This window comes from Bifidobacterium sp. ESL0732 (assembly GCF_029395535.1).
Lineage (GTDB): Bacteria > Actinomycetota > Actinomycetes > Actinomycetales > Bifidobacteriaceae > Bifidobacterium.
In genome coordinates this window covers 2,018,504-2,076,174 of the sequence record NZ_CP113920.1, presented here as the reverse complement: position 1 = coordinate 2,076,174, position 57,671 = coordinate 2,018,504, and the positions used below count along the sequence as shown (strand labels likewise).

Sequence of the window (57,671 nt, the reverse complement as noted above, 5' to 3'; positions counted from 1 at the left end):
TCGGACGCTCTATTGACATTGTCGGTCCGAACAAAGACATGCTTGAACACCTGAATAGCATTGCATTTGATGGATGATTCAGATTTTTATTCGTTTCTGGTTGCGCCACGGGTTGTTGTATTTTCCACTGCTGGGATATTCTCTCGGAATGGGCTAAATTAGTAGTAAGGGTGTCACTACTAGCGAAAGAGGAATCATGGCTGATTACAAACTGGGCGACGGGCTGCGCACCGTATTTCTGGCCGGCATCGGAGCATTGGCGACGACCGCTGAAAAAGGGCAGCAAATCGTCGACGAACTGGTCAAGAAAGGCGAGCTGACCGTCGAGCAGGGCAAGACCCTGAACACCGAGCTCAAGCACAAGGCGCAGGAAGTTAAGGACGACTTTAAGGCAGATGAGGCCAAGTCCGAGGGTGAAGACGCGAAGCCTTCTGCTGGCGCTGCTTCCGACGACGAAACCAAAGAAAGCGGAGACAAGGCCGAGTGATTTTGGCATGATTGCCGTTTTCGTTTTTGCTTTCTTTATTTGTTATAGCGACAGCGTGGCGGCGATGTGTCGTATATCTATGTTTGATTTCAGGTGACAATGGCCGATACAGTGCGCAATGCCGCTCTGAAGGGTGACTACGCCCAAAAATCCTCGACAAATGAGGACGAAGAGGCTGCCGTGTCCGATTCTGCCTCGACAACACTTGCACCAGATGATATTGCCGAAGTGAGGAACGCTGAAAATAATTCTCAGGGTGCTGAAAGCTCTGGAGGTGCTAACAGTTCCGCTGGCGAGACTGGCCAGACCCGCAGTTCCAACCAGAACGAAGGCTCTGACGGGGCTGATGAGAGCGGCGAGGCTGACGGGAACAGCGAAGCTGAAGGGTCTCATGAGAACGACGGGTCTCGCGAGGCCGACAAGGTCGACAGTGCTATCCGAACTGAAGATGCCAGTGAATTCAGCCTGTTCGGGCGTCGTCGTGAGTCTTTTGCGCAGCGCTACCACCTGACCCGACGCGGAAAAGCCAAGCGGCTCGGCCAAATCGTGCGCATCATGAGCCAGTTCGACGTCACGAAAGGCCTTACCCCTCGCAAAATGCGGCTGATGCTGGAAGCGCTGGGTCCTACCTTCGTCAAAGTCGGTCAGATGCTTTCGATGCGTTCGGAGATTCTGCCACAGCAATATTGCGATGAACTGGCGAAACTGCGCGCCGATGCCGACCCGATGCCTTATCAGACGGTGGTCGAAACGTTGGAACAGGAATACGGGCGTCCGGTCGATGAGATTTTCGCCGACATCGATCCCAAGCCGTTGGGTTCCGCTTCCTTGGCCCAGGTGCATCGCGCCACCCTGGTCACCGGCGAGGATGTCGCCGTGAAGGTGCAGCGGCCGGGCGTGCGGCAGACGATGGCGCAGGACGTCTCCATCATGCGTTCGATTGCCAAGGCCGCCACGCGCTTCATGGGCTCCAGCATGCAGGTGGTCGACCTCGGCGGTGTGGTCGAAGAGCTTTGGGACACGTTCGAGGATGAGACGGATTTCCTGATGGAGGCGCGGCATCTCGCGGAATTCAAGCGTTTCTGCGAACCGTACCGCTATATGGACTGCCCGAAACCGTATATGGACCTGTGTACCCAGCACGTCGTGGTGATGGATTATATCGACGGCATTTCGTTGAACCATACCGGCAAACTCATCGAGGAAGGCTACGATTTGAAGGAAATCGGCACCAAACTGGTCGACAACTATGCGGCGCAGATCCTCGACAACGGCTTCTTCCATGCCGACCCGCACCCGGGCAACGTCATCATTTCCGGCGGCAAGATCGTGCTGATCGATCTGGGGATGGTCGGCCGTCTCGACCGCAAAACGCGCCAGGTGCTGCGGCAGATGATCTTCGCCGTGGGCAAGCAGGATTCGCCGGCGCTCGCCGACGGGTTGCTGAGGTTTGCCGACGTCCAACCTGATTCCGAGGATTATCCGCAGCTGTTGAGCGATCTTGACGTGATCGTGGAGGAATATGGCAAGGTCGATCTCGCCGATCTCAACATCGCCGAGTTCGCGATGGCGCTGACCAATCTTGCGCAACGTCACGGCATCGAGGTCCCTTCGACCATTACGACGATGAGCCGCGCGATGGTCACGCTCGAAGGCACTCTGGACGAGTTCATTCCCGACGTCAACATGATTCAGATCATCACCGACCATGCCACCACCAGCAAACGCTTGGACGAGGTCGCCGCCGACGAGATCAAGTCGCTTGGCATCGAAGGCAATAAGGCGCTGCACGGGTCGCTCGATGCGCTTGCGGAGAGCAAGGTCGCCATGCGTATGCTCACCCGCGGCCAGCTGCGGATGAACATGGAGATCGTCGGCAGTGAGGAGCCGCTGAAGCAGATTTCCGACATGATCAATCGCCTGACCATGGCGCTGATTGTGGTCGGCCTGTTCGTCGGCTCTTCCATCGTGTATTACGCCGGTATGAAGCCTATCGTCTTCGGCATCCCCGTGGTCGGTTTCATGGGCTACGTCGTCGCGTTCATCCTCGGCGCCTGGATCGTCTTCGATATCTACTTCAAAGGCCGCAAAGCCAAAAAAGCCGCCAAAAACAAATAGCGGCGAACGTGTTCGCATCGAGTGAACCGTTGCCAATTTGTCGAATTTAGTAGACGTATCCGCTATATGGATGTGTGTGGTTATAGGCCAGAATACTTGGCTGATAACCTTCATCTTCAGATACAAGGAAAGCCTTTCCGAAACGTTGCTCGGAAAGGCTTTCTAAAAACGGATAAATCCAGCTGGATCTTGCCTCAGTCGATCAGACCATAGAGACGGTCGCCGGCGTCGCCGAGACCGGGGACGATGTAACCGTGCTCGTTCAAGTGATCGTCAACGGCGCAAACCACAACCTTCAGGTTGATGCTGGGGTCGAGAGTGTCTTCGACGCGCTTCAAGCCTTCGGGAGCGGCGATGATGTTGATGGAGGTGATGTCCTTCGCGCCGCGCTCGATGAGATAGTGTGTGGCCGCGATGGTGGTACCACCGGTGGCGAGCATCGGGTCGAGCAGGAAGACCTGACGGCCGGTGAGGTCTTCAGGCAAGCGGTTGGCATAGGTGATGATGTCAAGCGTGTCCTCGTCGCGCTTCATCCCCAGGAATCCGACTTCGGCGGTGGGCAGGAGCTTGGTCATGCCGTCAAGCATGCCGAGGCCGGCGCGCAGGATCGGCACCACCATGGGGCGCGGGGAAGCGAGGTATTTGCCGGTCATCTTGCACATCGGGGTCTCGATCTCCTTGTCGACGACGTCGAGATCTCGCGTCGCTTCGTAGGCTTCGAGCGTGACCAGCTCGCTGACGAGTTCGCGGAAGATATTGGAGGGTGTGTTCTTGTCCCGCAAAACGGTGAGCTTATGCTCGACCAGCGGGTGATCCAAAACATGAAGTTGCATACTTCTAGGATATGCCCAGCCGTGGTTTTTAGGAAATTGAGAAACGTAAATATTGTAAACGACTCGCGATATTGTGCCGAGAATAAAGTAAAACGCTGAACCGCGAAAGCGCCTGTCGGCGCGAACGCCGCTCGCAGCGGCAAAAAATGAAGCCCGGGGCTTAAGCACGGTCCAGCGCGCCTCTAAGTATAACGGGTCATCCTGCCTTTACACGCCGAGCGCGTAAAGTACGGTTTTTAAGCATTGCGCCACGCGGAATTACTCAAGTTTTCCTTGACGCCACAGGCTCGCTCCGTGGCGGAAATCCGCGGAAGTCGTCATCAGATTGCTGCCGGTGTGCAGGAGTCGTGCAGCGACTGTACGTGGGTCATTGGATGCCGGACCAGCCGAGCTTGCCGGACCTTTGCCCGAACGGTAACGGTCGTCGGCATCGTGCAAAGCGGAATTGTAGCGATTGGCGGCTGGGTCGTTGCGGTCGCTGTCGCCATAAGCTGTGCCATGCTTGTCGTAACGATTGAGCTCGTCTTGACTTGCGGAGTTATTGCCGGTTTCAGCTTGATTTGCGACGTGTGGAGTGCTGTTGTGGCCAGCGCCGCTGTTTTCTCTATCATCGGAACTATCGACGGCTTCATTGGCAACCCGTTGGGCCGCTTCTGCTGCTTCTACTTCGCGCTGCAGGTCGCGCATATGCGCTTCACGACGGGCGGCTTCTGCCGCTTCTACCTTGCGAGCCTTGCTGGTTAGCATCTTCGCACGAATCGCGAGACCCCTGGCTATCACATCGATGAAAGCGGAGGCACGTTCGAGCGCGACGGCGAAATCGCCGGTGAAAGCTCCGGAAAGTATCGAATCCGCAGTGTGCACGATATCTTCGGAAGTGGGGGGAGTGTCAACACCAGCGATGGCCGAAGCGGCCGTGTCCTCGGGCTCCGCGATACGGTACAGGCTTGCCAGCGATTGCTGATTCTTGCGCATCCACGTACGCAGCAGATACAACCGCCAAAGGATGCCGGGCAGGGAATCGGGCTCCGACCTGCTCCACAGCTCGGCGATGATATCGACACCTTCGCGGTCGACCAGCGTGAGCACACGCTGCACGATTTCAGGGTCTTGCGTATGGTGCACGCGGTCGAGCATGGCCTGCGCCGAGGCGTGGCTCATCTCGTTGATCTCCTCCGGGTCCATGCCGCCAGCCATCTTCTCGGTCAACGCCGGGTCGAGTTGGGCTGGACGGGCCGGACGCGAAGATCCCGTTCGCGCGGGAGCGAAGCCTGGATGCGCGGAATTAACGGAACCGGAACTGTAATGCACTGGGTTAGTAGACAACTGGAGCCATTCTTTGAATATCGATGATACGCGGGCCTTCCGCGTCTTTCACGATGAACAATGCTACCGCATTACCTGTGGGCATATAAGGCGACTTAGCGATAAGCTGCTTGGCCAATGATTTTGAGGCACACATGGCGCGCAGATGTTCAAAAATGTCGCCGATTACAGGTCGGTGCATGCAGATCGCGGTAGTCCGGCTGTATTGTTTTGGTGCGTTCATCGGCGCGGACGCCGCCTTTTGCCTCGATTCTGGAGGAACCGCAGCATTGCCGGCGGTATTCTCCGATTGAAGATCGGAATCACCGGTGTCGCTGATTTTGACCACGGCCTTGGTGCCGGCTTGCACCGCACATTTCGCAGCGGTTAAACCATCGGTTTCGGCAAACAGATCATCGATGACCTTACGTACGCATTGCCAGGTCGCCTCGGGGTCGGCCGCAAAGGCATCTTCGGTCAGTGCCGGAAGTTGAGTGATTTCAAGTCCCGTATGCCAGGCGTATGGTTCCAACGTCTCCATGCAGCGAAGCCAAGGGGATGAAGCGAGTTTTTGCGGAGCATAGCAGCCCAATTCCTGATTGAGTGCAAAACTTGCTGCAGCGCCGCGGGGGATGATAGGACGGTCAGCATCGGTGCCGTTCCACTTTTTGCGGGCCACCGCTTTGCTATGACGGACGATAATCAGTTTCTGAGCCTTGAGCGCGCCCTCCTGGATGCGGTCGACGAATTGGTCGAGGATATCGCGGTCAAGCGGGTGCGAAAGCAGTTTTCGGGCTTGGGGGATGGTCAGCCATCTCACCTCGTCGATTTCGCTGGTTTTCGCGTGCTTGATGGTGCCAACGACCTGTTCTCGGCTTTTCGCGGTTTCCGGCGCAATCGGATGGGCCATCCAATAAACAACATGCTTGGTGTAGATTGTTGCGGTTTTGGATCCTGTTTTGGTGTGTTTCGATTTTTTGCCTTCGGCGTTGAGCGGATACTCGACTTCACCGATGCTCGGGCCCAAGGCCACCGGTACTCCGGTTTCCTCTTCCATTTCACGTATTGCCGCATGACGGCTGGATTCGTGCTCTTCGAGTTTGCCTTTCGGCCAGCTCCAATCGTCGTATTTCGGACGATGTACCAGGCAGACTTCCAGTTGTGTGATGATGGCGCGGAAGTGGATTTCCGCTTCGCTCAAAGGCAGTTTGTGCTTCTGTCGCTTGCGTTTGCTGGTACTATGAGAGGCTCGTGCCTCGGCGAATTTGCTTGCTTTTTCGGCTCGTTCGTCGAGGCTTTTGGCCTTACCGGTGGCAATCCAACGGTAAGGTATCCCTCCCGCTGATTCAACGACATGTGATGGTTTGAGCTCGGAGGTCATCTACCGCCCACTTCTCGATTGTTACTTGCGGCCACGTTGATGGGTCTTGATCAGCAGCTCCTGGCAATCGACCAGAGGCTTACCGTCTTTATCATGCGAATGACGAATATAGGTGCCGTCCGGCTGCATGTGCCAGGACGAGGTGGTATCGGCCATCTGTAGATCGACGTAATCGATCAGCGACGCGACTTCCTCGGGGTCGGTGATGCGTACCAGTGCCTCCACGCGGCGGTCGAGGTTGCGGTGCATCAGGTCGGCGGAACCGATCCAGACTTCCGGTCCGGCTGCCGGCCCCTCGCCGATTTGTGGGCCCGCGGAATTGGCAAAGGCGTAGATGCGGCTGTGCTCAAGGAATCGGCCGAGGATGGAGTGGACGCGGATGTTCTCGCTCAAGCCCGGAACCCCCGGCTTCAGACCACAGATGCCGCGAACGACGAGGTCGATTTTCACTCCGGCCTGGCTGGCACGATAGAGTGCGTCGATGGTCTTTTCGTCGACGATGGAATTGACCTTGATTTTGATCCAGGATTCGTGGCCGGCGCGTGCAGCGTCTTCCTCACGACGAATACGCTGGACGAGTCCGCTGCGGCAGGTGCGCGGGGCGACCAGCAGGCGATGGAAGCTGGAACGCGGGGCGTAGCCGGAAAGCTGGTTGAACAGACGTGTCAGGTCTTGTCCAACCACCGGATCGCAGGTCAGTAGGCCGAGGTCGGTATACTGGCGAGCGGTCTTCGGGTTGTAATTGCCCGTGCCGACGTGGCAGTAGCGACGCAGACCGTCCGCCTCCTGGCGCACGACCAGGGAAAGCTTGCAATGTGTCTTCAGGCCCACAATGCCGTAAACCACGTGAACGCCGGCGCGTTCGAGCTTGCGCGCCCAAGCGATGTTGGCGTCCTCGTCGAAACGTGCCTTGATCTCGACCAGCGCCAAGACCTGTTTGCCGGCTTGCGCGGCGTCAACCAGTGCGTCAATGATCGGCGAATTGCTGGAAGTACGATAGAGCGTCTGCTTGATGGCCAAGACTCTCGGGTCGGCCGCGGCCTGCGCCAGGAAGGCCTGCACCGAAGTGGAGAACGAATCGTAAGGGTGGTGCAGAAGGATGTCGCGCTCGCGGATGGCGGCGAAGATGTCCTGTGCACGGCTGGATTCGACCGTGGCGATCTGGCGATTCGTGGTGGGAATGAAGGGCTTGTTCTTGAGGTCTGGTCGGTCGATGTCCTGCAGCTCGAACATCAGCTTCATGTCAAGCGGAGCAGGCAGACGGAAAATCTCATCCTCGCTGACACGCAGACGGCGTGCCAGAAGTTGAGAGAGGAACGGACTCGTGGCATCGCTGATTTCGAGGCGGATCGGCGGCCCGAAACGACGGCGCAGCAGTTCCTTCTCCATGGCGTTCAGAAGGTTCTCGGCGTCATCCTCTTCGACGTCGATGTCCTCGTTACGGGTGACGCGGAACGAGCGTGCCTCCTTGATGATCATGCCTGGGAAGAGCGATTCGAGGTGGGCGATGATGAGGTTCTCCATGGTGATGAAGCCATAACGTTCCTCGCGGCTTTCCTCGTCGGTCAGATCATCGACGGGAACCAAACGGTTCAGATTGTCGGGAACCTTGACGCGCGCGAAATGCGTCTTCCCGCTGTTCGGGTTCTCCACCAAAACAGCGAGGTTGAGCGAGCCTCCGGAAATGTAGGGGAACGGGTGCGCAGGGTCGAAAGCGAGTGGCGTCAACACGGGGAAGACCTGCTGGCGGTAATAGCGCGAAAGGCGTTCCTGCTCGGCACTGGTGAGCTTGTCCCAACTCAGCAAGACGATGTGTTCTTTCGCCAGCTCGGGAAGGATGTGTTTGATGGCCTCGTTGGCGTGCTCGGTCTGCAGCTCGTGAGCGGTCTCGCTGATCGAACGCAGTTGTTGCCGTGGGCTGAGACCAGAGGCGGAGGTCACGGCAATGCCGGTGTCGATACGACGTTTGAGGCCAGCAACGCGAACCATGAAATACTCGTCGAGATTCGAGGCGAAAATACCGGCGAAATTGGCGCGTTCCAGCAGCGGGACTTCAGGGTCCTCTGCCATCTCAAGGACGCGTTTGTTGAATTTGAGCCAGCTCAGCTCGCGGTCGAAATAACGGTCTGCGGGCAGCGGTTGCTCCTCCGGTAGCGCCTTACGCTTGTCGGACTTCTCGGTTTCGGCGATATGCTCGGCGATTTGGCTGCGGAGCAGGGCCTTCGAGGGTGCGTCAAAAATCTGTGCCATATCCCTACTCTAAGCATTGCCGTAGAGCTATGGAAGCATGGAAACGCAAAATTCACCATATTGTGGATAACTAATTTTTGTACACCGTCATTTGCCTGAACTGTGCATGAACAAAACATCTTATTTCGTCATTTTTCTTGCATATTTCCATCAGTTACGCTGCAGGAATAGCGGGGTGACAGAAACGCACAATCGATACTTTGAAAAGAACAAATCACGACATTTTATGTGCATTACAGGCGACAAGGAAACGTTAGTTACCAATAGTGCACAAATTGCGTTTTCGATTTGTGCGTGGCAAGCAGATGGTACATAATATGAACTACAAGCACAATTGAACAGAGCAGATCCACAAAAAGACAAGGTCTCGATGACTATTACGTTGAACGGGCCGATGATAAAGCTTTCCGTTACGACGATGGAGTTGTGAAGATATCTGCTTTTCAATTGGACTTGTTAGGAGACCCGCTTCGGCGGGTCTCCTTTTACGTTCAGCACAATTTCATGCGTCGTATAAGTCTTATTTAGTGTCTTGCGAACTTATAGTTTGAACGACTTGTAGATATTCCGACCGGAGATTCACAAGGTGGCGCGCTCGTAGTCTGTGCCATCTAAACTGAAAACCATGACTGACGATTCCAATGCGCAGGCAGTACCAACCGGCAATTCCGACGAACCCAGGCAGCACGATCAGAGAAAAATCGAGATTCCCGTGCCTCCTCGAGTTCAGGTTGCAACGCCGGCTTCCTCTCAGAGCGCTGGCCTAACCCCTGGTACAAAGCAGGAACAGGCAAGCCAATCCGCGGGTAGGTCATCTACGGATGGCCAATCCAAGAGGGACCCTTTATCTGCGCCAGCGAAAGAATCGCTGAATAGCTCTTTGAATCAGGTTCAGCCTATCTATGATTCGTTCACCGAATCAGCGACTTCCAGCCAGCCTGAACCGGTGAACTTTGTTGCTTTTGGCAATGAAAACGAGGCATTCGACGGCGATGACAAGGTCTCGGCCAATAGCGCTTTTGCTGTCGGCGCAAGTACAGGTAAAACCAATGTCGAATTTTCCGCTGCAATCTCGAGTGGAGATGCTTCCAAAGACGCTTCCGGAGGCGAAGACGAGATTGAAAAGGGACTTGCCCAGATTGACCCGCTGACCATCCATCCGCGTGTGTCCAGCTGTATTCTCGCGGTGGCACTTGCTTTGGTCTGCTTCGCGGCGGCGGCTGGGGTGTACTGGTTCGGCGTGCACACCTTGGAAGGTCAGAATTTCGATGAAATTGTATGGCAAAATCTCAAAGGTGTTGCTCCGTCTTGGATTGTCGGGGTTTCCCAGGTATTGAGCTACAGGGCTACGATCCCCGCAATCAGCTTGCTGGCGGCCTTGGTCGCCTTTATCGTTGCCGCGGTTCGCAAACGTTGGTGGTTGTTGGGGCAGATTGTGGTCTTTGGCATCGTCGCTTACGGCGCCTCATGGCTCAAGCGCATTTTGCCGCGTCCGATGATTACGCGCACTGCTTCTTTGCATAGCAATACGGCTCCGTCGGGGCATACCTTGCTCGCCGTTGCTTGTGTGTTGGCATTGCTCGTCGCGGTCCCGCGGGTCTGGAGGGCGTTGGTCGCGGTGCTTGGGGGAGTGTATAGCATCCTTGTCGCGGCTTCTGTGGTCATTTGCCGTTGGCACCGCCCGTCCGATGCGCTGATGTCGCTTCTGATCGGTGGAGGACTGATGATGCTTGCTCTCGCGTTCACGCGTAAATCCGGAATGGATAGCCCCGGCAGCCGTATGTCGTCGGCCAGCATACAGATTGTCGGCAGCATCATGATTACGTTCGGCGTGGTCTCCTGCGTTTATGCAGGCTACATGCTCTGGCAGATCTACCCGGGACTCGGCATGATGGCGATGTGGGCCAAGAACGGCGCGTGCGCGTTGACTATGGCCGCTATCCTCGGCGTGGGCTGCCTGATGTTCGGTCTCACGCTTGCCGTGCGCCAGCTCACTGCGTCACCGTTGACGCGGCTTGGACTGGTTGGTGCGCCTCCGGCTCCGCCGCAGAAGTAATCGCGCTTTTTACTGTTGTTCCTGAGCCTTTGAAGAAATGAGCATCGGTTGGTCGGAAAGTCTCTATTTTTGCCTGTTTGCTTGAGTTTACCAAGTAAAAAGACACAAATAGGTGCGCTGGCGATACCACTGGTTGAAGGTTGGCAGGCGTAGGGCGCTTTCTTGAGTTCGTCGCCCTGAGGCACAATAGGGGTCATGACTTCCAAAGGAAAACCGTCGCCGCGCTCGGCTGTTAAACCGCTGAGCGATGCGCAAGTGGAGCTGCTGGGGCGCCGCCACCATCTGGTGGACCCGACGCAATATCTCCCAACTGGCCCGCGCAAGGTAAACACCGCCGAAATCGAGGCGCAGAACCCGAAGGGTACCAAGCGCCTGCTCGATGCCGTCTCTATGGTGCTTCGCGCACATAGCAAAGTCTATGCGTGGGGGCTTGAGCACGTTCCCGAAACCGGTCCGTTCATCACGGCGGCCACGCACGTCACGATGTATGACGTTTTTATTCCGATGGACGCGCTGTTCCATATGGGTCGTCGCCCGCGCTATATGGCGAAGGCCGAGATGGCGCACTGGCCGATTATCGGGCGTTGGTTCCAGCTGGTGGGCATGCAACCAGTGCCGCGCCGCAGCGGCAAGGCCATCGAAATCGAGAAGGAATCCATCGACATCATCACCTCGGGCCGTCCGCTGACCGTCTGGCCGGAAGGCACGCTCTCACGCGACCCGCTCAAATGGCCGATGAGTCTCAAAGACGGCGTCGGTATCATCGCGCTCGAATCCTCGCGCCGGCTCGGCCATCAGGTGCCGCTCTATTGCGCGGTGACGTGGGGCGCGGCGAGCATCAACCATTGGTGGCCTTGGCCGCGCAAGAACGTGGTGATGTGCTACGACGACGCGCTGGATTATGGCGACCTGCTCAAAGACACCGATTCATGGGGTGTCGAGCCGCCGATGGAACTGGTCACGGAACTCACCACGCGTATCCGCGAACGCATGGAAACCATCATGGCTGAAATCCGCGGCGAGCAGCCGCCGGCCGAAGGCTATTGGGATTTTCGGACGATGAGTCGCAAGCCGCGTCGCTGATTCTTCATTTTTCGTACCTCTTGGCGCACCAAGAAGCCCAAAAAATGGAGATTTAGACGTAATTGTTGCAAAAATGGCCCACTTGGCGCACCAAGATACCCCAAAATTGTCACTTTCGACGTTAAAGTGCGTAAATCGGGCATCTTGGTGCGCCAAGAGGTGCAAAATGGAATGAAATAGACGGGCCGCGGAATTGACGAAGTAGTCTATACTGCGGCAGAATGGTTGAGTTCTTGACGGCAGGGCATACGTTCGGCGAATCCATAACGGTAGGCGATAATCGCCACTATTATGGAGGAAGTTAGCGGTGCAAAGGAGCAGATTATGAAGGTGACAGTACTTGGGGCAGGCGCTTGGGGGACGGCGTTCGGTCAGGTGCTTGCGGACGCAGGCAACGACGTGATGATGTGGGCACGCGAACCGGAAATCGTCGAAGGTATCCGCGACCGCCATTACAACGGAGTACGGCTCCCAAGTGTCAAGCGCCTTCCGGACAATATGACTGCGACCGGCGATCGAGCCGAAGCCGTCGAGCAAGCCCAGATCGTCGTTGTCGCCATCGCCGCCCAGCATGCACGCGAGGCGTTGGAGCTTTTTGCGCCGCTGATCAATGCCGATGTCATTGTGGTTTCGTTGATGAAGGGCATCGAACGCACCACCGGCAAGCGTATGGATGAAGTGGTGCGTGAGGCGTTGGGAGGTCTGCCAGCAGAACGGTTTGCTGCCATTTCCGGGCCGAACCTGAGCAAGGAAGTTGCCGACCGCCAGCCGAGTGCGACGGTGGTCGCCTGCGAAAATATCGACAATGCCAAAACCGTGGCGGAAGCCTGTAAAACGCCGTATTTCAAGGCGTTTGTCACCACCGACGTCATCGGCGTGGAGATGTGTGGGTCCCTGAAGAACGTCGTGGCGCTCGCCGTGGGTATGGCCCGTGGCGCCGGTTACGGGGAAAACACCGCCGCGATGGTCGAGACGCGCGGGCTTGCGGAACTTGTGGCGCTCGGCAAGGCCGCGCACGCAGAAGCCAAGACTTTCCATGGTCTTGCGGGAGTCGGTGACCTCATCGCCACCTGTGGTTCGCCGCTGAGCCGCAACTACACCTTCGGTGCGAACCTCGGCCGCGGGATGAGCGTCGAGGAAGCGACAAAAGTCAGTAATGGCGTGGCAGAAGGTGTGCCCACGACGGAAGCCGCGGTTCGTATGGGCGAACGTCTCGGCGTGCAAACCCCACTCGCCAGTGCGATGAACGATGTCCTAAAGCACGGCCTGACCTGCAATCAGATGCTCCATGAGCTGGTAAAAGGCAATATCACGGAAGAGTAACTGGACTTTCTTCTTACCGACACGCCCATGTTTCCGGCGTGCATCGGCTTTGTGAATGAGCAATTCATTCCCTTTGCCCGCAGTTCTTTGCCGTGTACGCTTGGGACTCAGATTCGGTTTTGGACCAAGTAAAGCGAGGGAATATGCGCAAGCAGCGTGTGGTGGTGTTGTACGGCGGCAGGGCGGACGAACATTCGATTTCCTGCATTTCTACGGCAGGGGTCTTGAAAGCCATGGATACCGAACGTTTCGAGCCGATTCCCATCGGCATCACCAAGGCCGGAGAATGGGTGATAGGCGGTACCGATCCGCGCGATTTCAATCTTTCCGATGGCGCGATGCCCGTGGTCGAAGGGACGGAAGCGAACGAGGCTGTCAAACCGGTCGTCCTTGATATGTCTCGTGGCAACAACGGCTTCTACGTTCGTGAAACAAACGGCAAACTTACTTCGCTCGGTTATGTGGATGCGGTGTTTCCGGTGCTGCACGGACCGTACGGCGAGGACGGAACGGTTCAAGGTCTTCTCGAGATGATGGGCGTGCCTTACGTCGGCTGCGGTGTCTTCGCTTCGGCGGCCTGCATGGACAAGGCGTTCACCAAGATTATCCTTGCGCAGGCCGGCATTCCCGTGGCTCCTGGAGTGACCTTCGATACCCGTGATTTCGACCCGTCAGACGAGTTCAAAAGCGATGCTGCCGAAGCGATGAAAAGTATTAAGTCGGCCAAGCTGCGTTACCCGCTGTTTGTCAAGCCTTCCCGCGCAGGGTCGAGTTTCGGTGTTACCAAGTTGGAGCGTGAGGGAGACACCGAGGAATTGGCTGCAGCGCTGTTCGAGGCGTCGCACCACGACTGGAAAGTGCTTGTGGAGCAAGGCATCGACGGACGCGAGATTGAATGTGCCGTGCTCGACCCGGTGGCTGGCGAGGAGCCGAAATCGGCGCTGCCCGGCGAAATCGTGCTCGATCTTCGCGCCGAAGGCGATGACCAGTTCTACGATTTCGACAGCAAATACACCGATTCCGACGCCTCCCACGTTGAAGTGCCGGCGAGCCTACCTGACGAAACGTTGAAACGTGCGCAAGAAGTCGCGGTACGTGCGTTCAAGGCCGTCGACGGGGCAGGGCTTTCGCGCGTCGATACGTTCGTTACGAAACGTGGCGAGGTGATGGTCAACGAAATCAACACCATGCCTGGATTCACGCCGATTTCGATGTATCCAAAGGCTTGGGAAGCGACGGGCGTGAACTATACCCAGCTGATTACCAAGCTTATTGAAGGCGTTTTGCGATAAATTTGTATATTAAATAATATCAACTTTAATTTAATATAGATAAGATGGCGATAGATATCAATGCATACCGCATTTTCTATAATTGATAAATATCGTAAGTTGATGAATAGTCTGAGAGGGCGTGTGCCGCAATATGAACGACGATAACCGTTCCGAAGAACAAACTCCGCAGTCGGTCGAGCACGAGGAATCAGGTTCGTCGCAGCAGTCGCAGTATCAGCCGCAATCGGCTTATCAGACAGTGCGGTCGCAGACGCAACCCGAGCAGCCGGAACCTTGGCAGCGACCTCAGTCTCAGCCTACCTGGCCGGCATATCAGTCTCTGGGATACCCAACTCAATACCAGGGTCAGCCTTACAACCCTCAAAGCCAGCCGTGCCAGCAGCCTCAGTCGCAGCCATACCAGCCATATCAGTCCTCCCAGTCCTCTCAGCCTCAGACTGATTACGGGCAGCCTCAGTATCAACCGCCTCAATCCCAGCCGCAATATCAGCAGTTCCAGCAATATTCGTCACAGCCGTACCAGCAGCCCGGACAATACCCAACGCAGCAATACCCGCAACCGCAATATCTGGCTTACCAATATTCCGCGTATCAGGCGCAGCAGTTTGGAGCGCAGCCTCAGTCGCAGCGGCCCCAGCCCCAATATCAGCCCGGAATACCGTACCAGTACCCGTCGCAGCTCCCGTATGCCCAGCAGCCTGCACAATATGCACGTCCGGCTTCCAACGGCTACTGGTATCAATCAATCTCTCCGTGGCAGGCGGCGATGTCTCGCTGGTTGGCCAACGCCCGCAAGCGTTTCTCGAATATCGGCTTCACCCTGGCCATGGTGATTCTGGTCTGGAACGTTCTTGCGTTGGGTATTTCGCAGCTCTCAACCATCTTCATCAACCCGAAGAAACTTCCGATGTGGGCCGAACTGCTGATGGGTAATGGCCCGCTCTATGTCATCGCTATCCCGCTTTCGTTGCTCATTTTCCGCTCGATGCCGAAGGTGAAGCGCAAAACGAGCGATATGGGCATAGGCATGTTCCTGTCGCTGATGGCGATGTCGTTCCCGCTTGCTGATATCGGCAATTTCATCGGCAGTATTCTTTCAGGTCTGTTCTCCAACGGGAAGGCGCAGAACAGCATCGATGAGCTGACGCAAAACCTTGACCCAGTGAGCCTTCTGCTCTTCACCGTGATCATCGCCCCGATTTTTGAGGAATGGCTTTTCCGCCGCCTGTTAATCGACCACACCCAGCAATATGGCGAGAAAACGGCGATCCTGCTTTCGGCCTTCACTTTTGGCATGTTCCACGGCAATCTGTTTCAGTTCTTCTATGCCTTCGGTTTCGGCCTCCTGCTGGCCTATGCATACGTGCGCACCGGCAAGTTGCGCTATACCATCGCCATGCATATGACGTTCAATTTCTTCGGTGGATTCCTGCCGCAGATGACGTTCCTGACGATGAGCAAGTCCACTGCGAACGCGGTCAACACCGACATAGTCGGCGGCATGAAAAAGGCGTTCGCGGCGGGGCACGGCGGTGAGGTCACGCCGTTCCTGATTTACCTTATCTTCGACATCGTGATGTTCGTCGTCGGCATCGTTGTCGCCATAGTCGAACGCAAGAAGCTCGTGTTCTATCGTGCACCCGAGGAATTGCCCAGAGGCACGCGGGCCAAGACGGTGCTCGGCAACCCCGGCATCAACGTCTTCATCGTGCTGTGTGTTCTCGAGATGATTATGGCGCTTTTCGTCAGCTGAGGGTTGCACCATCAGCGTCGTACAAGCCGCGTCGGAAAGCAGAAAATAGGTCCCGAAATACTGCTTTTGAACGCGGTCTGATTGTCTGTTGCGTCGGAAAGCAGAATAATGCCCGTTTGATTCTGCTTTCCGACGCGGGGCGGCGAGTGAGAAAACGAGCCGTGATGTTGCAGTGTTGCAGCTAGGCTCAGATGATAAAGTCCTCTTTGGCCAGCGCTCGGACGGCGCAATCTCGCACCCTGTCCTGATTAATGTCGGGATTGGCAAAGAGCAAAGCTTCGCCCTGAACCCCGTCGGCGGAAAAGCCGGTGAAGTTGATTTGCGGTGGGTTTCTGCGGTCGGTGAGGTCGATGGTAGCCGCTTTGAGCACGCTTGCTATTCGCTTGGCGGCCATCTTGATATCGGTTCCGGGTTTCACTGCAAAAGCGACGCTGACACGCGCCTCGCCTTCTTGGGTAAGACGTTCCAGCGCAGAGGTGTTGAGCACCGAATTGGGGATGATGAGCTGATTTCCGTTGCGTTCGCGCACCACCGTCTGACGCCAAGTGATGTCCTCGACGGTGCCGGTGATGTTCTGAATGCGCACATGGTCGCCTGGGTGGATGACATGGCCGATCATCAGTCCGAATCCGGAAATGATGTTGGCTATGGTGTCCTTAAGCCCCAGTGAAATTGCGACGCCGCCGACACCAAGCGCCGTGACGATGGTGGTGGGGTTGATGCCGAAAACCGGCTGGAGCACCATGGCCACGGCAATGGTCCAGATTGCAACCAATGAAAGGTTGACGAAAATCGACGCATTGGGAATGCCAGAATGATTAAGTAGTTTTTTGAGCCATCGTGAAACGGCTTTGGTAGCCACAAAGGCGATGGCAAGCACGATAACCAGAAATAGGATGCGGCTATCGTGCGCCTTGAGCCAGTCCAGCAATGTTTCCATAAGGCTTTAGCTTACCCCCGTAGGCTTCTGCCTGTCGGATCGGCTGAAACAAAAATCAAGCGGTGTGGCTGATGCCACCCATAAGCGCCGCGTTTCCCCTGAACCCGTCGGTGTGTTGATGCTGCATAGTGTGAAGATCTTCAAGCAGAGCATCAACCTCATGCTTGAAATCCTTGTCTTGACTTTCTGCTTGGGCGAGGCTCTTGAGCACCGAACTTTCGCCCTTCTCAAGCGCACTGCGGAACATCTGCACCCAGAAACCAGGCATGCTGTCGCTGGAAACGGCCATGTAAAGTGTACGAGCGACCACAGCCGCATCGAGATTGCTCCACTGTTCGACCGTCGTCTCCTTGGAGAGCTTGGGCCACATACCCGAAATCGCGAGCAGACCGCCCACCGAGAATTCCAAAAGACAATTCTGGGTGATGTTCATGTCGCGGTCGAGGTGCTGCCACTCGATGATGCCGTCGCGAAGCGCGTCGTGCACGGTGAAAAGCAGAAATGGGGAGCTGTGCGAGTTTACCGTAAGGGAGATGCGGTCGAGATAGACACGGTTGGCCGGTACGCCGATGAGCTGCATAACAATGCCGTTCCACGCCTTGGCGGGGTCGACGGTGAACTCAGGCAGAGCCCTGTTGATTCCTTCGACGGCGTGCTGGATAGCGGTTTCGGCGAGATTGTTGAGTTTGCAGTAGTGGTAGTAGAAAGAGTTACGGTTGACGCCCGCCAGATTGACTATGTCAGTGACGGTGATTTTGGGATAATCCCGCTCCTCAAGCAACTTCCAGAACGCATTCTCCATGCGCGTCGTAGCCGGCAATTGATTTGAGTCTTGTCGGGGTCTAGACATTCTGATGCCTCCTGATGATTGAGAAAATTCTATGTTGAAGAATTTCTGTACTGATTCTAAAGGATAACGGTTGACGATTTTCATTAAATTACGATTATCGCGTAGAGAAAACTTTTAGGCTTTCAAGCATAAATATACAAGTGCATATTAAACTGGTTAAATTAATAATATAATCTATTTCCTCACGCAAAAGTGTACAATATTATAAATTAAAGTGTGACGAACATCACATTAAATAAAAATTCGCTTTTAAAGTTGAGGTGAACAATTAAGCGCGATAGATTGAAAACATGAATATTGATGGTTATCAATTGCTGGTAGGCGGTTTCGGTTCGTTACATGACGAACAGAGCAAAGGTGTCGAACGCTATGTATTGAGGATGCCTAATTCTATATACAAAAAAACGTTTGACGTAAACACGTTTTCTACGGCGACGGCTTCCGTCAAATCCGAAGGGGAAGCTGCTGGGAACACAATGCCGGGTGATGTGCCGACGATTGCTGCCGCAGGCGTCGCTTCCGATGTGCCGTCTCCGTCGTGGTTGTTGCGTGAAGGGGACACGGTTTTCGCTGTTCTTGAAGACACCGATGAAGTGGCCTCACTGAGACTTATATATAAGGAATCCGGTTCGAGCGATGGCTCCTGTGCAGGCGACGATCCGAGACTTGAGGAAATATCGCGGGTGAAATTGCCTGCCAAGTCTGGCCCGACTCATGCGGCGATTGCCTTGGACCCCAAGCTTGGTCGTCACTTGATCACCGCTGACTACGCAGACGGCACTGTTTGTGTTCTGCCGATTGGCGCAGACGATGTTCTGGGTCCGGTGGCGCAAGTGCTGCATGGGAATCCGGAGCATCATGGCCCCTTGCCGGCGCAGGAAGGGCCGCATGCCCATTGGATTCTTCCTTTGGCCGATGGACGCGTGCTGACCACCGATCTGGGTGCCGACCGCATCTACGTCCATCACTGGGAGGGTTCGCGTTTGGTCCGTACCGGCTTCGTTTCGCTTGCGCCCGGAACAGGACCACGCGATATGCATGTTTTGCCTGGTCCCTCCGGTGAGTTCGGTTTCAGCGGTGATTGGCGTATCGCCGTGGTCGATGAGTGGGGATGCACCGTGACCATTCTGGAACCGGTCGGTTTGGACTCTCACCATCCCGGCAATGCTGAAGATGCCGGTAGTGGGCATAAAGATAAGGGGCATGCCGAAGAATTCTGGGTTTCCCAGACCGTTAGTCTCGGTGGAGATCAGGGGGAACATCCCGATCAGGCCGCGTCCTTGGCCTTTGTACCTGACGCCCTTTGCCTGGCCAATCCCAATGAAACACAAGGCAGCACGGTCTCGCCGTTCTCGCGTGGTTTCGTCTACGTCGGGCTGCGTGGAACCGAGCGCATCGTGACCTTGTATTGGGACGGCAGAAAGCTGAGCCGCCTGGCGCCAGAAACACAGCGTGATTGGGAAGGGCGCGGCGTGTTAAGTGGCGGCAAGCGTCCGAGGCATATCAAGGCTATCGGCAACATGCTTGTCGTCGCCAATGAGGTCAGCGACAACCTGAGTCTCTTCCGTGTGTCCGATGACGGCGAGCCGGTACATCTTGGAGATTATCCGGCAGGATCTCCGACCGTGGTTTTACCTCTGACCGGAATCTAAACCGGGTTTGGTTTTGAGGTCTGTGGTATTCCGCAGGGAGATTGGCAGGTAAGCGGGTGAATGAATATTTTGTTTGCTTTCTATTTTTTACAACTATTCGCTTTTACTGCTTGTCGGCATAAAACAATATTGTAATGCAAATTAAGCTGTAAGATGTCTATTTTTAATTTGACGTAATTGACGTATAGCCATTGACGTAATCCGGGAACGTGAAACGTTGTCAGTGGTCGATATTTGAAGCTGAGCGGTTAGATAAAGGGGTTGAATACAGGAAGAGTTTCTCTTGCATGCAAGTTGTTCGCGCAAGGCCCATCCTGCCATTGCCGGATATCTGCTCAAGTTTCCGGTCCTGTGTATCGGGCTGCAAATCCGCTTGGTTGTCCATCACGTATTTGAAATATAAGAGTGATATTAACGGAATAAAAACATGTTTATGCATATTATTCACGTTGTTCGGGCCGTAAATGTGTAGAAAAATCTTGAAAAATGACTCTGAAAATACGCTGCAAGCAAAATTTATAGTGGACCAGACAGCCGTTTCGGAGGTCGGAGTTTTTTCACGACGATCATCGAGCCGTTCATCTTGATATTGAAGCCGTTCAGCCTAGCTGGATATCTGAGGTTGTTGCCCTTGGTCGGCCCCAGTTGTATACTTGATAAGTTGTGTGTCGCTGTTGTGCGCTGAAACGCAGGATAACGACATCAAGACTTGCAAGTCAAAACAGTATAGGGAGTCCATTATGGCAGCTCGTTGCGCAGTGTGCGGCAAGGGACCGCAGACCGGTTACAGCGTTTCGCATTCACATATCCGCAATAAGCGCACCTTCAACCCGAACCTCCAGTCGGTTCGCACCACTATCGACGGACAGAACGTTCGCGTTCGCGTGTGCGCCAAGTGCATCAAGGCCGGTAAGGTTCAGCGCGTGGTTGCGTGAATCGCGAGTAACAAATAGTTAAGAAACCTCCGTACGTCGTTCGGCGTCGGAGGTTTTTTCATGCCTGATTTGTAACTGCAGACGAGGATAAGAGGCCCAGAGTTTTTTCATGTACATTTCAATAGTTGATTTATTTTCGAACGTAAGTTATATTTATTTTGAACGTAATTAATGATGGTGTATTACGTTCCCAAATACTGTTCGAAAGAGGCAACGTTGGAATCCGCGATTGTGTTCAATGTACAGAAATTCAGTCTTAACGACGGCCCCGGCATACGTACCGTCGTCTTCCTCAAAGGATGCCCGCTGCGATGTGGGTGGTGCTCCAACCCGGAAAGCCAGAAGAAGACGCCGGAAATCGAATGGGACGAGCGTTCCTGTGACGGTTGTGATGCCGATAATGCTCTTGCAAGCAAATTCGGTTTTATCAAGACGGGATCGCGCCGGGGGCCGGACGTGACGCGCTTGCGGATAGGGGGAACCCACGTCGATGCCGCATTGAAGGCCTGTCCTGGACTCTCTGTTGTCGGCGTAAACCGCACAACCGACGATGTGCTCGCAGAATGCCTTCAGGATGAGCCGTTTTACGAGGAAGGTGGCGGAGGAGTCACGCTTTCTGGGGGCGAGCCGCTGGTATGGGGACATTTCTGTGTGGAATTGCTCGACAAGCTGAAGGCTCACGGCATCGATACCAGCATGGAGACCACCGGCCATGTACCCGAAACAACGTTCAAAGCTGCCATCGGGCATCTCGATCATATTTTCATGGATCTCAAACAGTACGATACGAAGTTGCACAAGCGCGGTACCGGCGTCGGCAACGAGCTGATTCTCAAGAATATGGCCTATGCCGTTTCCACAGGCAAGGACCTTCTGATTCGCACGCCCGTCATTCCCGGCTTTAATGATTCGCTTTCCGATGCCAGGGGCATGGCTCGCAAACTCAAGGAGATCGGGGTCGATAAGGTTCAGCTTCTGCCTTTCCATAATTTCGGCGAATCAAAATATGAGCTGCTGGGGCGCGATGACTACGCGTTCAAAGGCGTGCCCAACACACATCCCGAAGAAATCGAGGATTTCAGGCAGGTATATCTCGAAGAGGGTGTGAATGCCTTTTTGTAGCGAGGGTTCAGCGTCTCGAACTGCGAAGTTGGTGTTTTGTTTCCTCGAAACCAGGATTGACGATTATTTTGGTTTGATAAAACTAATACTTCCGTTTGAAAAACAATCTGCTTGTGATTGCTGAATGAAGGGTGTTAGGCTTGCGATATAGGCAAAGTGCAAACTTGAGGAACGGAAGGTATACCGATGGAGACGAGGACGAATCGTATTCTTGAGCTTCTTACCGAGCACAAACGTATCGAGGTCGCCACGCTTGCCGAAGAACTCGGCGTTTCCGAAGTCACGATGCGCAAGGATCTGAGCGCGCTCGAAAAGCGTGGCATCATCGATCGTGAGCACGGATTCGCGGTGCTGAAAAGCGCCGACAACATGGAAAGCCGACTTGCCTACCATTACGAGGAAAAGCTGAAGATCGCCAAGCGTGCTGCGCAGTGCGTCCATGACGGCGATACCGTCATGATCGAGAATGGCAGTACTTGTGCTTTGCTGGCTGCCGAACTGGTTTCGACGAAAAACGACCTCACCATCATCACCAACAGCGCGTTCGTCGCCGGATACGTTCGTGGCAAATCCCAAAGCCAGATCATCCTTTTGGGCGGAATATACCAGCAGACGGCGCAAGTCATGGTGGGGCCGATGGTCGAGCGCTGCCTGAAAGGCATGTATGTTGACATCCTTTTCGCCGGAACCGACGGATACAGCGAGGAGACGGGATTCGCCAACCGTGATTCTCTTCGTGCCGAGACCGTCTGCGATATGGCGCAGCACGCTGGCCGTGTGGTCGTGGTCACCGAAAGCAACAAGTTCTCCCGACGCGGCACCGTTCCTCTTGATTTCGGCGACAAAGACGTGTCGACGTTCACGGATGACGGTCTTTCGGATGCTGCCCGGAAAATGTTGGAAGGGTATGGCGTCGACATCGTCACAGTCTGATGTTTCGCTGTAGGTAAATTTTATTGTCGTGTTGATTCCCGGCGCGAATCCGTTGATTCTGTGCCGGGTTTTCAATCGTATCCAAAACGGGTATCTGTAAGGCGCTGACGTCAAAAGTATTAAACGATAATTTTCAATAACTTCAAGGCATTCTAGGCAGGGAGTCTTTCTTTGCTTTTTCAAAAGCAATCGTTTTATGGATGCGAGAGTAGTTTGCCTAAAATAAATCAAATCGAAAGCAATAAATTTACGAACAAAATATAAATTACTTACGAAGTTGACAAAAATACTTCCTTTCGTTATTCTGAAGCTGCGTAAGTGATGTAGCTTACATTTATGAAAGGAAAGTACGATGAGTGATTCACATTTTGGAAAGCTCACTGACAGGATGAACTCTTTCCGTGATCAGTTGCTCGATGCAGTGCCGCAGATCGATGTCGATCGGGCGATGATTACGACCAAGGTCTATCAAGAGCAACAGGATCAGCCCCTGGCCATCAAGCGTGCGATCATGCTCAAGGAGATTCTTGAGCAGATGCCGATTTTCATTGAGCCCGAGACGGTTATCGCCGGCAACCAGGCTTCGAAGAACAGGTCGGCGCCGATTTTCCCGGAGTACGCGATGGACTGGGTGATCGACGAACTCGATCAGTTCGAAAAGCGCGATGGCGACGTGTTCACCATCACCGAGGAAAACAAGGAAAAGCTGCGTTCCATCTATCCGTTCTGGAAGCACAACACCCTCCAGGATCGTGGGCTTGCAGCCTTCCCGCCTCATTCCAAGCTGTTCTATGATCTCGGCATCATCAAGTCCGAAGGCAATATCACTTCAGGCGACGCCCACTGCGCCGTCAACTATGAAGGATTGCTGAAGCTCGGGCTGAAGGATTACGCCCGTCGCGCCCAAGAGAAGCTCGATGCCCTCGATCTGACGGATTACCGCAACATCCACAAGAGCTACTTCTATCGTGCGATTCTCATCGTGGTCGATGCCGTCAAGGAATTCGCGGGTCGGTACGCCGCGTTGGCCCGTGAGCAGGCTCAAGAGTGTTCGCAAAAAGGTGGCGAACGCCGTGCTGCCGAACTCCGTGGAATGGCCGAGGCCCTTGACCATGTGCCATATGAGCCGGCGCGCACCTTGCGCGAGGCAGTGCAGTCGGTATGGCTGATTCACCTCACCTTGCAGCTCGAGTCCAACGGGCATTCGCTTTCCTACGGTCGTATGGACCAGTATCTGTGGCCATACTATGAAAATGATCTGAAGACCGGTCGGATTACGACCGACGAAGCCGACGAGCTGATGTGCAATCTGTGGCTCAAGACCTTCACCATCAACAAGGTCCGTCCATGGAGCCATACCCAGTTCTCTGCAGGTTCCCCGCTCTATCAGAACGTGACGGTCGGCGGCCAGAAGCTGGTGGACGGCGAAGCGAGGGACGCCACCAACCCTATGAGCTGGCTCATTCTCAAGTCCGTGGCGCAATGCCATTTGACGCAACCAAACCTCACCGTTCGCTATCACGAGAATCTTCCCGACGATTTCATGAACGAATGCATCGAAGTGGTGCGTTGCGGTTTCGGTATGCCGGCGTTCAATGATGACGAGGTCATCATCCCCAGCTTCATCGAAAAGGGTGTGGCCCGCGAGGATGCCTACAACTATTCGGCCATCGGTTGCGTGGAGACGGCGGTGCCCGGCAAGTGGGGCTACCGTTGCACTGGCATGAGCTTCCTCAATTTCCCGAAGGCGCTCTTGATTGCGATGAACAATGGTGTCGACCCGCAAAGCGGCACGAAACTGGTCGAAGGCACCGGACATTTCAAGGATTTCACGAGTTTCGACCAAGTCATGAACTGCTGGGACAAGGTCATCCGTGAGATGTGCCGGCAGTGCGTCATCATCGACGCGACCTGCGATATGGTCCTTGAACAGGACACGGCTGATATTCTCTGCTCTTGTCTGACCGACGATTGCATCGAACGTGGCCTGAACATGAAGGAAGGCGGCGCAGTCTACGATTTCATCTCCGATCTGCAGGTGGGTATCGCCAACCTCGCCGATTCCCTCGCCGCCATGAAGAAGGTGGTCTTCGAAGAAAAGAAGGTCACGCCCGAAGAGCTTTGGGACGCGATGCAGGCCAATTGGCAGGGTGAAAAGAATCAACACATCCGCGAGCTGATGAAGGCGGCGCCAAAGTACGGCAACGACGATGATTACGTCGATTCGCTTATTCGCCAGGCGTATGACATCTACATCGATGAGATGAAGAAGTACCACAATACCCGCTACGGCCGCGGGCCGATTGGTGGAATCTATTACGCCGGAACCAGTTCGATTTCAGCGAATGTGCCGCAGGGTGCAGGCACGCTGGCCACCCCTGACGGCCGTGCCGCAGGCGAGCCCCTCGCCGAAGGTTGCAGCCCCTCCCATTCTGCGGATCAGCATGGCCCGACCGCCGTGTTCAAGTCGGTCTCCAAGCTCCCCACGGATGACATCACCGGTGGCGTTCTGCTCAACCAGAAGATGACCCCGCAGGTGCTTTCGAAGATGGAAAATCGTCAGAAACTCGCTTTGCTGACGCGTGCGTTCTTCGACAGGCTTCACGGGTATCACGTGCAATACAATGTCGTCTCCCGTGAAACATTGCTTGATGCACAGGTCCATCCGGAAAAGCATCGTGATCTGATCGTTCGTGTCGCCGGCTACAGCGCCTTCTTCGTTGTGCTGTCCAAGGCGACTCAGGACGACATCATCGAACGGACCGAGCAGACGCTGTAATTCGTCATCCACGATTTTCTTAGATGTCGGCAATGAAAGGAAATAACCATGAAACTCATCATTGATGATGCGGATACCGAAGCCATCAAACGCTTGGTTGAGTATTATCCGATTGATGGTGTGACCACCAACCCCTCGATTCTGGCGAAAGCCGGACGGCCTCCCTTCGAGGTGCTGCACGAGATCCGTTCCATTATCGGACCGGACCGCGAGCTCCACGCGCAAGTGGTGGCCAGGGATGCCAAGGGCATGGTCGCAGACGCCCACCGGATCGTCAAGGAGCTAGGGGACAACACGTTCCCCAAGGTTCCAAGCGTTCCCGAAGGGTTCAAAGCAATCAAGCAGCTGTCTGCCGAAGGCATCAACGTCACCGCGACGGCCATCTATACTCCGTTGCAGGCGTTCATAGCGGCCAAGGCCGGAGCGGTGTATGCGGCCCCGTACATCAACCGCATAGACAACATGGGTTACGACGGTATCGATGTCGCCTGCAAGATTCACGACATCTTCAGGGCCAATGATCTGCACTGTGAAGTTCTGGCGGCGAGCTTCAAGAACTCGCAGCAGGTGCTTGACCTGGCGGTTCATGGTGTCGGTGCCGCGACGATAGCGTCTTCGGTCATTGACTCGCTGACCAAGAACGCTGCGATCGACGCGGCGGTAGATGATTTCGTGGCCGATTTCGAAGGTCTTGTCGGCTCCGGAAAGACTATGGCCACTCTGTAGGCGATAGCCGGTTCGATGGTATGGGGATGTCTCCTCTGTGCCATTGCAGCAGCAAAATCGTCGGTTTCGACGGTGGTTTTAGCCAATGAAACCACCGTCGAGGCCAACGACAACACAACGAGACGAACACTTCAAGACGCAATGTGTGATCGGTGTCGATTCGGCATTGTGACTTCAAAAACATTTTTTTTATGAAATTCCGGGGCTTATTGTGCTCTGAAACTTCGAATAACAGGTTTGGATAACGCAAGGATGCATCATGAAAATTCTAGCCATTGATATCGGCGGAACCAATATCAAATATGCATATATGTTGGAAAACAGCTCGATTACCTCCCGCGGGTCGATCCCGACTCCTCAGGAAGGTCGAGACGAATTGATTGCCGCTCTGACCCAGCTTTTCAAACAGGAGCCTGGTGTACAGGGCATAGCGATTTCGATGCCTGGGATCATTGACTCGGATGAGGGATACTGCGCTATGGGCGGTGCGTTGCGTTACAACGATGATTTCTATCTTCGTCACGAGCTTTTCAGCCATTGCCCTGTGCGGATCGTAATGGACAACGATGCGAAGTGCGCAGCGACTGCTGAAGCGACTGTAGGTGCGCTGAAGGATGTCAGCGACGGATTTGTGCTGTTGTTCGGCACCATGATTGGCGGCGGCATCATCAAGAACCACATGCTTCATCGTGGTCCTCATTTCTCCGCTGGCGAGGTGAGCTACATCATCACTTCGCACGACGAAGGCCCGACCCGTGAAGGGGTGTGGGGCAACCAATGCGGCACCCCTGCTCTGTGCACGAATTATGCGAGTGCCAAGGGCGTCGACGCGGATTCCATCGATGGCGTGAAATTCTTCGAGGCTGTCAATGCAGGAGAACCCGAGGCGTTGGATTGTCTGGATCATTATGCGCATGACATTGCCGTCCAGATATTCAATATCCAGAATATCGTCGATCCGGAACGCTTTGCCATCGGTGGCGGCATTTCCGCGCAGCCGGCTTTCATCGAAGCCATCCGTGCCAATCTGCAGAAACTCTATGCAACCTGCCCGTACTTCGTCTCCCAGGCGGAAGTGGTCAGCTGCAAGTTCCAGAACGACGCGAATCTGGTAGGTGCTCTGCAGTGCTATCTGCGTGGCGTCGACGAGCGTGAATACTTCGTCAACAAGGAAGACGTGGACGGCTCTATCGAGAAGTCGGAAGAGCAATCCGGCGACGATGAAGAAGAAAAAGCGCCTGAGGGCAAGGTGCTGGTCAACAACTTTACCAAGGAGTGAACGCAATGGCCAAGAAAAAGAGTCTGCTCAATGTCATTATCGACGGCATTTCCGGCATCTTCCTGCCCATTGTGAACCTGCTTTCGGCCGCCGGCATCATGAAGGGTGTGCTGATCATCCTGACCAGCTGCAAGGTGCTGGATGCCTCGGGAAACACGTATTTGGTTCTTGACGCGATGGCTTCGTGCGTGTTCACTTTCCTTCCCGTCATGCTTGCCTATACTTCCGCCAAGCAATTCAAGACCAATCCGTATATCGCTGTCGTCATCGCTTGTCTGCTGATGTATCCCGCACTCGTGAAAGTGCAGGAAAAGGGCACCACCCTGTCCTTCTTCGGTATACCGATGCTGGGCGTCAAGTACGCTTCGAGCGTGCTGCCCATCATTCTGGCGATCGGTCTGCTGAGATTCGTGCAGCAGTGGCTCGACAAGGTCCTGCCGGAAGTGATCCGTGGATTCCTCACGCCGTTGATCTGCGTGCTGTTCGTCGGTTCGGTGACACTGCTGCTGTTCGGTCCGTTCGGCAAGGTGGTCGGTGATGGACTCGCTGCCGGATACGAATGGGTGTATGCGCTTTCGCCGATTGTCGCAGGCCTGCTGTTGGGTGCTGCTGTGCAGCCGATGGTCATTTTCGGTTTCCATTGGAGCCTGATCCTTATCGGTATGAACAATCTGGCGGTCTCCGGGCATGATACGGTGCTGGCCCTGATGGGCCCTCCGGTGTTCGCCCAAGCCGGTGCCGCGTTGGCTGTGATGCTCAAGAGCCATGACGCGCCGTTCAAGACGACCTGCATCTCCGCCAGTATTTCGGCTTTGTTCGGTATCACGGAACCCGCGATGTTCGGCGTGAACCTTCCCCGTAAGATGCCTCTTGCCGCTGTGTGCATCGGTGGTGGCGTCGGCGGCGCGATAGCCGGATATTCCGGTGTCCAGGCCCACGCATTCGCACTTCCCAGTGTTGCCACATTGCCCGTTTTCTTCGGTCATGGTTTCGTGACCTACGTTATTTCCTGCGTGGTCGCCATGGTGGTCGCTTTCGTTCTGACACTACTGTTCAAGTTCCCTGTCGATGGCTTGAATGACGAAAAGGACGAGGTCCGTTCGCAAGAGGACCGCGAGCTGCTCGAGGAAAGCTCCGAAACCGAAGGCGAAGCCGCTTCGAATACCGAAGTTGGCATCGCCGCCGACGGAATCGCAACGGCCAAAACTGCAGTAGAGGCCTAACCGCGTGAATCACGAGTAATGAGTAGCAAATAGCAATTTGAAAACCTCCGTACGTCGTTCGGCGTCGGAGGTTTTTCATGCCCTCATATTGATTTTTGCATACTTGGCGTAACAGCGTTGTCCAGTGAGCTGCTAATAATGAGGTCTTGCTTTTGGGATTGAGGGGTTCCTGTCAATATAAAGTGGGCGCTTTCCGCGTCACCCTTGCATAAAGGAATGCGCTTGAATGCGCGATGCACGAATCTCCTGCGCAACCGTAACCGGCGATAAGACGCGGGAATGAAATGGAGAAAGAAAAACATGGGCTCTGCCATGTCTAGATCAATTGTGCCCGAAAACGGGACGTTACGGGAAAACGGAAGTCGAAGCGGAAGTATGAACGTTGCTGGCGGCAAAGGGGACAGCGCTGCTGTAGCACTTAACGCCGGGGCGGTCTCAATGCCTCTCGGAGGCGCCAAGGAGAAATCAAAGCGCGAGGTAGAAGACCCGACATCGCCGCACAAGCCGCTGAAAGCGCGTATCGACGTCAAGCACCCGAATCTGACGATGCTCGGGCTGTATCTCGGCGCCTTCCTCGGGATGCTCAGCGAAACCGCGATGAACATCGCACTGCCTGATTTGATGGTCAGCTTCCATATCGGTTCCGGCACCGCGCAGTGGATGGTGGTGGGCTACATGCTCGTCATTGGCATCGTGCTGCCGTTCACCAGTATGCTCTTAAAGTGGATTCCGTCGAAGCCGCTGTTGTTGTTTGCGCTCGCGATGTTCTTCGTAGGCTCGCTGATTTCCGGTTTCGCCCCGGGCACATCGTTCGGTATGCTGCTTGCTGGCCGCATGATTCAGGGCATTTCGACCGGTCTGGTGCTGCCGATGATGTTCTCGGTCATTCTCGAGGTTTTCCCGCTTAACAAGATTGGTGCTGCCATGGGTATGGCCGGTCTTGTGGTCATGTTTGCCCCGGCCATTGGCCCGACACTTGCCGGCGGCTTGATTGGCGCGTTCTCTTGGCGTGCGATTTTCTTCTTCTTCGCTGCCATTGCGTTGGTTGCGCTGGTCTGCGCCTCGATCTGGATGGTCAACGCCTACAAGCTCACCAAGCCAAGCATTGACGCGCTTTCCTGCATCACTTCGATCGTCGGCTTCGGCGGGTTCGTGCTTGGCGTCAGCCTCATCAGCGACTTCGGTTTCTCGCTACCGGTCATCGCGATTCTGATCGTCGGCATTGCGGCCATCGCCACGTATAGCTACCGTCAGCTGCACATGGACAACCCGGTCATCGACCTGCATGCGCTGGGCATTCGTCAGTTCACCGTCGGCGCGTTGATCGTGATGATGAACTTCGGCATCACCCTGGCCACCATGTATCTGATGCCACAGGAGCTGCAGAACGGCCTCGGCGTAAAGGTTGCGCTCACCGGCCTCGTGATGCTGCCCGGCGGCGTGGCCAACGCGGTCGTTTCCATGTTCGCCGGCCGCCTCTACGATGTCGTTGGCGCGAAGTGGCTCGTGCGCGGCGGATTGGTGCTCTCCATGATCGGCGTCGTCCTGCTGATGCTGGCTGGCCCGTCGACTTCCGTGGCGTACATCATCTGCGCGCACGTCATCCTGATGATCGGTATCCCGATGGCGATGAGCCCTGCCCAGTCCTCGGCGCTCGCCTCGCTGCCGCAGCATCTTTCGACCGATGGCTCCACCATCCTGAACACGATGCAGCAGGTTGTCGGCGCGGTCATCACCGCGGTCGCCACGATTTTGCTCGGTGCCGGCCAAGCGGCTTCCCATTCCGGCGGCAAGGCGATGGCCTTCGTCACCGGCTCGCGCTGGGGCTTCACTTTCGCGCTGGTACTCGCCATTGTCGCATTCGTCATTTCCTTCGGACTTTCCAAGCAGACTTCGACGGACGATGCCTCCAAGCGCTGATGAGTTGAGCTGGTCGTCAACGTTCTGAAATCCGTAATGTGGCTTTCCTTAGTGAAAAGTCCCGCACAAGTCGACAGATAGGTTTTTAAGATTGGCTTAATATGGCCATTTATGAAATCCTATCTACCGACTTGTGTGGGATTTTGTCGTTCGTCGGCCTTCAATAGAATAGAGACATGAGCAATACCGTCACCCTTACCACCCCGATTTCCGCACTGATCGCCAACAAACGGCGGGTCAGCGCGCTCAAAGGGCTTGGCATGGTGAGTGTCGGCGACGCGCTGACCTACTACCCGTTCCGCGTCACCGAGCCGGTGCCGCTGCGTGCGATCCGCGAGGCTAAAGTCGGCATGCCGATGGCGTTCGCGGCGGTGGTGCGCTTTGCACGGGTCATTCCGATGGGCGGCAGACGCGGGTACCGGCTCGAGGCCGTCGTCGATGATGGCGCGTTTGCTGCGAGCCGACAGGTTCCGGGCGCAAATTGCAGGCTCGTCTTTTTCTCTCATAAAAAGCAATATATGGACTGGATGAGCGGGCGTTTGCATTCGGGCGCTGACGTGGTGCTTGCGGGCACGCCGACGGAGTTCAACGGTCAATTGCAGTTTACCCATCCCGAAGTGCTTACGGTGATGCCGCAAGGCGCCAACATTTTTGCCGGTTCGGCAGGAGCGTCCGATTCCGTAAGTGCCGGCGAACTTTCTTTAGATACCATTTCCAACCAAGCCGATGCACAACCTGCATTGCAAGATAGCGCATCGCTGGCTGTTGGTGTTCCCGCTTCGCATTCCCAACCGGCTCAAGCCGTCAATGCCCTGAAATTTGACGCCTCAACCGCCTACGAGGCGCTGCAGCACGTATGTCGTCCGCGTCCTGTCTACCATGCCACTTCGCGCATCTCCACGGAACATATCCACGAATCCATCGTCGCGATGCTCGATGCGCTGCGTGCCAGCGGGGAAGCGATGCTCAAAAGGAATGATGGTGCTGATAATAGTGCTGTTGGACAAGATGGCGAGTTATCGGAAAGTAATAGCGAAGATAACAATATTGGCTCTGCTTCCAATAATGCCGCAAACGATGAAGGCGTCAATGACCCCGCAAATAATAAGGTAGATTCGCTTGCCTTGCGCGCTGCGATTCCTGACGTGTTGCCACGCAATGTCATCGAATCCAAGCATCTCATGCACCGGGCCGACGCGTTCGCTGCCATCCACGACCCGCAGTCAACCAAGGCCTTTCATGCGGCTCTGGCGACATTACGTTATGAGGAAGCTTTTATTTCCCAGATCTCTGTGTTGCAGGAACGCGAGAACTCACGCAAGGCCGAGACCTTCGAATGCGCGGATTCCGGGCTACGAGAGCGGTTTGTCGACTCGTTGCCGTTTACGCTTACGGGCGGGCAGAAAGATGTCATCGACACAATCTGCAAGGACATGGGGCGCAGCTACCCGATGCAGCGGCTGCTGCAGGGCGAGGTCGGCAGCGGCAAGACGGTGGTGGCGCTCGCGGCCATGCTGCAGGCCGTCGGGTCCGGCAATCAGGCCGTGTTGGTCGCGCCGACGCAGGTGCTCGCCGAGCAGCACTTCGAAACGGTCAACGGCATGGTTGCCAAGCTTGCCGGCGGTGATTCCGGTAAGTCGGCAAAAGGCGCTGATCGCGGTGGCGGCAGTGGAGACGCCGATGGCAAGAAAAGTAATACAAACAAATCCGAAAGCGATTCCTCGACCATCCCGGTGACGCTGCTGACCGGAGGTATGAAACTGGCGGCCCGGCGCAGAGCGCTCGCGACCGCGGCCAGCGGCGAGCCGGGCATCATCATTGCCACGCACGCCGCGTTCTCCAAGATGTTCCAGGCGCCGAACCTGGCGTTGGTGGTCATCGACGAGCAGCATCGTTTCGGCGTCGAGCAGCGCGAGATCTTGCGCGAAAAGGGCGAGAAGACGCCGCATCTGCTGGTCATGACGGCCACACCGATCCCGCGCACTGCCGCGATGACGTGGTTCGGCGATCTCGACATTTCGTGGCTCACTGAACTGCCCGGCGGTCGCAAGCCGATTCGCACGTTCATCGTGCCCGAGGCTGACGGGCGTACGATGGGCCAGATGTTTGTGCACATCCGCCGCCGCATCGACGCGGGGGAGCGGGCCTACATTGTCTGCCCGAGGATTGATGCCGACGAAGCACAGAACGAAGCTTCAACGGGTGGCTCGAGGGCGTCAAGATCTGTCCGTGCCGAGGAAGAGAACAGCGACGACTTCGTGGAGGTCGACGATTATGGCGACGAAAACGGCGACGGCACGCCGAGCGAGCCCAAGCCGCCGCTGCACGCCGTCGATGAGATCGCGAATCGGCTTTCGAGCCTGCCGCAGTTCAAAGGCATCGCATTCGCGACGTTGACCGGACGTGACGACGACGAAACCAAGCGGCAGGTGATGGCCGATTTCGAATCCGGCAAGACGCCGATTCTCGTGGCGACCACGGTCATCGAGGTGGGTGTCGACGTGCCGCAGGCGAGTTGCATCACTATTTTCGATGCCGACCGTTATGGACTCTCCCAGCTGCACCAGCTGCGTGGCCGAGTCGGCCGTGGTGGCACCGATTCCTGGGCGTTCCTGGTCTCGCGTGCTAAACCGGGCAGCATCGCCGAGCAACGGTTGAAGGTCATCGAAGGTTCGCTCGACGGCGCCGAAATCGCGCAGGCCGACCTTGAGCTGCGTGGTGCCGGTGACGTGTTGGGCGACGCCCAGTCCGGCGGCAAGTCCGGCCTGAAGCTGCTGCGCGTTGTCAAGGATGCCAAGATCATCGCCGATGCCCGTGAGGCCGCCGAGGCGCTGCTCAAGCGTGACCCGAGCCTATCTGACCAGCCCCAACTCGCCGGCGCCGTCCTCGACTTCACCCGTGGTGGCGAGTCCGAGATCCTCAGCAACTGATGCGACGCGTGCCGCTCCTGCGTTCATGTGCAAAAAGTGCGAATTGCCGTTTCTAATTGGTACTTTTTGCACTTGCATGTGCGAAAGGTGCGAGTTGATGGTGCCAGTTGGCGCTTTTTGCGCTTGTGTGTGCGAAAGGTGCTGTTTAGGTTGCTTAATTCGTACATTTTGCACTTGAGTGATGTGGGCTTGCAACGCAGCTATCGCCGTAACAGGCTACGATGGCGAATATGCGTGTGATTGCGGGACGATTCAAGGGATTCGAACTGGCCAAAGCCAAGCCGGGTACACGGCCGACAACAGACCGAACCAAAGAGGCCATTTTTTCGAAGCTCGAAGCTTGGGGAGTACTCGATGACGCCCGTGTGCTCGATTTGTTTGCTGGAACCGGTGCGCTCGGAATTGAGGCGCTTTCGCGCGGTGCCGATGAACTGGTGGCTGTTGAATCGGCGGGGCCGGCAGCTGCGCTGATTGATAAGGAGCTCAATAATCTTAAGCGCAACCGGTCATGGGATTCGGAGACGATGAAGGCGCGAGTCATGCGCAAACGTGCCGAGCGCATCGCTTCCGGATACGACGGTCCCGCCTTCGACCTGATTTTCGCTGATCCGCCATACGTGCTCACCACCGAGGAATGCAATCAGCTCATCGTCGATTTGGTCGCGTCCCCGGCCACAGACAAGCAGACGGTCTTGGTTTTCGAGCGCTCGACGCGTTCCGATCCACTGACAATGCCCGAAGGCTGGCAGGTCTCCGACCAGCGCCACTACGGCGAAACCGAGGTCTACTACATCGACCACGAGTGAGAAACCCAATGGGCGGATATTAGTTATCCAACTTACGGGGATGAGAACCGGAGACTTCCCAGCCCAGTGACATCAGGGTTTTGCGGTCGGCCTTGTCGAGAGACTTGCAGTCGAGCTGCCCGATGAGGTCAGGGCGAAGACTGTCGGTGTGAGCGATGGCCTCGTCGCGCCGGAAACGGTCGACCTTGCCATGGTCGCCACTGGTGAGCACGTCGGGGACGCTCATGCCGCGCCAGACGGCAGGTTTTGTGTACTGATAGTGCTCCAGCAGCGCGTTCGAGCCGGTGTAGGATTCCTCCACGATGGATTCGGGGTTGCCCATGAATCCGGGCATCAGGCGAGTGATGGCCTCGAGCATCACCGAGACGGCAACTTCACCGCCGTTCAGAACGTAGTCGCCGATGGAATACTCGCGCACGTCGATGCCCTGCGCTCGGTAATAGCGAGGGATGCGCGCGTCGTAACCTTCGTAGCGGCCGCAGCCGAAAACGAGATGGCCGGCCCGCGAGAGTTCGGTCGCGTCGCGCTGGGTAAACAACGGTGCGGAAGGATTCGGGAAAATGAGGATCGGTTTGGTATCAGGTCGGGCTTTGCCGCCGATGGTGGCATCCGATGATTGCGCGGCGTCTGTATCTGTATCTGTGTCTGTATCCGTGTGCGTTTCGGTTTTCTCGGTAAGGTTGTCAGTTGCGTCGTCGTTGTCGCTGGTATTGTTGGGTTGTGTACTGTTACTAAAGGTCGTTTCGTTCCGAGATTTCGTTACAGACGACGTGCCATCGCTATCCGCGATTTCGACAGGTTCCAGCCCAAGCAAATCATCGAGGCACTCGGCCCAGACCTCGGGCTTCATCACCATGCCAGCGCCACCGCCGACTGGCGTATCGTCGACGGAATGATGGACATCGTGGGTCCAGTCGCGTAGGTCGTGCGTTTTCACGTCGAGCAGCCCGTGCTCGATGGCACGCCCGAACAAGCCGATGTTAAGGGCCTTGAAATACTCGGGGAATACAGACACGATATCGATTTTCATGGTTTCAACCATATCGTGACCCCATCCACCAACAAAACGTGGAAATTTGGTGGATGACGTATTTGCAGCTCATTGATTGTGGCTCGCTGACAACAAATGTGTGCTTAATGAGGGTCTTGGTTACGCCAAGTCCCTCAAATAATGGAGATTTGAGTTATATTCTCATGATTTTAGGGTACTTGGTGCACCAAGATGCCAATAATCAGCAGGAATAAGCATCAATTTTGAGAAAAAGCCACTGTTGGTGACACCAAGAAGGCCAAAATGACGTGAATGAAGATGATTGTGTATTAGAGAAGGGTGATAGGAGAATTTCACCATTCAGGAATTAGACCGGTTGGTGGGTCGAGAGTGAGGTAATTGGAATCCAGATTGATATCGGGCACCAATTCGTCGACAAACGGCACCAAAACCGTTTTGATGACTTTCTCATTGCCGGTGTCCTGACCGTTAGTGGCAGTTGTGACCGGCAACGGCGTAAAGCTGCCGTCCTTATGCTCGATAACCGGTGTGGCCAAACGAATTTTCAGCAGCGATTGCGCGGGGCCGTCGATGACGTCCACGACCTTGCCGATAACCTGGCCGGACTTCGCAGCATCAATTCCATTGGCAGGATTGTCGTAGACACGAGCTTCGAGCCCGATAAGATCCTTGGGATACCAGGCGTCTTCTTCGGCCATTTCCTCGGGGTCATCGGCTTCGACGTAAAGCTCCAAGCCGTTCAAAGCTTCAGAAGCGTCACGATTGTCAACGCCTTTAAAATGCAGAATCCAGCGATCCTTGAACGTGCGGGAATGAGCGACGGTGTAGGTATGCGAGCCGTCTTTGGTATACAAAACCGAACCGGCAGCAAACCGAAGCTCCGGCTCGTCGGTGAACGAACGGACGGTGACCTCGCCTTTGAGTCCCTGCGCGCGCCCGATACGACAGACCCTCAACAGTTCACGCTGCTGAGGGTCTGCCTGCTGCGAAATGATTTCGTCGCGATTCACTTGCGAACATCCATGATGTCGACGCGCACCTTGTGGTCGGACAACGCCTGCACCACGGTACGAATCGCATTGGCGGTGCGGCCGGAACGACCGATCACACGCCCGATGTCTTCAGGGTTCACACGCACCCGCAACAGTTCGCCGCGGGCGTTTTCGCGGGACTTCACCGAAACATCATCGGGAAAGTCGACGATATTGGAAATGAGATGTTCCACAGCTTGTGCGAGCATGATTACTCAGCCTTCTCGGTCTTCTTGGATTCCTCGACGGTCTCGTCGGCCTTGGCCTCTTCAGCGCCGGCTTCGTCGGCCTTCGCTTCGTCGGCCTTGGCGGCTTCCGCAGCCTTCTCGGCTTCGGCTTTCGCCTTGGCTTCGGACTGCTTGGCCTTGCGCTTCTGAGCGTCGGCCTCTGCGGCCTCGACACGAGCAGCGGCATCCGGGGTTTCCTCGGCGACCTTGAGCGTGCCTTCGGCGCCCGGCAGACCCTTGAACTTCTGCCAGTCACCGGTGATCTTCAAAAGATTGAGCACCGGGTCGCTCGGCTGTGCACCGACGCCAAGCCAGTACTGAGCACGATCGGAATCGATCTTGATCATCGAAGGCTGTTGGTTTGGATCATACAGGCCGATCTCCTCGATCGACTCGCCGTCGCGCTTCTTGCGCGAATCCATGACGACAATGCGGTAGAAGGCATAGAACTTCTTACCCATGCGCTTCAGACGAATCTTGGTAGCCATTGTGGCTCTCCTTGTTGGTTCATTGCGGTTTCGAGCTCGTATGTGGGGCATACTTGCCTGAAGCCGCGCTGTTCCTCACGGCCTACGGGATTGAGAGGGCCCCGCACCCGTGAATAACTTTTCAACTATAGCTCACCGGCTGGATAGGCGTTGGATTCGACGAGTTGGCTGCAATATATGGTCTAGACGATTTTTACAAACATGAATTCGGTATCGATAACGGGTTGGAAACCGAAATGACTATAGAAACCTCTGGCATTATCGTCATATGGCTCAACGACGAGCGCTCGGACTCCGAGATTCGCCGACAAATGCCGAGCGCGAAGTACTGCATCTTCGAGAAGACCCCACCCGAGTCCTAGCCCTTGGAACCGCTTGTCCACTCCGAAAATTCCGAGAAGAATAACCGGGATGTTACTCGGTGTGTCGCGGCGGAGCCACTCTCCGTGAGCTCGATTGTGCGGGATTGAAAAGGCGTTGAGAGAGAAGAGGCCCGCGACTTCTCCTTCAAGAGTGCAGGAGACATAGGGCACGGCGGTTCCTCGTTGAACTGCGACATGTGACGTGGTGTGAATCCAGTCGTCAACCAACTTCACACCGCTGCAAAACGTACTGGTGTCATCCGTTTCAACCAGTTGTCGAGGAGCTTGAAACCTTGAGGATGGAGGTGTCTCGTTCTCTACGCCCATTGCGGGTCCCTAGAAAGGAGTTCTTGCATCTCCTTCGGCATAGGCTCGTCAAGGGCTTTGAGGAAGGCATCGAATGCCTCGTTGGTGAGTTTGAGCTGGGTTTCCTGTTCGATGTCCTCTTGCGCTGCATTGAGCAGATGCCGCGCCGTCCATTGCGTGATGGTGGAGCCCTTGAGCGTGGCTGCCCGTTCGATGATTTGGCGTTCCTCTGGGGTCAGTCGAATCTCGAGCCGTGAAGTCTTCTTGATTTTGGTAGCCATAAATATATTGTACGGCAAAATGACGTACAATATAAAATGCTGATAAAAAGTTCCATATGGAATAGACAAATAGGGATCACAGGAAAAAGCGTTTCCATATTCTGCCCGTATTTCTTTCGACGGATTTGGATGGTTCATTTTATCAAAACAATAATCATAAAAGATTTATCCAGATAATTTGACAAACAAATCTTGTGTGTGTTATAAATGAAACGGTTCAAAAATGAACCGTTTCATTTATCTACGAAGATAAATCTGATTCAAGGAGGAATGAGTAATGACAAGGAATTATATAACTCGTCAGGAGTATGACGATTGGATGCATAATTGTGAGGCACTTGCACGTGCTTTGCATTATCCGATGACTCCTGACATGGTTAATGACAGCGCCGGTATCGTCTATGGTGCCGACCAATATGAAGCGTTCGAAAAGGGGCTCTGGTCGAATGATCCATATGAAGTCATGGTTATTTTCCAGTCTCTGAACGAAGCTGCGGTGAGTGGCCTGCCTGTGAAGGGCGCTCCTTATGCCGAATATTCAGGTCTGTGCGACAAGATCATGATTGTTCATCCTGGAAAGTTCTGCCCTCCGCATTTCCACGAGAGGAAGACCGAATGCTACGAAGTCATGCTCGGAAGCATGGATCTGTTCTATGATCCGGACCCTGTAAAAGTCGGCGACGAAGAAGTCATGTCCTTCCACGAGATGGAAAAGGGAGACCCGTGGCCTGAAAACGTTGCACTGCCCAAGGGCCGTGAGGATACGTACAAGAAGCTGACCAGCTACAAGCGCCTTGAGGTCGGTGATCCGAAGTTCGTGATGCAGAGAAAGCATCTCCACACCTTCCGTTGCCCGCCGGATGCCAAGGTACCGCTTTGTGTACGCGAAGTTTCGACATATAGCCATGAACCCACGGAAGATCAGGCTGATTACCCTGTCCCGATGCCTTCCTGGAAGGGGCTTCATGACAATACGTTCCTGTCTCCATCGGCAAACACCGGACGTCTGGCCCAGAACATCAAAGAATGAGATTGAGAAGGAGTTGTAGGGATGAATAAGAAAGTATTTGCACTTGTCGCAGCTGTCGGTTTGCTGGCTGGCTCCCTCGCCGGTTGTGGAACGAGTGGCAGCGATGAACAGGCCTCGTCGTCAAAGGCAGGATATTCCAAAGTCAAGTTCGAAAAGAAAAAACCGCTGAAGTTGGGTTACTCCACTCAGGATCTTTCTAATCCGTACTGGCAGACAATGGCGAAGGGCATCAAGGCCGGAGCCAAGGAAGCTGGTGTCGAGGTTTCTGTTCTAGATTCGAAGATGGATCAGTCCAAGCAGGTTTCCAATAGCCTGGACTTGGTCAATCAGGGAATTTCCGGCCTGATCATTACCCCGGTGCAGCCGGATGCGCTTCCGTCTACCGTGGATGCCGCACATGATGCCAAGATCCCCGTTGTGGTGGCGGATATCGGAGTTGCCGGTTCCTACGATGCCTACCTGCTTTCCAACAACAAGGCAGGTGGCAAGATGGCTGCCGAGTATCTGGTCAAGAAACTGAGCACCCCTGGTACCCACAAGGTCGGCGTTGTCGAGTTGCATGCCGGCTCCGTTGTAGGTGAGCAGAGGCGTGATGGCTTCAAGGAAGAGCTGTCGAAGCATGATAACTTCAAGATCGTTTCCAGCCTTGATGGCAAGGATTCCGTGGATGGCGGCTTCAAGGCCGCGCAGGATATGCTTTCCGCCAACCCTGATCTGGATGTCATCTATGCCGCGAACGACAATTCTGCAGTGGGCGCCGAGCGCGCCATGGAAGCTGCCCACAAGTCCTGCAAGGATGGGTTCGTCCTGATGGGCTTTGACGGCAACGACCAGGCTCTCTCCATGATCAAAGACGGCAGAATGACCGCCACCGTTGCCCAGGATCCATACGCTCAGGGTAAGAAGGCCGTTGAGCTGACTATGGACTTGTTGGATGGCAAGAATCCCAAGTTCAACGATGCCAAGAAGCGCACGGTTCTTTACCCCGTGTCGATGGTTGACAGTGAAAATCTCAGCACTTTCCAAGCTAAAAAAGCTCAAGAGTGAGTGATTTTCGTGAAAGGGTTGCGGGAGATCTTTTGATTTCCCGCAATCTCTTAGAAAGGTTAATCTATGGATAGCGTATTACAAACTGAACAATTGGTTCAGGAATATCCTGGTGTAAAAGCCTTAAAGGGGATATCTATCGCAGTAAAGGCTGGAGAGATTCTAGCCCTGGTCGGCGAAAACGGGGCTGGCAAAAGCACGTTAATCCGTATGCTTGCAGGAATCGAACAGCCCGTTTCGGGGAAGATTTTTCTTAAAGGCAAGGAACAGAGCTTCAAGAGTTCTTCAGATTCTCAGAATCACGGCATTGCCGTCGTCAGCCAGGAGTTTCGCCAGGTTGGTGAACTGACCGTTGCCGAAAACATTTATCTGGGTCATGAGATTGTTTCGCATGGAATCATCGATAAAAAGGCGACTCATGCAAAGGCGAAGGCCTTGCTGGATGAACTTGGTCTCGATCTGGATCTGGATCGTTATGTATCTTCGTTGACGATTGGCGACCAGCAGCTTGTCGAAATTGCTCGTGCCCTGTCGCTTCAGTTCGATGTCATCATCATGGATGAGCCTACCGCGGCGTTGAACAATTCCGAAACCGAGAAGTTGCATCGGATCGTCAAGAGGCTCGCCGCCGATGGCAAAGCCGTCATTTATGTCTCCCACCATCTCGAAGAGGTCTTCCAGATTTGCGACACCGTTGACGTGCTGCGCAATGGGAAGCTTGTCTTCTCTGGACCGGTGGCCGACACCAATGAGCAAAGCCTCGTCGAACAAATGCTCGGCAGGAAAGCGGAGGTATACAACAAAACCGATACCACTGCCGATAAGAGTCCTATCGGTCTTCAGGTGAAGGATGTGATTATCGGAAGGTTCCCGACGGCCTTTAATTTCGAAGTGAGAAAAGGCGAGATTCTCGGCATTGCGGGTCTTGTCGGTTCCGGACGTACGGAAATCAGCCGAGCGCTTTTCGGCCAGATGCCCATTCTCTCCGGATCCGTGCTCGTGGATGACAAGCCGGTGAATCTGTCCAACAATCGTAAGGCCATCCGGCAAGGTATCTTCATGCTTTCGGAAGACCGAAAGAACGAAGGAATCATTCCTCATCTTGATGTCATCGAAAATTCGATGATCGCCAAGAACAAGAAGGATCTTCCTTTTGCCGAACGGTTCCTTCCGATTGCGAAAAAGGAAAAGGATTCGTTCGATGAGCTCAAAGGCAAAATGAACATCAAAGTTCAGAATGACAACGAACTTATCGTCAGCCTTTCCGGAGGTAACCAGCAGAAAGTGCTGTTCGCCCGGGCTGTGCTCACTGGTTGCTCGGTCCTGATTCTCAATGAGCCGACTAGAGGCGTTGATGTCGGGGCCAAGATCGAGATCTATCAGCTTATCAAGGAACTTGCTGATTCCGGGGTAAGCATTATCGTCTCAAGCTCGGACGCTCCGGAAATCGCAGCTATCGCGAATCGGTGCATCGTACTGTTCGCTGGCAAGGAAGTAGCGGAATTTAAGGGATCGGACGTCACCGAAGAGAACATCATTGCGGCTTCGGTCGGTTCCATGAACAAGGAAGGGGAATGACTATGTCAACTCAGCAAGACGCGGCTTTGTCGCTTGTCGATGAGAATCGCCAGAGCTCTGCCGAGCGTGCCCATAAAGCCGATCAGGTTCGCAGGATTTTGCAGAATGCGGGGATTGTCATTCCTCTTGCAATCGTGATCATCTTTGAATTGCTGTTTGTGCCGAAGTTCCTGTCGGCTTCAAACGTCACCAACATGCTGATCAATGCGTCCATCCTCGCCATTCTGGCACTTGGGCAGACAGTGGTCATCGCCATATTCGGCATCGATCTTTCCGTGGGCGCGATGCAGGCATTGGTTGTCTGTGTGACTGCAATGATGGTCAACAAGATGAATCCGGTGCTGGCTATCATATGCGCGATTGTTTTCGGTGGTATCCTCGGCTTCTTCAACGGATTCGTTGTCGTCAAACTTCGTGTCACCGACTTCATCGCCACGTTGTCGACGATGAATATCTATCGAGGTCTGGCCCTGCTTATCACGGCCGGATTGCCGATAGAAATCATGTCGGGATCGTTCAAGAAGATCGCCACAGCGAGCATCGTGCATATTCCCGTCACCTTTATCCTTGCGTTGCTCGTCGGTTTCGGCACTTGGTTCATTCTGGAGAAGGCGCCTATCGGCAAACACATTGTGGCTGTCGGCGACAACGCGCTCGCCGCACGAGACAGCGGCATCAGCGTTGAAGGAACCATCATCAAGGCCTATCTGTTCTGTGGTCTCACCGCTGGTCTCGCGGGAGTGCTGCTGGCCAGCCAGCTTGGAACAGTGAACGCAACAGTTTCCACCGGTCTTGAATTGCAGACCATCGCGGTGGTCGTGATTGGCGGAACCAGCATGTCCGGCGGCCATCCGCGCGTTATCGGAACGTTGCTCGGTGCGCTGCTGCTGACAATAATCAATTCGGGCCTGAATATCCTTAATATTCCCTCGTTCTACCAATACGTAGCGATTGGCGCGCTGCTTGTCTTCGCATTGAGCCTTGACAGCGGTCAGCGTGTCATGGTTGCGAGGATGTTCAAGGGAAGGTGAAATCATGGACAAAAAAGAACAAAAACATGAAACGAACAAGGCTGTAGCTTTCAACGATGAAGTTTCCGAAACCAAAAACTTCAATCTTCTTTCATTCGTGAAGCGCTACTATCTGTTCCTACTGCTGATCGTGCTCTGCATCGTGGTCGGTATCGTTCAGCCGAGTTTCTGGAGTTTGGGCAACATGTCCAATGTGCTCTTTCAAACCGCCTACATCGGTATTTCGGCGTGCGGCATGACGATCCTGATAGCGAGCGGACTGATTGACCTCTCGTTGGCCGGTATCATCGCGGTCAGCTCCATCATGGTGGCCAAGATTCTGCCGACAAGCACGGTGGAAATGGCCATTCTGGTAGCGCTCGTCCTCGGTGCCCTGTTTGGGCTTATCAACGGTTTGCTGGTCGGTATGGTGAAAATCGCACCGTTCATTGCCACGCTGGGTACGCAGTACCTCTTCCTCGGCACCGCCTTCATCATGACCCAAGGCAAGGTGGTTCCGATCACCTCCCACAATTACCGTTCGCTGACCACTTCCAAGATCGCTGGAATCATACCGATCGCATTGGTGGTGTTTATCCTTTTGCTAGCCCTGACGTTCTTCATTGTCAAGCACACCTACATAGGACGTAATGCAAGAGCCATCGGTTCCAACGAGGTCTCCGCCGGTCTGGCCGGTATTTCGGTTCCCTGGACCAAGATTATCGTTTTCGTCTTTTCCGGGATCTGTGCCGCGCTTGCTGGTGTGTTCCTCGCCGGCCGTCTTTCTTCGACCGAAGGCAACATGGCCATGGGCATTGAAATGACCGTGATTGCCGCAGTCGTGGTTGGCGGTACCTCGATGCGAGGCGGCAAGGCATCGATTTCCGGCACCTTGGTCGGTTCCATCTTCTTCGCGGTGCTCTCCAGCGCCCTGAACATCCTGGGTGTTTCTTCCTACCTTCAGTACGTTGTCACCGGTGTCGTTCTTATCGCCGCCATCGCTTTCGGCAACAGGAAGCTGACGATGTTGGAAGTGAGAGGCGAGGACTAGAAATGACATTCGGCTATTCCTCAAGCCCGTTGCCTGCCGACCTTTCCAGGTTGGTCTCTTCGGCCGACCAGCTGTGCAATGTGGAAATGTTCACTCGTCAATCCGGTCCGGGTGCCGGTTCGCCGGTGCTCGAAGTGCATAATCCCAAGGGGATATCCTTCGAAGTCCTTGCTGACAGGTGCATGGATATCGGTTGGGCGGATGCATATGGAATTCCACTGGGTTGGCGCTCCTCACGCGGCAATATTGCTTCCGGTTTTGTTGAACCAACAGGTGACGGTTGGTGCAGGACATTCCCCGGTGGCCTGTTGTCGACATGCGGATTGGAAAGCACAGGCTTGGCCTCGAGTGTGGGGAATAGGAAGTACGGGCTTCATGGCCGCATAGGTCATATACCCGTCGATAATCTCACATGGAAGCTGGATCGCAGCGCCTCTGGTTCGACGTGCATCGTTATAGACGGTGATGCGCTCGAGGCCGGACTGGGGTCGCCCTCGTTAAGGCTTCACAGGACCATTTCGGCTGATATTGAAAGCCCTCGTCTCGTGGTGGAGGATACCGTCGAGAATCTCGGCTTTTCGCTTGCCGGGCATATGATGAGGCATCATATCACTTTGGGTTATCCGATCATCCAACCGGGGTCCGTGGTGACTTCACAATCCGTTATCTGCGGTCACCGCGGTGATGACGGCGTGAATGGGCGTTCATTGCCTTGGACGTTGGGTGCTTGCGATGCTCCGCAGGATGAAGAAGTGTATTACTGCAATCCGACTCAACCGGATCAGTGTAAGACAACCGTGACATCCCCGCTTGACCAATCGCTTACCGTGGTGCAGGATGTCGACAGTTGGCCGATGCTGGTTCTATGGCGAGACGCTTCCCCGGGAGTCAATGTGTTTGCGATTGAGCCTTCGACTTCAAAAGATGGAGGCAGATGGCAGGCAGAACGAGATGGTGAGGTAATATGGTTGGAACCTGGCAGTATTAGACATTATCATACAGAGATATACATGGAATTATAATCTGATAATGTTCTATTTCGCGTGGCTATGCCAGCTCTCTGATGAGTTTATTGGCATAGCCACGCAACTGTGTTGATTTAAAGGTAAGTTATGGAGATTCGCTTCATGCCATGTCTATGTACGGTAAATGAATTGTCTGGCTGGGCGTGTGATCTGTGAATTGCTTTGAAACTACGGAATATGTGAGAAAGCGTGAAGATGAAGGTCGATAAGGTAGGTATTCGTGATGTAGCTCGCAATGCCGGTGTCTCGCTGGGTACTGTTTCCAATGTGATGAATCATCCTGATCAGGTAAGTCCTCAGAATCGAGCCAAAGTATTTCAGACAATGAAGCTTTTGAATTATATTCCTTCAAAAGCTGCGGGACAATTGAGGGGGCAAAAATCTGGTCTTGTGGGTGTGATGGTGCCTGATATCGGAAACCTGTATTGGGCTTCCGTCATCCGAGGTGTGGAAAATGTCTGTGACTCCGCAGGGTTGGGAATGATTGTCAGTTCGAGTCATCAGGACAATAAAAGGCAGATCGAGGCTTTTGACAATCTTATGAGTTACGGCGTCGATGGCCTTATCGTTGCACCCATCAATATTTTTGCAGATGAGCTTCAAACCTTCCGTAGTAGGTTCGGAATCGTCTCAATTGGAAAGTCTCCCGTGGTGCCCTACGTTGGTAATAACGGCGAAGAGGGCATGTACTTGGCGACTAAATATCTGATTGGTTTGGGGCACCGGCATTTCGGCTTCATCAACGGCAAGGTAGGTGTTTCCTGGTGTGCGGCCAGACGCAGAGGCGTCTTGAAGGCTTTGCATGAAATGGGATTATCTGCGAAGGATTCTTTAAAGACCGCAACCGTTGAAGATTTGACCGTCGTAGAGGGCGAAAAGGGTGCAGAGACCATTTTGCGCCGTTGTCCTGGGGTGACTGCTTTGATTTGTTCCAACGATATGCTTGCGTTAGGCGCGATTCTGGAAGTGAAGAAAACCGGTAGACGTATTCCTGAGGATCTTTCGATAGTGGGATACGATGACGTTGAATTTGCTGAGGCTTTAAATCCTAGTCTGACGACTGTCCGGCAGCCTTCATATGAATTAGGGGAAAGCGCGGCGCGATTGCTTATTGGCGATCATGCGGAAGAAGTGAGGAAGAAAGAATGGCCGGTGTCGTTGATTGTCAGAAACTCGACAGGTCCGGTAAGCTCGTGAGACGCTGTATCAGCTGACAAGCTTACCGCTTTCTTGTCATGTTATCCGTCTCCGTTTGGAGAGGTATATTAATGCGTGAGGTGGGACCGAGTTGATGCTCAATCCCACCTCACGCATTGCTTACTGCTAGCATTTTTCATCGTTTTTGCCGAGTCCCATCCGTTATTGGCTGGATGGAATATTTCTCGTATCAGACGTTTGCAGGGGCTTCGAAAGTCGCGAGAATCTTGTCGAATTCCTCGTTGACCTCCTGAAGCGTCACTTCTTGATCGATGCCCTCGCTGGCGGCCTCATACAGCTTGTCCGCCGCCCAGTCCTTCACTGGCCTCTCCTCAAGTGCCGCAGCGCGCTTCATAAGTGCGAGCTGGTCTTTGCTGATGGAGATATTGAATTGAATGTCTGCATTTTGTGTGTCGTTCATAATATGTCCTTCTTTGCATTCGACATTGAATTTGTACTTTTAGTATCGGTTCAAGTCGTCTACATAGCAACCAAATGGACAGCATATGGACATTCTTCAGGAAAGTCAATAGACAGATATATTTTGTCTAATTGTAGTCATTTCGAGAAGATGCGATGATCTGATGTTCGTACCGAAAAGCCATATATCGCTTGGGTTTTTCGACGGATGGTTACAAGGAAAAGTCAATGCTGATATTCTCGACAGATTTTCTTGTTTTGCTGATAGCAAATCCGTGCTGTCTGTATATGGCGTAGTCGGGGACTATAGATGACGCAGCTGGGCGAGCAACGCGAAATGGTCGCTCCCGGGGATGGCCAAAGTGTGTACGTTCGACGTTGCGAGACCGGGAGTTACCAGAATATGGTCGAGTTCCAGGCGCGGCCAAACCAGCCATTGCGGAAAACTTGCGGAGCGGGTATGTGAGGAGGTGAGGCCTGCGTCCTCAAATCCAGCGTTGGACAGCTTGCGGAAGCTGGGGTGGTCGAGGTTGGAATTGAGATCGCCCATGATGATGGTCTCGTGTGCAGCTTTTTCTGACGATGAGGCGGAAGAAGCGGTCTGCGGAATGGCGGAACCGCTCTTAGGCATGAGTTCGGCTAGTTTTCTGATGCCTTGAGACCATTCCTTGCAGCCGCGCATCGGGGATTTGGGATGAACGCTGTAAACGGCTACCCCGTTGATTTCGCAGTACGGCACGTCGGCTGCGGCGATGTCGATGGCGTTGCCGGCTTGTGCATCGGGTTCGGTGCGCGAGAAGATGGCGTTGAAGCCGCCGTTGTCGCTTTCCTTCGATTTGCCGAACTGGCGGTAGGGGAGCGACTCGTTCATTCCTGCATTATCGATAGCTGCGACGAGTTCCGGAGTGAGTTCCTGTAAAGCCAATATGGAAACGTCATTATTGCGTACGGCGTCGATGATGGCTTGTGGGTCGGCATGGCCATAACGGCAATTCAGGGTCATTACAGTATAGGGAATATCAGTATTTTGGATTTTCTTGTCTTGCGACGCTTGTCTTGCCGGGTTTTGCCTGGCCGAGGTATGGTGTAATTTTCGGTACCAAGGTGAGGCGAATACGCCGGTAAGTATGGTCAATATCGCCGCGATGACAGCGACAATCCAATGGCGGGATATAAGCGCCACCGCCAAAATAATTATTGACGGTATCCATAGAAAACGGACGAACGCGATGAGATATGGCATGAGACCATGCCCGTCTGCGCCCGCCGGCAGGAAACGCAGTGCCCACCACAAGGCGATAAGGCCCAGCAAAATGGAGAGCGTGATTGCCATGGATTACTTTCTAGACCGCTGTTGAGGTTCAGCCGAGCAAGCCGGAAAGGCCACCGCCGAAGTTCGGCGGAAGGTTCGGCGTGCCGTTCTCGTCAGTGCCGGCCGCATCCATGGCTTCTTGCAAACCTGCTGGAAGGGCAGGGTTCTGTGGCTTCTTGGCGAAGGCCGAGCCGCCGGAGTTCTTTTTGCCGGCAAGTTTTTGACGCAACGCTTTTTCTTCGGCTTCGCGCTTCATCGGGTTGCCTGACTTGGACTTGCCTTTCTTCTTGCCTTTCTTGCCCTTTTTGCCGCCGTAGCCGCCACCCATGGCCGGGCCACCCATGCCGGGGATGCCGCCGCCGACCTTGTTGGTCATGCGCTTCATCATCTTCGCTGCCTGCTCGAAACGTTGCAGCAACCCATTGACGGATGAAACCGTGTTGCCGGAACCGTAGGCGATGCGGGCGCGACGGGAGCCGTCGATGATGGAGGGGTCACGACGCTCTTCCGGTGTCATCGAATGGATGATGGCTTCGGTGCGGTCGATCTCGTGCTCGTCAAGGGCTTCGAGCTCCTTGCGGTGTGCAGCCATGCCGGGAATCATTCCCAACAGGCTTTTCATCGAGCCAAGCTTGCGCACCTGTTCGAGCTGCTCCATGAAATCATCCAAACCATAGGTGCCTTTCGCCATCTTTTGGGCGGACTCCATGGCTTGCTGCTCGTCGAACTCCTTCTGCGCCTGCTCGATCAAGGTGAGGATGTCGCCCATATCGAGGATGCGGGAGGCCATGCGGTCCGGGTGGAAGACCTCGAAGTCCTTCAGGCCCTCGCCGTTGGAGACGAAGAGAATCGGCTTGCCGGTGACCGTCGCGACGGAAAGCGCCGCGCCGCCTCGTGCGTCGCCGTCGAGCTTGGAGAGCACCACGCCGGTAAAGTCCACACCCTTGTTGAAGGCCTCGGCGGTCTGCACCGCATCCTGGCCGATCATCGCGTCGATGACGAAGAGGATCTCGTTGGGATTGACGGCGTCGCGAATATCGCGGGCCTGGGCCATCAGCTCCTCGTCGACACCCAAGCGGCCTGCGGTATCGATGATGACCGTGTCGTAGAGCTTGTCTTTGGCGTACGCAATCGAGTCACGTGCCACCTTTACCGGGTCGCCGGAGGTCTGTCCGGGAGCTGCGACGGTCTCGCCGCCGTCGGACTGGACGCCCTTCTCGGGAGCGTAGACCGGCACGTCGGCGCGCTCGCCGACCACTTGCAGCTGGGTGACCGCGTTCGGACGCTGCAGATCGGCCGCGACCAAAAGCGGGGTGTGGCCCGAATCCTTAAGCCAATAGCCGAGCTTGCCCGCCAGGGTCGTCTTGCCGGCGCCTTGCAGACCTGCGAGCATGATGATGGTGGGCGGGTTCTTCGCGAAGTTCAGCGGGCGGTCGACGCCGGCGCCGAGGATCGACGTCAATTCCTCGTTGACAATCTTCACCACCTGCTGCGCCGGGTTCAGGGCCTTGGAGACCTCTTCGCCGAGCGCGCGCTCACGGATGCGAGAGGTGAAGGAACGCACCACGTCGAGCGCCACATCGGCGTCCAGCAGGGCGCGACGAATCTCGCGGATGGTACCGTCGATATCCGCTTCGGTGAGTTTGCCTTTGCTCCGCAGATGCTTGAACGCGCCCGAGAGCCTGTCTGTCAAAGAACTGAATGCTGCCATAATGAGCCCCATTCTACCGGTTCGTAGGGAGAAATAAAGGAATCTCCCCAGCAGCTGTTCGGTTGCTAGGAAGATTCCTTTTATACCTTTATATATCGCTGTCTTTCAGGCAGGCAGCTGTTTTAGCGCTGCACATCCTCGTGGTGACGAGCGATGAGCAAACTGTTCTGACGCATGAAGATGCCTGCAAACATCGCCAAAGCAATCAACATCGCCAGCATTGCTATGATAATCGCCGGATTGCTTCGTGCGGCAGTAGGAGACACAGTTGCTGTTGCATTTGCAAGGCCTTCCGAGCTGCACTGGACGTATGCGGCAGGTGAAACCAGTCCGTTCTGCAGATAGGCAGCTGCGCATGCACGTTGCTTCTGGTCGTTCTTTCCTCCGATGACGTTCGGAGCGGAGTCTGTGTTCTGGTCGGGTGCGGCTTGTTGAGTCGCAGCCTGAGGGCCAGCAGCACGCTGGGTGCCAGTGGCTGGCGCATTGGCTTGGGCCATAGGCAAGGAAACCGGCGAAGTGACAACCGGGATTGCCGGAGCGTTGGGACTCACTGTATTGGTAGGCTGCTCCGGAGTGGCAGCGGCTGGGCTCTTGGAAGGAGTCTTGTCGTTCTTTCCAGGCTTGGACTCGGACGGAGTTTGCTCACCGTCGCTAGGCGCCGGCTTGCTCGGCTTTGTGGGCTCGGTAGGTTGGGTCGGCTCGATAGGAGCAGTTGGCGGTACTACCGGCGCGGGCTTCGGCACTTTCTGCCACACGGCGTAAAGCGTGACGTCGCCGTCCAGCAGATTGACGGTATCGCCGCTGTTCACCGTGGCGGTGGTAGCCGCAGGACTTTCGCTCCAGCCTTGGAACGTGTAGGTATCCGAGGGAGTACCCACGGCGTTCAGTGTGAACGGATCGGCAGGAACCGTGGGATTGCTAGACATAATGTTGTGCGAGATGTCGTGGTTGGTCATATTGCCGTTGGCGTCGTATGTCGGCATCGGCACACCCTGTGCGTTGGTCATGGGGTAGATCCGCGTCAAGTTGCCGGCAGCATCAGCAGTGAAGCCTTCCGCTGCGGCGTCGGCCGTGTATCCTTTCGGTAGATTCGCATTGAGGGTGAAGGTGCGGTTCGTCACCGCACCCACGGTGTAGGTGCCGGCGCGGTCACGGGAATCTTGACCGAAGGCGCCGAGTATTTTGTTGCGCAGATTCCACGTTGTAATCGTGGATGTGTCGCCGGTTGCTTCGGTTACACCTGTAGTGACGTCCGACAGCTTAGTCACTTTGGTGGGATTGCCGCCCCACTGGTTTTCAATGAGGTCGAGCTTGGTCTTGGGTCCAAGGGTGAGTGTGTGGATGTGCGTGCCGAAGAACATCTCATACGTGTCCGTGACCTTGCTGGTGTCCCAGCCGCTCAGGTCCAGCGATTCTATGGTGTCGAGGTTGTAGAACAGATGATTCATATCGGTGACGTTGCTGACGTCCAGGCCGCTCAGGTCGAGCGACTTCATCGAGGTGTTGTCGAACATCGACCGCATGACTTGCAGGTTGCTGGTGTCCCAGCCGCTCAGATCCAGATCGTTGAGGTCGTGATCGGCCTGGAACAGCCCTTCTGCATTCTTTACTTCGCTGGTGTCGACGAGGTTGTTGCTCTTGAACGATACCAATGAGCTCCCTGGCGTCCAAGCACCATCGCCCCAGTTCCAGTCGCCGAACAAGAATCTCGAGTTCTCCGGAAGCTTCGTCTTGTTCACACCGTCGAAGACGATGTGCTTGACGCGCTGGAACTGCGGAGTGCGAGTATAAATGTGTGCGTAGGGGGAGTCAGGGCTGTCGGACTTGAAGCTGTCGAAGTCGTTCTCGACGTTCGGGTCGGTGGCCGTGAAGGTGAGCGTGCACTCGCCGTTGTAATCGGCGCTGGGCCCCACCGTCCACTTGCCATGGCTCATCGCACCGGTTGCGTCGGTGCAGTCACTCCCGATCTGCGTGCTCGGCGCAGGTAAAGAAGTCTGTGTAGGGGTATTGTCCTGTGTGCTTGGCGCAGTGGTATTATCTGTTATGGTCGGCGTAGCCGCAACGTTGTTCTGTTCATTCGGCGTTTGCTGTGAATCTGCAGCTTGCGAAAGGACAGGAACACTCAGCATTGCTGCGGCAATCGCCATTCCTAATGCTACTTTAAAGTTCTTACGCATTTTATTGTCTCTTTCTGGATGCATGTCGTCTTGTGTGGTTTCCCTCGGCAACCATTCTCACAATGGCAACATGTTCTATTACATACAACTGTATCACATCAGCCAATCAATCATACCTTAGCTTTGGGGGTAAAAATTCTGACGTTGTCTTGCAAAACGATTTTTTCCAAAGCTAACACCGCGGAATATATGGAATTACTTAGGGGTTATTCAAGAATTACGTTTTAAGCTTATTTTATGTCAAGATTTAACAATTTAAAAAAGCTGATTTCCCTGAATGCGAAGGCAAATGACGCTTTTACATTGCTTTCCGGCAATTACTTCAGTGACCAGGTGGAGCCGTTTGGTTTGTCTTCAATGGTGACGCCCTGCGAAGACAAACTGTCGCGTATCTTGTCGGCCACTTCGAAATTCTTGGCTTTTCGGGCGGTGTTACGTGCGTCAAGCTGATGCCGAATGAGTTGGTCAAGCAGACGATGCTCGGCTTGCATGTCGGCCTTGCCGCATGCGCTTTGTGAACCGGTACCGTTTGCGCCCGCTCCCGCAGACCACGGCTCGGCGAGCGGATCAAGACCAAGTGTGTCGAGCATCGCGCGCACGGTAAGCAACGTCTTCTGCAATCCGATGACGACGGCAAGTGCATCGATGGCGTCGGAACCTAGATTGCTGTGGCCCAGTGCGAATCGCGCCTTGGCGTCCTGTTCGATGGCTTCGGCAGGCATATCGCCGTATTTTGCGCTGACTTCATCGAAAGTGGAACGATACTCATCGATCAGCTTCGCAAGGTTTTCGGTTCTTAGATCGCCAAATGCCTTCTGGTTGCTTTCGGATTGGCCGATCAGCGTGTTGCCGTGGCGGATGGCGGTGAAAATCGCTGCGGTGGCCCCGGCGACGTTGATGTCATCGTTCATCGCCTTGACGAAATCTTCCGGTAGCTGGTCGGCGGTGACAGCAACGACGGAATCCCTGCTGGGCTGGCCATTGCCGAGCCAGACGGTGCCATTGGAGCCTTTGGTCTCGCTGCCACGAGGCGCATCGGTTTGGTTGGCATCACTGAAGTATGGCAGCAGCGTTTTGCCGGCTCGTTCAATGAAGTTCATGATGCGTTTGTAGGCCGCGTTGGCCTCGGCGAGTGTCTGATCGCTCCACTCGAGCATGGAACGGTATTGCACACCGCCCAAGGCGTAACGCACCACCCAAGCCGAGTTCTGGGCAAGGACGCTCGGTACGGAAAGTCCGTTGCCCAATGACTTCGACATCTTCTCGCCCTTGGCCGTGACCCACGCCGAGTGCATCCAGACGTTGGCGGATTCGTAACCGGCCGCGCGCGTCTGCGCCATCTCGTTTTCATGGTGGGGGAAGCGCAGGTCTAGGCCGCCGCCGTGGATGTCGAACATGCCGTCGAGATAACGGTGGCTCATCGCGGAGCATTCGATATGCCAGCCCGGGCGTCCGGTGCCGAACGGGGTGTTCCAGCGCGCGGTTTCGGGATCGCTTTCCTTCGAGGCCTTCCACAGCGCGAAATCGCGGGGATCGTGCTTGGCCGGGTCGTAATCGGCAGGATCGACGGGATTGTATTTGTCGTCGCCGGACTGGTCGACGCTGGGACCCATGCTGTCGGTGACGGCGCTGGCCGCGTCATGTGTTTCGTCGGCGCTCTGTTTCTGATGGGTAAGCTCGCCATAGTGCGGCCAGCTGGCCACGTCGAAGAACACGTTGCCGGTGGGTTTGCCGTTTTCGTCGGTGATGACGTAGGCGTGGCCGCGGTCGATCAAGCGTTGGATAAGGTCGACCATGTCGCCGATATGGCCGGTGGCTCGGGGCTCGTAGGTCGGGGGCAACACGCCGAGCGTGTCGTAGGCACGCGTGAATTCGCGTTCGTAATAATAGGCGCGTGCCCACCACTGCTGGCCGGCGGCCGCGGCTTTGTCCAAAATCTTGTCGTCGATATCGGTGACGTTGCGGATGAACGTAACATCGTAACCGAGCTTTTGAAGCCAACGGCGCACGATGTCGAAGGCGACCGCGGCGCGGATATGGCCGATATGCGGCGAGCTCTGCACCGTCGCGCCGCAGACGTAGATGCCAACCTTGCCGGGCACGATCGAGGTGAACGCGGACACTTCGTGCGTGGCCGTGTTATAAAGTTTCAGGTCAGTTGCGGCCTGTGAGAGTGCTTTCGACTGCTTAGATTCAGAAAGGTTGGAATTCTGCGGTTTCGTGGCGTTTTCCATAATTATCAAGAATATTGGCTTTTACCGACAAAAAAACGAAACCGGCGTTCGCCTGAAGTCAATTGTTGCTGATTTGGGAGGACGAAATGCCACAATGGAATTATGACGATGCCGAAAGTGTTTATCCTTCAACATGTTCCCTGCGAAAAGCCAGGACGTATTCTTGATAATCTTGATGATCTCGGCATGGCCAGTCAAACATTGAGCATTGCCGGTGAAGCCAATGCCGATGTGCCCAAAAGTGAGGAGATTGCGGGACTTGTTGTAATGGGTGGGCCGATGGGGGCACAGGATTACAAAGAATATCCGGGGCTGAAAACTGAGGCGAAACTGGTGCGCAAGGCTGTGAAGGCGGGCAAGCCGGTATTGGGCATCTGCCTGGGCCATCAGATCATCGCTACCGCCCTCGGTGCCAAGCTACAAAGCGAAAAATGTTCGGAAGTCGGTTTTGCGCCTATCAAACGCGTCGCAAAAAACGACTGGTTCCCCATGTGGACCGATGAGATTAACGTGCTCAACTGGCACAACGACGTCGTCTCCGTGCCCGAGGGCGGGCAGTTGCTGGCCTCGTCCAAATATACGGAAAACCAGGCGTTTTGCTACAAAAGCGCGCTTGGACTGCAATTCCATCTTGAGGTCACGCCGACGTTGCTGGATGAATGGCTCAGCGAACCGAGCATGGTCGAGGGTATGAAGAAAAGCGAAATCACGAAGATCCGCGAGGATTTCAAGCGTTACGACGTCGAGTTGCAGCCGCTTGCCGAACAGGTCTTCTCGGCGTTCGCCGTGCGTTGCGCCACCAGTGCCCGCGCGATGAGTGAGTGAGGCACCTTCTTGATGCGTCTACATATGCGGGATGCATCGCTAAGCAGAAAATATGCCTCAAGAATCTGCTTAAGTACGCACGTATGAGGCAAGGCTCGTCCATAAGCAGAAATCATGTGTTGGAAGTTTGCTTAAGTGCGCGTGTACGGGTTTTGATGCTTGACTAAGCAGATAACTTGACATGTGCAGCTGAATTTGGTCTGAGCTAAACAGTGTTGAGAGGCGGCGATACCATCGAATTACTATGCCGACTTATGACTTGGGACTTGAACACGTTTCGCTTGATTTCGCAACCAAAAATATTTTCACCGATGTGACGCAGGGTGTCTTCGAAGGCGACCGTATCGGCATCGTCGGCAAGAATGGCGATGGCAAGTCCACGTTATTGCACTTGTTGGCCGGAACGCAACAGCCCGATTCCGGGCGCGTGACCACTCGCAACGGTCTGACCTTCGGCATGCTCGACCAGCGTGATCCTCTTGACGATAATGCGACTGTACGCGAGGCCGCTCTTGAAGGTCGTGAGGATTACCAGTGGGCATCCGACACGCGCTCGCGCGAAATCGTTGAAGCGCTGCTTGGCGGCTTAAGCCTTGACGCAAAGGTTGGTTCGCTTTCTGGTGGACAGAGGCGCCGTGCGGATTTGACCCGTTTGCTGCTGAAGGATTGGGACATTCTCGCGCTCGACGAGCCTACGAACCACTTGGATATTGTCACCATTCACTGGCTGGCAGAACATTTGAAGAACCGTTGGGCCGCGGGGCAAGGCGCGCTGCTGCTGGTCACCCACGACCGCTGGTTCCTGGACGAAGTCTGCGAGTCGATGTGGGAGGTGCACGACGGGGTGATCGACCCCTTCGAAGGCGGCTACAGCGCTTATATGCTCCAGCGCGTCGAACGCGACCGGCAGGCCGACATCCGCGAGGAACGTCGCCGTAACCTGGCCCGCAAGGAGCTGGCGTGGCTGACCCGCGGCGCCCGTGCCCGTGCCACTAAGCAGAAGTTCCACGTCAAGCAGGCGCACGAATTGATCGACGATGTACCGCCGTTGCGTAATACGTTACAGCTCAAGCAGATGGCGACTTCTCGGCTCGGAAAGCAGGTTGTCGACCTGAATGACGTCACTCAGATTTTCGAGCATCCGCAAGGCACTGTTGCCAGTGGCAACAGTGCGGTGTCAAGCGGCGAAGCTCAAAATTTTGCCAGTGATGACGAAAATAACAATATCGTTCCTGCTTTGTATGAAGAACCGAAAGTCATCGGATCTGTTGAACTTGCCGTTGACGATAATGAAACGACATCCGCCGCGCAAAAGGTGACGGTAAGTGGTCGCGAGATTCTTGATGACGTCACTTGGCTTATCGGGCCGGGCGACCGGTTCGGCATTGTCGGGGCGAACGGTGCCGGCAAGTCGACGCTGCTCAAGATCATCGATGGCACGTTGACGCCGACGGCCGGGCACGTGAAAATTGGCAAGACCGTGAAGTTTGCGGTGCTTTCGCAGCGTCTTGACGAGTTGGAGAAGCTCAACAAGTACAAGATCAAGGAAGTGCTGAGCCGTTACAAGCCCACATACGAAGTCGACGGCAAAGAAGTTTCGACCAGCCAACTGATGGAACGGCTCGGCTTCTCGGCTGCGCAATTGATGACACCAATCGCCGACCTTTCCGGAGGTCAGAAACGTCGTATGCAGCTGTTGCTGATTCTGCTCGACGAACCCAATGTCTTGATTTTGGACGAGCCCGGCAACGACCTCGACACCGATATGCTCGCCGTGATGGAAGATTTGCTTGATTCCTGGCCGGGCACCTTGATTGTGGTCTCCCACGATCGTTATTTGCTGGAACGTGTCACCGACGAGCAGTTCGCGCTGATCGGCGGCAAGGTTCGTCATCTTCCCGGCGGGGTTGACGATTATCTTGAGATGGTGCGCAAAATCGAGAACGGTGAAACGCTCGATGAGGTTATTGGCAGCGATCATGGTGGCAAGTCGTCGGGCAAGGGCTCTTCTTCGAGCAGCGGCAACAGTGTGGCTGGTTCTCGGCCGGCAAACGGAAATGAGAACGTTGGCGGCGGTAACGAAGGTTTCGATTCGTCCGGCGAGTCGAAACTGACCGGTAAAGCCTTCCACGATGCCACTCGTCGTCTCTCGGCCATCGAACGGAAGCTGGCCAAACTCGAAACCGAAAAGTCAAAAATCGAGCAAAAAATGGCTGCTCACGACCCAGCGGATTACGTCGGCCTGGGCAAACTCAACGAGCAGCTTTCTGCCAACTCTGACGAGAAGGATACCTTGGAAGCCGAATGGATGGACCTATCCGAGCGGGTGGAATAGTCCTTTCTGTGTCGTTTGCTGTGGTAAATTGTGCTATTGCTTCTGTTCCTGTACGCGGATTAATTTTCCGCGTGCGTAATCGTCAAGTAGAGAGCGAGCTTGTTCTTCAGCGGTTTTACCGTTGCTGTGTGCGATAGCCGTAAACTTTGTCAAGATACTATCGTCAATGTCAATAAGAAAATCATTTGAGTTAGGTTGTTGCCTACTGGATAATGTTTGAACCATAAGAGCCTCCTTTGGCTTTTATTTTTGATAGCTCCAAGGATTAATAATTTTTATCCCGGTATTTTCGAAATCCTTTACGTTCCGAGTAACTATGACCATGTTATTGGCCATGGCAATTGCTGTGATCATGGCATCATTGGGACCCATAGGTCTGCCCAATTTTTTTCTTTGAGCAGCAACTAACGCATAATATGGAGCTGCCTGTTCATCGAAAGGAAGTGGTCTGAATCGAAAATCAGAAAGCGTAGATACGACGCTGTTGCGTATGTCGTCTTTGCGTTGACCTTCTGGCAATAGCTCGATGCCATATATGAGTTCGGCTAAAGTAATACTTGATATGTACAGAGCGTCTGGTGATTGGGCGAAAAACCAAGCAAGGACATTTGCGTCAGGTACCTTGCGACTGGCAATTTCACTTACTACATTGGTATCGAGTAGAAACATCAGCTTCCCAATTTTATATGGCGCATTTCACTGCTACGGGGAGGAGCCAATTGCTCGTCACCAGTAAGCCCAGAATCTTTTAGCAGTCGATGAGCTTTTGCGAAGATTTCAGCTGTAGTTGTTGGTTTCCTCTCTTTTTCTTTTTGCGTGTCTGGCTCTTTCTTCCCTCTTTGTGCAGGAGAAACGTCATTGTCTGTGGCATGAGATTGTTCGCCAAGGAGATAGGTCTGCAACTCCTCGGAGAGGTTTGTGGAGCTCATTGCTTTATGAGCTACCCATGCTGCTGTCCATTGTTCGACATGAGATCGTATTTCTGCTTCCATGGAACGGTTGTTGGTTTTCGCTGCTTGTTTTAAGATGCTGA

46 protein-coding genes and 1 pseudogene (1 of these 47 cut by a window edge) are annotated in these 57,671 nt (G+C 54.8%); 28 read left to right on the top strand and 19 right to left on the bottom strand.

All coding sequences use genetic code 11. The features are described 5' to 3' along the window. Positions 1-196: 196 nt before the first annotated feature. Positions 197-487: a phasin family protein gene (locus OZX70_RS07935; protein ID WP_277180544.1), complete on the top strand. Its 291-nt coding sequence runs from the start codon at positions 197-199 to the stop codon at positions 485-487. Between the two features lie 99 nt (positions 488-586). Next, positions 587-2,605 (top strand): lipopolysaccharide core heptose(II) kinase RfaY, encoded by a 2,019-nt coding sequence (locus tag OZX70_RS07930; protein ID WP_277180541.1) that lies wholly within the window; start codon positions 587-589, stop codon positions 2,603-2,605. A gap of 194 nt (positions 2,606-2,799) precedes the next feature. Here OZX70_RS07930 and upp read toward each other — a convergent pair whose 3' ends face one another. The 4 genes and pseudogenes from upp to OZX70_RS07910 all read right to left on the bottom strand — a co-directional run bounded on the left by upp (position 2,800) and on the right by OZX70_RS07910 (position 8,374). Further along, entirely contained in the window at positions 2,800-3,438 is a 639-nt protein-coding gene (upp, locus tag OZX70_RS07925; RefSeq protein ID WP_277180539.1) for a uracil phosphoribosyltransferase, read from the bottom strand. A gap of 729 nt (positions 3,439-4,167) precedes the next feature. After that, positions 4,168-4,749: pseudogene (locus tag OZX70_RS07920) on the bottom strand (hypothetical protein); the annotation flags it as partial. 4 nt (positions 4,750-4,753) lie between these two features. Beyond that, the gene (locus OZX70_RS07915) at positions 4,754-6,124 is read right to left on the bottom strand and encodes an NUDIX hydrolase (protein ID WP_277180536.1); all 1,371 of its coding nucleotides are present in this window, start codon (positions 6,122-6,124) and stop codon (positions 4,754-4,756) included. 21 nt (positions 6,125-6,145) lie between these two features. Then, on the bottom strand, positions 6,146-8,374 hold the full coding sequence (locus tag OZX70_RS07910) for an RNA degradosome polyphosphate kinase (RefSeq protein ID WP_277180534.1): 2,229 nt from the start codon (positions 8,372-8,374) through the stop codon (positions 6,146-6,148). A 625-nt stretch (positions 8,375-8,999) separates the two neighbouring features. Here OZX70_RS07910 and OZX70_RS07905 point away from each other — a divergent pair. The 5 genes from OZX70_RS07905 (at position 9,000) to OZX70_RS07885 (ending at position 15,884) form a co-directional block, all read left to right on the top strand. Then, positions 9,000-10,430: a phosphatase PAP2 family protein gene (locus tag OZX70_RS07905; RefSeq protein WP_277180532.1), complete on the top strand. Its 1,431-nt coding sequence runs from the start codon at positions 9,000-9,002 to the stop codon at positions 10,428-10,430. A gap of 195 nt (positions 10,431-10,625) precedes the next feature. Next, the gene (locus OZX70_RS07900; protein WP_277180530.1) at positions 10,626-11,513 is read left to right on the top strand and encodes a lysophospholipid acyltransferase family protein; all 888 of its coding nucleotides are present in this window, start codon (positions 10,626-10,628) and stop codon (positions 11,511-11,513) included. A 324-nt stretch (positions 11,514-11,837) separates the two neighbouring features. After that, positions 11,838-12,836, top strand: coding sequence for an NAD(P)H-dependent glycerol-3-phosphate dehydrogenase (locus OZX70_RS07895; RefSeq protein ID WP_277180527.1), 999 nt, complete (start codon positions 11,838-11,840; stop codon positions 12,834-12,836). Between the two features lie 143 nt (positions 12,837-12,979). After that, positions 12,980-14,128 carry a D-alanine--D-alanine ligase family protein gene (locus tag OZX70_RS07890; RefSeq protein ID WP_277180525.1) on the top strand — a complete coding sequence of 383 codons (1,149 nt, stop codon included), beginning with the start codon at positions 12,980-12,982 and terminating at the stop codon, positions 14,126-14,128. 133 nt (positions 14,129-14,261) lie between these two features. Further along, positions 14,262-15,884: a type II CAAX endopeptidase family protein gene (locus OZX70_RS07885; RefSeq protein ID WP_277180524.1), complete on the top strand. Its 1,623-nt coding sequence runs from the start codon at positions 14,262-14,264 to the stop codon at positions 15,882-15,884. A 187-nt stretch (positions 15,885-16,071) separates the two neighbouring features. On the opposite strand, the gene OZX70_RS07880 is transcribed toward OZX70_RS07885, so the two are convergent. Both OZX70_RS07880 and OZX70_RS07875 read right to left on the bottom strand, forming a co-directional pair. Next, positions 16,072-16,824: a mechanosensitive ion channel domain-containing protein gene (locus OZX70_RS07880; protein WP_277180522.1), complete on the bottom strand. Its 753-nt coding sequence runs from the start codon at positions 16,822-16,824 to the stop codon at positions 16,072-16,074. A gap of 55 nt (positions 16,825-16,879) precedes the next feature. Then, on the bottom strand, positions 16,880-17,674 hold the full coding sequence (locus tag OZX70_RS07875) for a TetR/AcrR family transcriptional regulator (protein WP_277180520.1): 795 nt from the start codon (positions 17,672-17,674) through the stop codon (positions 16,880-16,882). A 476-nt stretch (positions 17,675-18,150) separates the two neighbouring features. On the opposite strand from OZX70_RS07875, the gene OZX70_RS07870 reads away from it, so the two are divergent. The 11 genes from OZX70_RS07870 to rsmD all read left to right on the top strand — a co-directional run bounded on the left by OZX70_RS07870 (position 18,151) and on the right by rsmD (position 33,979). Next, positions 18,151-19,326, top strand: a complete 1,176-nt coding sequence (locus tag OZX70_RS07870; RefSeq protein WP_277180518.1) for a beta-propeller fold lactonase family protein — start codon at positions 18,151-18,153, stop codon at positions 19,324-19,326. Positions 19,327-20,066: 740 nt separating this feature from the next. Further along, positions 20,067-20,261: a 50S ribosomal protein L28 gene (gene rpmB / locus OZX70_RS07865; protein WP_277180516.1), complete on the top strand. Its 195-nt coding sequence runs from the start codon at positions 20,067-20,069 to the stop codon at positions 20,259-20,261. A gap of 216 nt (positions 20,262-20,477) precedes the next feature. Then, the gene (locus tag OZX70_RS07860; protein WP_277180514.1) at positions 20,478-21,383 is read left to right on the top strand and encodes a glycyl-radical enzyme activating protein; all 906 of its coding nucleotides are present in this window, start codon (positions 20,478-20,480) and stop codon (positions 21,381-21,383) included. A 186-nt stretch (positions 21,384-21,569) separates the two neighbouring features. After that, positions 21,570-22,316 (top strand): DeoR/GlpR family DNA-binding transcription regulator, encoded by a 747-nt coding sequence (locus OZX70_RS07855; protein ID WP_277180512.1) that lies wholly within the window; start codon positions 21,570-21,572, stop codon positions 22,314-22,316. A 352-nt stretch (positions 22,317-22,668) separates the two neighbouring features. Then, positions 22,669-25,095 carry a glycyl radical protein gene (locus OZX70_RS07850; protein ID WP_277180510.1) on the top strand — a complete coding sequence of 809 codons (2,427 nt, stop codon included), beginning with the start codon at positions 22,669-22,671 and terminating at the stop codon, positions 25,093-25,095. 48 nt (positions 25,096-25,143) lie between these two features. Continuing rightward, positions 25,144-25,821 (top strand): transaldolase family protein, encoded by a 678-nt coding sequence (locus OZX70_RS07845; protein ID WP_277180508.1) that lies wholly within the window; start codon positions 25,144-25,146, stop codon positions 25,819-25,821. A gap of 259 nt (positions 25,822-26,080) precedes the next feature. Further along, positions 26,081-27,100: an ROK family protein gene (locus OZX70_RS07840; protein ID WP_277180506.1), complete on the top strand. Its 1,020-nt coding sequence runs from the start codon at positions 26,081-26,083 to the stop codon at positions 27,098-27,100. A 5-nt stretch (positions 27,101-27,105) separates the two neighbouring features. Then, positions 27,106-28,323: a PTS transporter subunit EIIC gene (locus tag OZX70_RS07835; protein ID WP_277180504.1), complete on the top strand. Its 1,218-nt coding sequence runs from the start codon at positions 27,106-27,108 to the stop codon at positions 28,321-28,323. Between the two features lie 375 nt (positions 28,324-28,698). Further along, positions 28,699-30,243: an MFS transporter gene (locus tag OZX70_RS07830; RefSeq protein WP_277180502.1), complete on the top strand. Its 1,545-nt coding sequence runs from the start codon at positions 28,699-28,701 to the stop codon at positions 30,241-30,243. Between the two features lie 176 nt (positions 30,244-30,419). Next, complete coding sequence (locus OZX70_RS07825; RefSeq protein ID WP_277180500.1) at positions 30,420-33,173, top strand: ATP-dependent DNA helicase RecG; 2,754 nt, start codon at positions 30,420-30,422, stop codon at positions 33,171-33,173. A 230-nt stretch (positions 33,174-33,403) separates the two neighbouring features. Next, positions 33,404-33,979: a 16S rRNA (guanine(966)-N(2))-methyltransferase RsmD gene (gene rsmD, locus OZX70_RS07820; RefSeq protein WP_277182178.1), complete on the top strand. Its 576-nt coding sequence runs from the start codon at positions 33,404-33,406 to the stop codon at positions 33,977-33,979. 19 nt (positions 33,980-33,998) lie between these two features. Here the strand turns inward: rsmD and trmD are convergent, their stop codons facing one another. From trmD to rpsP, 4 genes are all read right to left on the bottom strand, one after another. Next, a complete protein-coding gene (trmD, locus tag OZX70_RS07815) occupies positions 33,999-35,009 on the bottom strand; it encodes a tRNA (guanosine(37)-N1)-methyltransferase TrmD (RefSeq protein ID WP_277182177.1) in 1,011 nt (336 codons plus the stop codon). Between the two features lie 314 nt (positions 35,010-35,323). Continuing rightward, positions 35,324-35,983: a ribosome maturation factor RimM gene (gene rimM, locus OZX70_RS07810; RefSeq protein ID WP_277182175.1), complete on the bottom strand. Its 660-nt coding sequence runs from the start codon at positions 35,981-35,983 to the stop codon at positions 35,324-35,326. A gap of 14 nt (positions 35,984-35,997) precedes the next feature. Next, a complete protein-coding gene (locus tag OZX70_RS07805) occupies positions 35,998-36,231 on the bottom strand; it encodes an RNA-binding protein (RefSeq protein WP_277180498.1) in 234 nt (77 codons plus the stop codon). 2 nt (positions 36,232-36,233) lie between these two features. Next, positions 36,234-36,737 (bottom strand): 30S ribosomal protein S16, encoded by a 504-nt coding sequence (rpsP, locus tag OZX70_RS07800; protein ID WP_277180495.1) that lies wholly within the window; start codon positions 36,735-36,737, stop codon positions 36,234-36,236. 236 nt (positions 36,738-36,973) lie between these two features. On the opposite strand from rpsP, the gene OZX70_RS07795 reads away from it, so the two are divergent. After that, positions 36,974-37,099 carry a hypothetical protein gene (locus tag OZX70_RS07795; RefSeq protein ID WP_277180493.1) on the top strand — a complete coding sequence of 42 codons (126 nt, stop codon included), beginning with the start codon at positions 36,974-36,976 and terminating at the stop codon, positions 37,097-37,099. A gap of 317 nt (positions 37,100-37,416) precedes the next feature. Here the strand turns inward: OZX70_RS07795 and OZX70_RS07790 are convergent, their stop codons facing one another. After that, positions 37,417-37,686 carry a DUF1778 domain-containing protein gene (locus OZX70_RS07790; protein WP_277180491.1) on the bottom strand — a complete coding sequence of 90 codons (270 nt, stop codon included), beginning with the start codon at positions 37,684-37,686 and terminating at the stop codon, positions 37,417-37,419. Between the two features lie 277 nt (positions 37,687-37,963). On the opposite strand from OZX70_RS07790, the gene OZX70_RS07785 reads away from it, so the two are divergent. The 7 genes from OZX70_RS07785 (at position 37,964) to OZX70_RS07755 (ending at position 45,624) form a co-directional block, all read left to right on the top strand. Beyond that, on the top strand, positions 37,964-38,716 hold the full coding sequence (locus tag OZX70_RS07785; protein ID WP_277180489.1) for a hypothetical protein: 753 nt from the start codon (positions 37,964-37,966) through the stop codon (positions 38,714-38,716). A gap of 21 nt (positions 38,717-38,737) precedes the next feature. Then, the gene (locus tag OZX70_RS07780; protein ID WP_277180487.1) at positions 38,738-39,763 is read left to right on the top strand and encodes a substrate-binding domain-containing protein; all 1,026 of its coding nucleotides are present in this window, start codon (positions 38,738-38,740) and stop codon (positions 39,761-39,763) included. Positions 39,764-39,829: 66 nt separating this feature from the next. Further along, a complete protein-coding gene (locus tag OZX70_RS07775) occupies positions 39,830-41,341 on the top strand; it encodes a sugar ABC transporter ATP-binding protein (protein WP_277180484.1) in 1,512 nt (503 codons plus the stop codon). Then, positions 41,338-42,372: an ABC transporter permease gene (locus tag OZX70_RS07770; protein WP_277180483.1), complete on the top strand. Its 1,035-nt coding sequence runs from the start codon at positions 41,338-41,340 to the stop codon at positions 42,370-42,372. Before OZX70_RS07775 ends, OZX70_RS07770 begins: the two co-directional genes overlap by 4 nt. Before the next feature lie 4 nt (positions 42,373-42,376). Next, positions 42,377-43,402 carry an ABC transporter permease gene (locus OZX70_RS07765; RefSeq protein ID WP_277180481.1) on the top strand — a complete coding sequence of 342 codons (1,026 nt, stop codon included), beginning with the start codon at positions 42,377-42,379 and terminating at the stop codon, positions 43,400-43,402. Between the two features lie 2 nt (positions 43,403-43,404). Next, on the top strand, positions 43,405-44,424 hold the full coding sequence (locus OZX70_RS07760) for a DUF4432 family protein (protein ID WP_277180479.1): 1,020 nt from the start codon (positions 43,405-43,407) through the stop codon (positions 44,422-44,424). A 198-nt stretch (positions 44,425-44,622) separates the two neighbouring features. Then, entirely contained in the window at positions 44,623-45,624 is a 1,002-nt protein-coding gene (locus OZX70_RS07755; RefSeq protein WP_277180477.1) for a LacI family DNA-binding transcriptional regulator, read from the top strand. 190 nt (positions 45,625-45,814) lie between these two features. Here OZX70_RS07755 and OZX70_RS07750 read toward each other — a convergent pair whose 3' ends face one another. The 5 genes from OZX70_RS07750 to cysS form a co-directional block, all read right to left on the bottom strand. Further along, a complete protein-coding gene (locus tag OZX70_RS07750; protein ID WP_277180475.1) occupies positions 45,815-46,045 on the bottom strand; it encodes a DUF1778 domain-containing protein in 231 nt (76 codons plus the stop codon). 303 nt (positions 46,046-46,348) lie between these two features. Further along, positions 46,349-47,377 carry an endonuclease/exonuclease/phosphatase family protein gene (locus tag OZX70_RS07745; protein WP_277180473.1) on the bottom strand — a complete coding sequence of 343 codons (1,029 nt, stop codon included), beginning with the start codon at positions 47,375-47,377 and terminating at the stop codon, positions 46,349-46,351. A 28-nt stretch (positions 47,378-47,405) separates the two neighbouring features. Beyond that, complete coding sequence (ffh, locus tag OZX70_RS07740; RefSeq protein WP_277180471.1) at positions 47,406-49,067, bottom strand: signal recognition particle protein; 1,662 nt, start codon at positions 49,065-49,067, stop codon at positions 47,406-47,408. Between the two features lie 122 nt (positions 49,068-49,189). Beyond that, a complete protein-coding gene (locus tag OZX70_RS07735; protein WP_277180469.1) occupies positions 49,190-51,244 on the bottom strand; it encodes a BspA family leucine-rich repeat surface protein in 2,055 nt (684 codons plus the stop codon). 317 nt (positions 51,245-51,561) lie between these two features. Continuing rightward, positions 51,562-53,478 (bottom strand): cysteine--tRNA ligase, encoded by a 1,917-nt coding sequence (gene cysS / locus OZX70_RS07730; protein WP_277182174.1) that lies wholly within the window; start codon positions 53,476-53,478, stop codon positions 51,562-51,564. 102 nt (positions 53,479-53,580) lie between these two features. On the opposite strand from cysS, the gene OZX70_RS07725 reads away from it, so the two are divergent. Continuing rightward, complete coding sequence (locus OZX70_RS07725; protein ID WP_277180467.1) at positions 53,581-54,303, top strand: type 1 glutamine amidotransferase; 723 nt, start codon at positions 53,581-53,583, stop codon at positions 54,301-54,303. Between the two features lie 244 nt (positions 54,304-54,547). Beyond that, the gene (locus OZX70_RS07720) at positions 54,548-56,638 is read left to right on the top strand and encodes an ABC-F family ATP-binding cassette domain-containing protein (RefSeq protein ID WP_277180465.1); all 2,091 of its coding nucleotides are present in this window, start codon (positions 54,548-54,550) and stop codon (positions 56,636-56,638) included. Between the two features lie 33 nt (positions 56,639-56,671). Here OZX70_RS07720 and OZX70_RS07715 read toward each other — a convergent pair whose 3' ends face one another. The 3 genes in view from OZX70_RS07715 to OZX70_RS07705 are tightly spaced (at most 18 nt apart) and all read right to left on the bottom strand, a layout consistent with a single transcriptional unit that may run on beyond the window. Beyond that, on the bottom strand, positions 56,672-56,863 hold the full coding sequence (locus tag OZX70_RS07715) for a hypothetical protein (protein ID WP_277180463.1): 192 nt from the start codon (positions 56,861-56,863) through the stop codon (positions 56,672-56,674). 18 nt (positions 56,864-56,881) lie between these two features. Then, positions 56,882-57,307 carry a type II toxin-antitoxin system VapC family toxin gene (locus OZX70_RS07710; RefSeq protein ID WP_277180461.1) on the bottom strand — a complete coding sequence of 142 codons (426 nt, stop codon included), beginning with the start codon at positions 57,305-57,307 and terminating at the stop codon, positions 56,882-56,884. Next, positions 57,307-57,671 carry the 3' portion of a hypothetical protein gene (locus OZX70_RS07705; RefSeq protein ID WP_277180458.1) on the bottom strand. It continues 40 nt past the right edge of the window, so 365 of the gene's 405 nt are visible here — the last part of the coding sequence; the start codon falls outside the window, past its right edge; it ends in the stop codon at positions 57,307-57,309. Before OZX70_RS07705 ends, OZX70_RS07710 begins: the two co-directional genes overlap by 1 nt.

Excerpts from the sequence above, each read along its gene's own strand:
- OZX70_RS07935 (WP_277180544.1), top strand. The coding sequence starts at position 197 with ATGGCTGATTACAAACTGGGCGACGGGCTGCGCACCGTATTTCTGGCC.
- OZX70_RS07930 (WP_277180541.1), top strand. The coding sequence starts at position 587 with ATGGCCGATACAGTGCGCAATGCCGCTCTGAAGGGTGACTACGCCCAA.
- upp (WP_277180539.1), bottom strand. The coding sequence starts at position 3,438 with ATGCAACTTCATGTTTTGGATCACCCGCTGGTCGAGCATAAGCTCACC.
- OZX70_RS07915 (WP_277180536.1), bottom strand. The coding sequence starts at position 6,124 with ATGACCTCCGAGCTCAAACCATCACATGTCGTTGAATCAGCGGGAGGG.
- OZX70_RS07910 (WP_277180534.1), bottom strand. The coding sequence starts at position 8,374 with ATGGCACAGATTTTTGACGCACCCTCGAAGGCCCTGCTCCGCAGCCAA.
- OZX70_RS07905 (WP_277180532.1), top strand. The coding sequence starts at position 9,000 with ATGACTGACGATTCCAATGCGCAGGCAGTACCAACCGGCAATTCCGAC.
- OZX70_RS07900 (WP_277180530.1), top strand. The coding sequence starts at position 10,626 with ATGACTTCCAAAGGAAAACCGTCGCCGCGCTCGGCTGTTAAACCGCTG.
- OZX70_RS07895 (WP_277180527.1), top strand. The coding sequence starts at position 11,838 with ATGAAGGTGACAGTACTTGGGGCAGGCGCTTGGGGGACGGCGTTCGGT.
- OZX70_RS07890 (WP_277180525.1), top strand. The coding sequence starts at position 12,980 with ATGCGCAAGCAGCGTGTGGTGGTGTTGTACGGCGGCAGGGCGGACGAA.
- OZX70_RS07885 (WP_277180524.1), top strand. The coding sequence starts at position 14,262 with ATGAACGACGATAACCGTTCCGAAGAACAAACTCCGCAGTCGGTCGAG.
- OZX70_RS07880 (WP_277180522.1), bottom strand. The coding sequence starts at position 16,824 with ATGGAAACATTGCTGGACTGGCTCAAGGCGCACGATAGCCGCATCCTA.
- OZX70_RS07875 (WP_277180520.1), bottom strand. The coding sequence starts at position 17,674 with ATGTCTAGACCCCGACAAGACTCAAATCAATTGCCGGCTACGACGCGC.
- OZX70_RS07870 (WP_277180518.1), top strand. The coding sequence starts at position 18,151 with ATGCCGGGTGATGTGCCGACGATTGCTGCCGCAGGCGTCGCTTCCGAT.
- rpmB (WP_277180516.1), top strand. The coding sequence starts at position 20,067 with ATGGCAGCTCGTTGCGCAGTGTGCGGCAAGGGACCGCAGACCGGTTAC.
- OZX70_RS07855 (WP_277180512.1), top strand. The coding sequence starts at position 21,570 with ATGGAGACGAGGACGAATCGTATTCTTGAGCTTCTTACCGAGCACAAA.
- OZX70_RS07850 (WP_277180510.1), top strand. The coding sequence starts at position 22,669 with ATGAGTGATTCACATTTTGGAAAGCTCACTGACAGGATGAACTCTTTC.
- OZX70_RS07845 (WP_277180508.1), top strand. The coding sequence starts at position 25,144 with ATGAAACTCATCATTGATGATGCGGATACCGAAGCCATCAAACGCTTG.
- OZX70_RS07840 (WP_277180506.1), top strand. The coding sequence starts at position 26,081 with ATGAAAATTCTAGCCATTGATATCGGCGGAACCAATATCAAATATGCA.
- OZX70_RS07835 (WP_277180504.1), top strand. The coding sequence starts at position 27,106 with ATGGCCAAGAAAAAGAGTCTGCTCAATGTCATTATCGACGGCATTTCC.
- OZX70_RS07830 (WP_277180502.1), top strand. The coding sequence starts at position 28,699 with ATGAACGTTGCTGGCGGCAAAGGGGACAGCGCTGCTGTAGCACTTAAC.
- OZX70_RS07825 (WP_277180500.1), top strand. The coding sequence starts at position 30,420 with ATGAGCAATACCGTCACCCTTACCACCCCGATTTCCGCACTGATCGCC.
- rsmD (WP_277182178.1), top strand. The coding sequence starts at position 33,404 with ATGCGTGTGATTGCGGGACGATTCAAGGGATTCGAACTGGCCAAAGCC.
- trmD (WP_277182177.1), bottom strand. The coding sequence starts at position 35,009 with ATGAAAATCGATATCGTGTCTGTATTCCCCGAGTATTTCAAGGCCCTT.
- OZX70_RS07805 (WP_277180498.1), bottom strand. The coding sequence starts at position 36,231 with ATGCTCGCACAAGCTGTGGAACATCTCATTTCCAATATCGTCGACTTT.
- rpsP (WP_277180495.1), bottom strand. The coding sequence starts at position 36,737 with ATGGCTACCAAGATTCGTCTGAAGCGCATGGGTAAGAAGTTCTATGCC.
- OZX70_RS07795 (WP_277180493.1), top strand. The coding sequence starts at position 36,974 with ATGACTATAGAAACCTCTGGCATTATCGTCATATGGCTCAACGACGAG.
- OZX70_RS07790 (WP_277180491.1), bottom strand. The coding sequence starts at position 37,686 with ATGGCTACCAAAATCAAGAAGACTTCACGGCTCGAGATTCGACTGACC.
- OZX70_RS07785 (WP_277180489.1), top strand. The coding sequence starts at position 37,964 with ATGACAAGGAATTATATAACTCGTCAGGAGTATGACGATTGGATGCAT.
- OZX70_RS07780 (WP_277180487.1), top strand. The coding sequence starts at position 38,738 with ATGAATAAGAAAGTATTTGCACTTGTCGCAGCTGTCGGTTTGCTGGCT.
- OZX70_RS07775 (WP_277180484.1), top strand. The coding sequence starts at position 39,830 with ATGGATAGCGTATTACAAACTGAACAATTGGTTCAGGAATATCCTGGT.
- OZX70_RS07770 (WP_277180483.1), top strand. The coding sequence starts at position 41,338 with ATGACTATGTCAACTCAGCAAGACGCGGCTTTGTCGCTTGTCGATGAG.
- OZX70_RS07765 (WP_277180481.1), top strand. The coding sequence starts at position 42,377 with ATGGACAAAAAAGAACAAAAACATGAAACGAACAAGGCTGTAGCTTTC.
- OZX70_RS07760 (WP_277180479.1), top strand. The coding sequence starts at position 43,405 with ATGACATTCGGCTATTCCTCAAGCCCGTTGCCTGCCGACCTTTCCAGG.
- OZX70_RS07755 (WP_277180477.1), top strand. The coding sequence starts at position 44,623 with ATGAAGGTCGATAAGGTAGGTATTCGTGATGTAGCTCGCAATGCCGGT.
- OZX70_RS07750 (WP_277180475.1), bottom strand. The coding sequence starts at position 46,045 with ATGAACGACACACAAAATGCAGACATTCAATTCAATATCTCCATCAGC.
- OZX70_RS07745 (WP_277180473.1), bottom strand. The coding sequence starts at position 47,377 with ATGGCAATCACGCTCTCCATTTTGCTGGGCCTTATCGCCTTGTGGTGG.
- ffh (WP_277180471.1), bottom strand. The coding sequence starts at position 49,067 with ATGGCAGCATTCAGTTCTTTGACAGACAGGCTCTCGGGCGCGTTCAAG.
- OZX70_RS07735 (WP_277180469.1), bottom strand. The coding sequence starts at position 51,244 with ATGCGTAAGAACTTTAAAGTAGCATTAGGAATGGCGATTGCCGCAGCA.
- cysS (WP_277182174.1), bottom strand. The coding sequence starts at position 53,478 with ATGGAAAACGCCACGAAACCGCAGAATTCCAACCTTTCTGAATCTAAG.
- OZX70_RS07725 (WP_277180467.1), top strand. The coding sequence starts at position 53,581 with ATGACGATGCCGAAAGTGTTTATCCTTCAACATGTTCCCTGCGAAAAG.
- OZX70_RS07720 (WP_277180465.1), top strand. The coding sequence starts at position 54,548 with ATGCCGACTTATGACTTGGGACTTGAACACGTTTCGCTTGATTTCGCA.
- OZX70_RS07715 (WP_277180463.1), bottom strand. The coding sequence starts at position 56,863 with ATGGTTCAAACATTATCCAGTAGGCAACAACCTAACTCAAATGATTTT.
- OZX70_RS07710 (WP_277180461.1), bottom strand. The coding sequence starts at position 57,307 with ATGTTTCTACTCGATACCAATGTAGTAAGTGAAATTGCCAGTCGCAAG.